This window comes from Alcanivorax sp., assembly GCF_040118815.1.
In the GTDB taxonomy this organism is placed as follows: Bacteria; Pseudomonadota; Gammaproteobacteria; order Pseudomonadales; family Alcanivoracaceae; genus Alcanivorax.
The window spans coordinates 230,687-276,524 of sequence record NZ_JBEDTC010000011.1 but is presented as its reverse complement, the minus strand read 5'-3'; the positions used below and the strand labels follow the sequence as shown (position 1 = coordinate 276,524).

At 55.9% G+C, this 45,838-nt stretch carries 42 protein-coding genes (1 of these 42 only partly in view); 28 read left to right on the top strand and 14 right to left on the bottom strand.

The features are described 5' to 3' along the window. Positions 1-649: 649 nt before the first annotated feature. The 4 genes from ABNH18_RS08645 to ABNH18_RS08630 all read right to left on the bottom strand — a co-directional run bounded on the left by ABNH18_RS08645 (position 650) and on the right by ABNH18_RS08630 (position 5,579). Positions 650-1,078 carry a DUF6262 family protein gene (locus ABNH18_RS08645; protein ID WP_050731506.1) on the bottom strand — a complete coding sequence of 143 codons (429 nt, stop codon included), beginning with the start codon at positions 1,076-1,078 and terminating at the stop codon, positions 650-652. After that, on the bottom strand, positions 1,075-3,189 hold the full coding sequence (locus ABNH18_RS08640; protein ID WP_349382433.1) for a tyrosine-type recombinase/integrase: 2,115 nt from the start codon (positions 3,187-3,189) through the stop codon (positions 1,075-1,077). The genes ABNH18_RS08645 and ABNH18_RS08640 overlap by 4 nt, the downstream gene beginning before the upstream one ends. Then, positions 3,180-4,382: a tyrosine-type recombinase/integrase gene (locus ABNH18_RS08635; protein ID WP_349382432.1), complete on the bottom strand. Its 1,203-nt coding sequence runs from the start codon at positions 4,380-4,382 to the stop codon at positions 3,180-3,182. The genes ABNH18_RS08640 and ABNH18_RS08635 overlap by 10 nt, the downstream gene beginning before the upstream one ends. Positions 4,383-4,538: 156 nt before the next feature. Further along, entirely contained in the window at positions 4,539-5,579 is a 1,041-nt protein-coding gene (locus ABNH18_RS08630; RefSeq protein WP_349382431.1) for a LysR family transcriptional regulator, read from the bottom strand. Here ABNH18_RS08630 and ABNH18_RS08625 point away from each other — a divergent pair. The 3 genes from ABNH18_RS08625 to ABNH18_RS08615 all read left to right on the top strand — a co-directional run bounded on the left by ABNH18_RS08625 (position 5,560) and on the right by ABNH18_RS08615 (position 8,437). Beyond that, complete coding sequence (locus tag ABNH18_RS08625) at positions 5,560-6,549, top strand: zinc-dependent alcohol dehydrogenase family protein (protein WP_349382430.1); 990 nt, start codon at positions 5,560-5,562, stop codon at positions 6,547-6,549. The two genes, ABNH18_RS08630 and ABNH18_RS08625, sit on opposite strands and share 20 nt — an antisense overlap. Positions 6,550-6,621: 72 nt before the next feature. Beyond that, a complete protein-coding gene (locus ABNH18_RS08620) occupies positions 6,622-7,629 on the top strand; it encodes an LLM class oxidoreductase (protein ID WP_349382429.1) in 1,008 nt (335 codons plus the stop codon). Positions 7,630-7,633: 4 nt separating this feature from the next. Continuing rightward, positions 7,634-8,437: an SDR family NAD(P)-dependent oxidoreductase gene (locus ABNH18_RS08615; RefSeq protein WP_349382428.1), complete on the top strand. Its 804-nt coding sequence runs from the start codon at positions 7,634-7,636 to the stop codon at positions 8,435-8,437. A 16-nt stretch (positions 8,438-8,453) separates the two neighbouring features. Here the strand turns inward: ABNH18_RS08615 and ABNH18_RS08610 are convergent, their stop codons facing one another. Beyond that, the gene (locus ABNH18_RS08610) at positions 8,454-9,584 is read right to left on the bottom strand and encodes an alcohol dehydrogenase family protein (protein WP_349382427.1); all 1,131 of its coding nucleotides are present in this window, start codon (positions 9,582-9,584) and stop codon (positions 8,454-8,456) included. Positions 9,585-9,730: 146 nt separating this feature from the next. On the opposite strand from ABNH18_RS08610, the gene ABNH18_RS08605 reads away from it, so the two are divergent. Beyond that, positions 9,731-10,612 (top strand): LysR family transcriptional regulator, encoded by an 882-nt coding sequence (locus tag ABNH18_RS08605; protein ID WP_349382426.1) that lies wholly within the window; start codon positions 9,731-9,733, stop codon positions 10,610-10,612. Between the two features lie 55 nt (positions 10,613-10,667). Here ABNH18_RS08605 and ABNH18_RS08600 read toward each other — a convergent pair whose 3' ends face one another. After that, positions 10,668-11,498 (bottom strand): DUF4437 domain-containing protein, encoded by an 831-nt coding sequence (locus ABNH18_RS08600; RefSeq protein ID WP_349382436.1) that lies wholly within the window; start codon positions 11,496-11,498, stop codon positions 10,668-10,670. A 307-nt stretch (positions 11,499-11,805) separates the two neighbouring features. Here ABNH18_RS08600 and ABNH18_RS08595 point away from each other — a divergent pair, with 307 nt between their 5' ends. The 15 genes from ABNH18_RS08595 to ABNH18_RS08525 all read left to right on the top strand — a co-directional run bounded on the left by ABNH18_RS08595 (position 11,806) and on the right by ABNH18_RS08525 (position 28,352). Then, positions 11,806-12,882: an efflux RND transporter periplasmic adaptor subunit gene (locus tag ABNH18_RS08595; protein WP_349382425.1), complete on the top strand. Its 1,077-nt coding sequence runs from the start codon at positions 11,806-11,808 to the stop codon at positions 12,880-12,882. After that, a complete protein-coding gene (locus tag ABNH18_RS08590; RefSeq protein ID WP_349382424.1) occupies positions 12,882-15,986 on the top strand; it encodes an efflux RND transporter permease subunit in 3,105 nt (1,034 codons plus the stop codon). Before ABNH18_RS08595 ends, ABNH18_RS08590 begins: the two co-directional genes overlap by 1 nt. 315 nt (positions 15,987-16,301) lie before the next feature. Then, positions 16,302-17,732, top strand: coding sequence for a cytochrome-c oxidase, cbb3-type subunit I (gene ccoN, locus ABNH18_RS08585; protein ID WP_349382423.1), 1,431 nt, complete (start codon positions 16,302-16,304; stop codon positions 17,730-17,732). A 10-nt stretch (positions 17,733-17,742) separates the two neighbouring features. Next, positions 17,743-18,378, top strand: coding sequence for a cytochrome-c oxidase, cbb3-type subunit II (ccoO, locus tag ABNH18_RS08580; RefSeq protein WP_349382422.1), 636 nt, complete (start codon positions 17,743-17,745; stop codon positions 18,376-18,378). Next, positions 18,375-18,542, top strand: coding sequence for a cbb3-type cytochrome oxidase subunit 3 (locus ABNH18_RS08575; protein WP_349382421.1), 168 nt, complete (start codon positions 18,375-18,377; stop codon positions 18,540-18,542). Before ccoO ends, ABNH18_RS08575 begins: the two co-directional genes overlap by 4 nt. After that, a complete protein-coding gene (gene ccoP, locus ABNH18_RS08570) occupies positions 18,539-19,456 on the top strand; it encodes a cytochrome-c oxidase, cbb3-type subunit III (protein WP_349382420.1) in 918 nt (305 codons plus the stop codon). The genes ABNH18_RS08575 and ccoP overlap by 4 nt, the downstream gene beginning before the upstream one ends. Positions 19,457-19,558: 102 nt before the next feature. Beyond that, the gene (ccoG, locus tag ABNH18_RS08565; protein ID WP_349382419.1) at positions 19,559-20,974 is read left to right on the top strand and encodes a cytochrome c oxidase accessory protein CcoG; all 1,416 of its coding nucleotides are present in this window, start codon (positions 19,559-19,561) and stop codon (positions 20,972-20,974) included. After that, positions 20,943-21,461 carry a FixH family protein gene (locus tag ABNH18_RS08560; RefSeq protein WP_349382418.1) on the top strand — a complete coding sequence of 173 codons (519 nt, stop codon included), beginning with the start codon at positions 20,943-20,945 and terminating at the stop codon, positions 21,459-21,461. Before ccoG ends, ABNH18_RS08560 begins: the two co-directional genes overlap by 32 nt. Continuing rightward, the gene (locus ABNH18_RS08555) at positions 21,458-23,836 is read left to right on the top strand and encodes a heavy metal translocating P-type ATPase (RefSeq protein WP_349382417.1); all 2,379 of its coding nucleotides are present in this window, start codon (positions 21,458-21,460) and stop codon (positions 23,834-23,836) included. Before ABNH18_RS08560 ends, ABNH18_RS08555 begins: the two co-directional genes overlap by 4 nt. Next, the gene (ccoS, locus tag ABNH18_RS08550) at positions 23,815-24,066 is read left to right on the top strand and encodes a cbb3-type cytochrome oxidase assembly protein CcoS (protein ID WP_349382416.1); all 252 of its coding nucleotides are present in this window, start codon (positions 23,815-23,817) and stop codon (positions 24,064-24,066) included. Before ABNH18_RS08555 ends, ccoS begins: the two co-directional genes overlap by 22 nt. Beyond that, positions 24,056-24,856: a sulfite exporter TauE/SafE family protein gene (locus ABNH18_RS08545; RefSeq protein WP_349382415.1), complete on the top strand. Its 801-nt coding sequence runs from the start codon at positions 24,056-24,058 to the stop codon at positions 24,854-24,856. Before ccoS ends, ABNH18_RS08545 begins: the two co-directional genes overlap by 11 nt. A 74-nt stretch (positions 24,857-24,930) precedes the next feature. Further along, positions 24,931-26,304, top strand: coding sequence for an oxygen-independent coproporphyrinogen III oxidase (gene hemN, locus ABNH18_RS08540; RefSeq protein WP_349382414.1), 1,374 nt, complete (start codon positions 24,931-24,933; stop codon positions 26,302-26,304). A 35-nt stretch (positions 26,305-26,339) separates the two neighbouring features. Continuing rightward, the gene (gene fnr, locus ABNH18_RS08535; RefSeq protein WP_349382413.1) at positions 26,340-27,095 is read left to right on the top strand and encodes a fumarate/nitrate reduction transcriptional regulator Fnr; all 756 of its coding nucleotides are present in this window, start codon (positions 26,340-26,342) and stop codon (positions 27,093-27,095) included. Then, positions 27,092-28,024: a universal stress protein gene (locus ABNH18_RS08530; protein WP_349382412.1), complete on the top strand. Its 933-nt coding sequence runs from the start codon at positions 27,092-27,094 to the stop codon at positions 28,022-28,024. The genes fnr and ABNH18_RS08530 overlap by 4 nt, the downstream gene beginning before the upstream one ends. A gap of 25 nt (positions 28,025-28,049) precedes the next feature. Then, complete coding sequence (locus tag ABNH18_RS08525; RefSeq protein ID WP_349382411.1) at positions 28,050-28,352, top strand: sll1863 family stress response protein; 303 nt, start codon at positions 28,050-28,052, stop codon at positions 28,350-28,352. Between the two features lie 53 nt (positions 28,353-28,405). On the opposite strand, the gene yaaA is transcribed toward ABNH18_RS08525, so the two are convergent. Further along, positions 28,406-29,185, bottom strand: a complete 780-nt coding sequence (yaaA, locus tag ABNH18_RS08520) for a peroxide stress protein YaaA (RefSeq protein WP_349382410.1) — start codon at positions 29,183-29,185, stop codon at positions 28,406-28,408. Between the two features lie 74 nt (positions 29,186-29,259). Here yaaA and ABNH18_RS08515 point away from each other — a divergent pair, with 74 nt between their 5' ends. Together ABNH18_RS08515 and ABNH18_RS08510 are read left to right on the top strand one after the other, a co-directional pair. After that, on the top strand, positions 29,260-29,742 hold the full coding sequence (locus ABNH18_RS08515) for a hypothetical protein (RefSeq protein WP_349382409.1): 483 nt from the start codon (positions 29,260-29,262) through the stop codon (positions 29,740-29,742). A gap of 73 nt (positions 29,743-29,815) precedes the next feature. After that, complete coding sequence (locus ABNH18_RS08510; RefSeq protein WP_349382408.1) at positions 29,816-30,652, top strand: MBL fold metallo-hydrolase; 837 nt, start codon at positions 29,816-29,818, stop codon at positions 30,650-30,652. 21 nt (positions 30,653-30,673) lie between these two features. Here ABNH18_RS08510 and corA read toward each other — a convergent pair whose 3' ends face one another. Then, positions 30,674-31,624: a magnesium/cobalt transporter CorA gene (gene corA / locus ABNH18_RS08505; protein WP_349382407.1), complete on the bottom strand. Its 951-nt coding sequence runs from the start codon at positions 31,622-31,624 to the stop codon at positions 30,674-30,676. Between the two features lie 55 nt (positions 31,625-31,679). Between corA and ABNH18_RS08500 the strand changes: the two genes are divergently transcribed. Then, positions 31,680-32,327: an alpha-ketoglutarate-dependent dioxygenase AlkB family protein gene (locus tag ABNH18_RS08500; protein WP_349382406.1), complete on the top strand. Its 648-nt coding sequence runs from the start codon at positions 31,680-31,682 to the stop codon at positions 32,325-32,327. 26 nt (positions 32,328-32,353) lie between these two features. On the opposite strand, the gene ABNH18_RS08495 is transcribed toward ABNH18_RS08500, so the two are convergent. Then, the gene (locus tag ABNH18_RS08495) at positions 32,354-33,577 is read right to left on the bottom strand and encodes a spore maturation protein (RefSeq protein WP_349382405.1); all 1,224 of its coding nucleotides are present in this window, start codon (positions 33,575-33,577) and stop codon (positions 32,354-32,356) included. A 165-nt stretch (positions 33,578-33,742) separates the two neighbouring features. Here ABNH18_RS08495 and ABNH18_RS08490 point away from each other — a divergent pair, with 165 nt between their 5' ends. Next, positions 33,743-35,851: a carboxy terminal-processing peptidase gene (locus tag ABNH18_RS08490; protein ID WP_349382404.1), complete on the top strand. Its 2,109-nt coding sequence runs from the start codon at positions 33,743-33,745 to the stop codon at positions 35,849-35,851. Between the two features lie 96 nt (positions 35,852-35,947). Here ABNH18_RS08490 and ABNH18_RS08485 read toward each other — a convergent pair whose 3' ends face one another. Both ABNH18_RS08485 and ABNH18_RS08480 read right to left on the bottom strand, forming a co-directional pair. After that, positions 35,948-37,090 carry an oxygenase MpaB family protein gene (locus ABNH18_RS08485; RefSeq protein WP_349382403.1) on the bottom strand — a complete coding sequence of 381 codons (1,143 nt, stop codon included), beginning with the start codon at positions 37,088-37,090 and terminating at the stop codon, positions 35,948-35,950. Positions 37,091-37,172: 82 nt separating this feature from the next. Beyond that, the gene (locus tag ABNH18_RS08480) at positions 37,173-37,943 is read right to left on the bottom strand and encodes an alpha/beta fold hydrolase (protein ID WP_349382402.1); all 771 of its coding nucleotides are present in this window, start codon (positions 37,941-37,943) and stop codon (positions 37,173-37,175) included. 90 nt (positions 37,944-38,033) lie between these two features. Here ABNH18_RS08480 and ABNH18_RS08475 point away from each other — a divergent pair, with 90 nt between their 5' ends. From ABNH18_RS08475 to ABNH18_RS08460, 4 genes are all read left to right on the top strand, one after another. Beyond that, positions 38,034-39,461, top strand: a complete 1,428-nt coding sequence (locus tag ABNH18_RS08475; protein ID WP_349382401.1) for an ABC1 kinase family protein — start codon at positions 38,034-38,036, stop codon at positions 39,459-39,461. Positions 39,462-39,694: 233 nt separating this feature from the next. After that, the gene (locus ABNH18_RS08470; protein WP_349382400.1) at positions 39,695-40,918 is read left to right on the top strand and encodes a Re/Si-specific NAD(P)(+) transhydrogenase subunit alpha; all 1,224 of its coding nucleotides are present in this window, start codon (positions 39,695-39,697) and stop codon (positions 40,916-40,918) included. Beyond that, positions 40,918-41,193, top strand: coding sequence for an NAD(P) transhydrogenase subunit alpha part 2 (locus ABNH18_RS08465; RefSeq protein WP_349382399.1), 276 nt, complete (start codon positions 40,918-40,920; stop codon positions 41,191-41,193). The genes ABNH18_RS08470 and ABNH18_RS08465 overlap by 1 nt, the downstream gene beginning before the upstream one ends. 3 nt (positions 41,194-41,196) lie before the next feature. Beyond that, positions 41,197-42,582, top strand: a complete 1,386-nt coding sequence (locus ABNH18_RS08460) for an NAD(P)(+) transhydrogenase (Re/Si-specific) subunit beta (RefSeq protein WP_349382398.1) — start codon at positions 41,197-41,199, stop codon at positions 42,580-42,582. A 311-nt stretch (positions 42,583-42,893) separates the two neighbouring features. Here the strand turns inward: ABNH18_RS08460 and ABNH18_RS08455 are convergent, their stop codons facing one another. The 3 genes from ABNH18_RS08455 to ABNH18_RS08445 all read right to left on the bottom strand — a co-directional run bounded on the left by ABNH18_RS08455 (position 42,894) and on the right by ABNH18_RS08445 (position 44,745). Next, positions 42,894-43,679: a DUF481 domain-containing protein gene (locus ABNH18_RS08455; RefSeq protein WP_349382397.1), complete on the bottom strand. Its 786-nt coding sequence runs from the start codon at positions 43,677-43,679 to the stop codon at positions 42,894-42,896. Between the two features lie 10 nt (positions 43,680-43,689). Further along, positions 43,690-44,508: a mechanosensitive ion channel family protein gene (locus ABNH18_RS08450; RefSeq protein WP_349382396.1), complete on the bottom strand. Its 819-nt coding sequence runs from the start codon at positions 44,506-44,508 to the stop codon at positions 43,690-43,692. Positions 44,509-44,592: 84 nt separating this feature from the next. Continuing rightward, the gene (locus tag ABNH18_RS08445) at positions 44,593-44,745 is read right to left on the bottom strand and encodes a hypothetical protein (protein WP_349382395.1); all 153 of its coding nucleotides are present in this window, start codon (positions 44,743-44,745) and stop codon (positions 44,593-44,595) included. Positions 44,746-44,810: 65 nt separating this feature from the next. Between ABNH18_RS08445 and metH the strand changes: the two genes are divergently transcribed. After that, on the top strand, positions 44,811-45,838 hold the 5' end (the start) of the coding sequence (metH, locus tag ABNH18_RS08440; protein ID WP_349382394.1) for a methionine synthase. The gene runs 2,674 nt beyond the window's last position; the window shows 1,028 of its 3,702 coding nt (coding positions 1-1,028); its start codon is at positions 44,811-44,813; the stop codon falls past the right edge of the window.

Sequence of the window (45,838 nt, the reverse complement as noted above, 5' to 3'; positions counted from 1 at the left end):
TCTGGGGGGGAGGCACAGGTAGCGAGATCATGAGCCGCATTGCTGCGCCCATGGTAGGAGGGATGGTAACAGCACCTTTGTTATCACTTTTCGTGCTGCCCGCAGCCTATCTGCTGATGCAACGACGTGATAGGAATCCGGATTGACCAAGCTTAAAGCTTGGGTGGTAATCTCCTAGTCTTGGCGCCGGATCAGCTGCTGATCCGGCACTGATAATTGAGGGGGGGGGCTGCGATACCCCCCCGAAACGAATAGTCATGTCCAGATGCCCTATGGATGGCTGGTTGTGGTAGAGAGTCACAGGGGTAATAACTTATTTCTCTATAGAACAATAGGTTACGATGTTTTTGGGGGATTTTGCACGTTTGTCTGCCAACCCTCAAGATGGCACCATTTACCTCCGGGCTGAACGAAGTGGCGGCGGAGATGGACGAGTTTACACAATCACTTATCGTGCAACGGACGAAAACGGTAATGTAGGCTTCGGTTCTGCCGAGGTTCTCGTTCCGCATTCCAAGGGCAAGTAGGGCAAGCAAAGCCTTATTCGTGATTAACCTGCCGGCCAAGATAAACTGGCCGGCAGGCTTTCTACGCTCAAAACCAGCAAGGAACAAATTTTGGGCGGCTTCAAAAATTGGCACTTATCAATTTATTGCTTACCTCTTGAATTTATCCAATTTTTCCGAAAATGCTCAGACTTCCCTCGCTCTTTTTCAAGCGCTTGTTTAAGCCTGGAATTCTCATGCCGAACAGAGCCAAGTTCTTTTTTTAGTCGATCTATCTTGTTTCTCAGCAGGGCTTCAACATGCCGAGACTCCTCGGGTGTTCTAGCTGGAACGGTGACATTATCAATTTTTACGCTCGAAGCCCGGTCTCCCTCCCTCATACTAGAAATCTGGTCTTTAAAGTTGTTGTAAAGATACTGTCGGCTTACACCAGCCAGCTTGGCAACAGCTTTAAATGTGATCGTTTCATTGCTCTGCTTCAATTGATCAACCGCTTGCTCGACGGCTCTACGCTTTTGAAGGCTGCGCTCATCCCTGGCCTGACGCAAACCATCAAGGTTGTCTTCACTCATTTATCCTCCAGTGAGGTTTTGCGCGCTTGTTGCTCACGACCTTGATACTGGCCATCAGCTTCAATCGAAGAAACTATGTCATTAAGCCGCTTGTATATTTCCTTGTTTTTAGCAAGTCTGCGGCCTGTAATTTCAGACATACGACTTTGCTGATTCTCCTGCAAAGCCACAAGCTCTTCTTGCTGCTCTTCAATCAGATTAATTACTGCGCCTTTCTCATTCTTAAAGAAATCTACATCTTTGGCGTCAGCGCGGTAATGTTTGCATGTATAGCAAGCATTCGCATGCTCACACCAATCACCAATTTGAGCAGGCATAGTGCAAGCCCCGCCACACACCCGTGTAGCTCTTATCTGACCTTTTCTTACGAGGAGGTTGGCTACGCTTTCATCTACCTCCCCTTCAATTGTGTAAAAGCGGCCGCCGCCATTTTGCAGAAGAGCTTTTTTCTTGAGCTCAAGCCGGTTGTTTATATATACGGTGGCCATGTCAGGACTGGCATGGCCAAGCTCCATCATAATCGATAATATGTCATGGCCATCTTTGGCCATTGAGGTGCCTTTGGTATGCCTCAGAGGATGCCAGGAAAATGAAAGAGGGGACCCGTCATCAGACAATACACCAGCGCTTACGCATTGTTTTTTTATTTCGCCCATAGTGTAGGTGGGCGATGTAAAGCTTTCATGAGTGCCATTGAATACAGGGAAAAGGTATTTGGTCTTCTTTCCGTGTCGTTTAATAACTGCAGACCGTTGCTCTTCAATAGCGTTAATTATCTGAGCATGGTCTTTATTATTCTTGTGCAAAGGCTTTACATTCCACTTGCTAACTTTGCTCTGCCAGAATGTAAGCAGCATGAAATCTGCGTCGTTCGGGTCTTCATCTAGACAGTCAAACAAAATGGCATGGCCATCCTCAGATCTCATGCCAGCCCCCATTATCAAAGTAAAAACACATGGGGTAGGTGAGGGCGCATGCTTTACTGCGGAATAGAGCTCATCAACAATTCTCTGAGAGTAAGCACGGCCACCGCCTTCCTGCGCATAACCCAACCTTCCAAGACCTTCTTTATAATGCACATTCTTAATTTTCTTCGAAGATCGAGCTGAAACAGTTAAGCCAGGCCAAATGTCAGGCCACTTCCTGGCTGCTGTAGCCAGCATAGCCAGTGTGTCGGTATACCAGTTTCTGCCATACAAGCCTTTTGCGTTCCCCCAATCAACAAACATATCACCAATAAGAACATCCGTTATTGAACTGGGAGATGGTCGCTCGAATTTCTCATGCATGAAGTTGCTAAAATGCTTAAACCGCCCAACATAGCCCGGCAGCGTTTTGGGTCCGAGTTCATCGTGACTGATTTTGTCGAGAATATGCTCTCTGACAGCATCCCTTAACCACTCCGGAAACTGGAATAGATTGACGTAGCTGCTTTTTTGCTTTTGGAGGTCCTTATACCTCACGTGATACTCGGAATACAAATCATCGAGGAGCAACACATTCCGTTTTCTTAGGCTTTGAAATTGCTCACGCTGTATTATTATTTTCTTATGGAAGTCCCCGATAACAGTAATATTGGGGGAGGTGTATTCCTTTTCCTGCAGCTCACCTGACTTGGTGTAGTTTATTTTTACCTTTGACCTGTTTGGGTTCTGTTTTTTATCGAACAATATAAAACTCGTAATCAGGTCTTTGTTATGGCCTTTCTTGCTAGGGCCAATTGAGCCTTTTAGTGGAAATTCTGGATGTGGGATGTCGGCTATGCATGTCACCTCGAATTTTTGCAGCGCATTTTCGCAGCATTCCATCAGCCAGCTCATTGGGAGCCTTCTTCTTTGAACTATAGACTGTGAATTCATTCTTGGATCAGACAAAAGGTTGGCCCAGTAGAGCTTGAGCTCCAGTGAAGGAGTCTCAGGAATTCCAACAAATGATATAGGACTTCGGGCGGCTATATATTCATTCACAAAACAGGGAATTTCTTCTAGAAGGGTTTTGCTCCATATGTTTTCTTGGACCAGTGCTGGTGATATAGCATTCAAACGCGCTTCCATTTGCGTCAGATATAACTCAGCGCCTTCCTTATTATTTGAAATCAGATCTAAATCCATTTAATGCCTCGCTCAGTCGATTGCGCGCCAGATTCCATAAATTCATCAAGCCGCTCCTTCAGCTTGCTTGGGCCGGTCAGATGTAATTTTCGGACTTCACTACTAAAGAGGTGTTTGTAAAAATCGAGTGTTGTTTGAGGGCTGGCATGCCCAAGTCGATCAGCAACGGCTAGCAACCCGTGCCCATCAGCGATAGCCTCACTAGCATGTGTGTGGCGAAAGTGGTGCCAAGTAAATGTATAGCCCGTACGTTTGATTAAATACGTTTTTAGATTCTCGGCGTAGCTCCGAGATAGGGCTTTCCCAATCCTGCCTTTCTTAACATTACAGAACACATATTCCGTCCCTGATTCAAACGCTGCCAGGTATTCTGTGCTTGTAATGTAATCTTCGTACATTTCAAGCAGGTAAGGCATTACAGGGATTGCTCTAGCACGCTTGGATTTGGCCCTGGCCCCATTTTCATTGTCAGATCGAGGAATTACCCAAATAACACCGTCTGCAAGGTCAACATCAGCATGGCGAAGTCCCAAAGCTTCTCCAATCCGCATTCCGGTGTTGTAGAGGAGGGTGACAAGAAAGGCGTCGCGGACCAGGCTGCATGCCTTTATGAGCTCCAGAACCGCCTCAGGCGACATCCTTTTTTCAGTTACTCTCTTCCTTACGGACCCCAGATCCCCTTTAAGGTAAGGATCTTTCTTCCTGACACTTCTGCGTTGATTGATGTGTTCAAGGAAAGGCTTATAGCTGTCTACAGGCTGATGTCGATTGCTGACAGCGACTGATGCAAAAGCAGGCTCTCTGCCAGTCAAATAGCGATAAAAGGACTTAACGGCCAGGTGCACCTGGTTATTCACCGTTGGGCCCAGCCTAGCTGCAGGCTCCAATGAAGGAGAAAGAAAGGCAAGATTTGAGGAGTCATCGGCCATACCACTCAGATGGTAAGGCAGCCACTCAAGGAAACGATCATAGTCGGAAACAGTTATCCCGGTGATTTCCTTACTGTTTGAGTGGAGGTAAGTCCCAAGACGAGCAACATGACGCGCATATGCCTGGATTGTATTGGGAGAGAGATTGATCTGTTCAAGATGCACGATCCAATCACGAATCTCGTCTACTGGGTTTCCGTGATCATCTATAACGGTCCATGAATAGTTAGAATCATCAAATCGGATCTTTACGAGTTCCAGCACAAGCTGCTTCCATGCAGAGTGGACAAGGTGTGCATATACTGACTGGCCATTCTGAGAAGCTCAACCACACCCCCATAATGTACACAGTGGACATAGACATTCATGGTGTCTATATTAACATAATATACATTATGCGTAGCATATTATGGATTCACTCTAGTTAAGCCACGGCGGATGACTGCCAATACGCTCAATCAGGAAATCGATAAACACCCTGACCTTGGCCGTCAGGACGTTGGATTTGGGATAGACAAGCCATAAGGCAGGCTCTGCATCCATCCGGTATTCTGGCAGCACCTGAACCAGGCTACCTTCGGCTAGCTCCTTATGAACGCTCCACAATGAATGTATGGCAATGCCGGCACCGCAGCGTGTGGCAATCTTATAGCTTAGGCCGTCGTCTATGGTGAGCCGGTGCCCAGCCACGCGAGTATTAAATTCGCCACTCTTTCCGTTGGGGCCAGTCAGCTTGATGCTGGATGCAGATTTGAACGCGATCAGTTGGTGATTCAGCAGGTCATCCGGACTTTCGGGTGTGCCGTGGGTGGCGAGATAATCCGGTGAAGCGCAAAGTATCCGTTTATCCTCTGCAAGCTTGCGCGCATGGAGATTGCTTTCTGGCAAAACGGCATTGCGTAATGCTAGGTCAAAGCTCCCCTGTATCAGGTCCAACTCCATGTCAGACAGCCGCAAATCCAGGCTGATACCCGGGTGTAATGCCAGAAATTCGGGGATTAACGAAACAATGAATTGCTGTGCGAAGGTGCTGGATGCGGTGAATCGCAGGCTCCCGGTAACTGTTTCATTGCCGTAGCCCAGTGCCGCCAGTGCTGCGTTCTCTTGAGCAAGGATTTCGCGGGCATAAGGCAGGAACTCTGCACCTTCCACTGACAGCGCCACCTTGCGCGTGGTCCGTTTCAACAAATCTGCGCCAACGCCCTTTTCGAGCTTTGCCAGCTTCGCGCTGGCGACCGCCGGTGGCATGCCCAGCTCGCGGCCTGCAGCACTGATATTGAGCTTCTCAGCGGCAAGGACAAACAGCTTTACCCCTTCTGTGTCCATTTTTATATCCAAAATGCGAATACTGAAACCCAATACTGCCCATTTATTCGTGTAAAGCGAAGCAATATGGTTACTCCAACGAAATAATTTCCGTCCCACACAGCTGGAGCAAGTCATGAAAGCGATGGTTCTCAATCAATATGGTCCCGATGCCAAGTTTGAGCAGGCAGAAATCAACACCCCGCAAGCGCAAGCGGGACAGGTGATTGTCCGTGTGGCAGCAGTCAGCGTTAATACCGTGGATACAATGATTCGACAGATGGGCGCGGATCTCCTCCCCCTTTCCCCTGAGCTTCCTGCTGTTCTGGGCATGGACTTTGCCGGGACCATTGAATCGGTGGGAGATGGAGTAACCGATTTTGCCCCGGGAGATGACGTCTACGGTTGTGCCGGTGGTCTGGCGGATTTGCAAGGTGCTTTGGCCGAATACATACCGGCTGATGCCCGCTTGATTGCTCACAAGCCCAAAAGCCTGTCCATGCGTGAAGCCGCCGCCCTCCCCCTTGTCGGCATTACTGCCTACGAAGGTCTGCAACGTGCAGGCGCCAGTGCCGGGCAGAATGTCCTGGTTCACGGTGGCACCGGCGGTGTCGGGCATGTGGCGGTGCAACTGGCCAGGCATCTGGGTGCCAAGGTGTTCACAACGGTATCCGGCGACCAGCCATTTGAAATTGTCCGTGGCTACGGCGCGACCCCTATTGATTACAAGAAAGGCAGCGTGGCTGACTATGTCACCGCACACACTGACGGAGCCGGTTTTGATGTGGTTTTCGATTCCGTGGGTGGCGCCAATATGACGAACAGTTTTGAAGCGGCTGCATTAAATGGTCAGGTTGTCACCACCGTTGCCATGCTGGAGCTGGATCTGAATCCGGCCCATTTCAAGGGCCTCTCGATTCATGTGGTGTTCATGCTTATCCCGATGCTGCACAACCATCAACGTGAGGACCATGGCCGGATTCTGGCTAATCTGGCGAAGATCGTTGACGAAGGTGCGCTCTCCCCTCTTCTTGATGAGCAACGATTCAGCTTCGACGAGGTGGGGCTTGCCTACGAACGCCTGACCAGTGGCCAAGCCACCGGAAAGGTGGTGGTGGAGCGCTGAGCGGACCTCTGTCGTTTCGCCATTATTTAAAGGCGGGCTCAATCCCGCCACAGATAATAAGGAAGCAACCTCATGGATCAGGAGATGACGTTTCCATCAATAAACCATGGTTATAACCGTGTTTTCCAGCCTGGTCGCTTGAGTATCGGGCTGGTTGTACCTTTGGAGAGTTACCCTTCGGGACCGGTTCCCTCGATGGAGCGCCATCTGGAAAGAGCGTCGTTAGCCGAACAGGCGGGCTTCTCGGCATTGTGGTTACGGGATGTGCCGTTCAATGTGCCGTCGTTTGGTGATGCAGGGCAAGTGTTCGATCCCTTTGTTTATCTTGGTTTCCTGGCGGCGCACACCAACAGCATTGCTCTTGGTGTGGCCAGCCTGGTTTTGCCACTGCGACATCCCGCCCATGTTGCCAAGGCGGCGGCCAGTGTTGATCATTTGTCTAACGGAAGGCTGATTCTTGGCATCGCTTCCGGTGATCGTCCGGACGAGTATCCTGCGTTCAGACAGAACCATGCCAACCGCAGTCAGCGGTTTCGCGAAAGTGTCGATTACATTCGCAGCATGGCGGAATCATCGCCCTTTATTAACAGCATTTTCGGGCACACCAATGGTGATATGGACCTGTTGCCAAAACCGCTGTCAGGGAAGATTCCCCTGTTAATTACCGGCAGCAGCCAGCAGCACCCCCAGTGGGCGGCCAATAATGGCGATGGCTGGATCACCTACCCCCGGGACATTGATGCGCAACAGACAGCCGTAACACAGTGGCGTGCATCGATTGTTTCTGAGGACACGCTCTCCAGGCCAGTCATGCAATCTCTGTATGTTGATCTTGAAGATGACCCCAATGTTGGGCCGGTACCCATTCATTTGGGTTTTCGGTCTGGCATTAACGCGCTGAAAAAATACCTGAAGTCACTGGAAGATATTGGCGTCAATCATGTGGCACTCAATCTTCGCTTCAACCGGGCAGGTACGAAATCGACCATCAAACAATTGGCGGATGAGCTCCTTCCGTATTTCCCGTCTTCAGAGCTGCCGCCCTGCTCATTCTCAGCTCCATCCACAAGCACGAGGTAAGCCCATGACAAAGCGCATTCTCATTACCGGCGCCACAGACGGCATCGGCCTTGAAACGGCAAAGCGTCTAGTCGGTGAAGGTCATCAGGTGATAATCCATGGTCGCAATCCGGAAAAAATCGCCGCCGCCAAGCAACAGCTCCTTGCGACACAAAGCGATGGCTGGGTTGAAACCTGCCTGGCTGACTTGTCCCGGCTCAACGAAGTGGAAGCGCTAGCGGAACAGCTGCGTGCCAGGCATGCCCCCCTGGACGTTATCATTAACAACGCCGGCATCCTGCGCTCCCCCACTCCAGTTACTCCTGAAGGGCTGGATATTCGGTTTGTCGTTAACACGCTGGCCCCCTACTTGCTGGCCAGGCAACTGGCTGCTGGCCTGCCCGCAAAAGCACGCATCATCAATCTCTCCTCCGCCGCTCAGGCGCCGGTGGAATTCGCAGCCCTGAAAGGCGAAAAGCCGCTGGAAGACATGCAGGCTTATGCCCAAAGCAAGCTGGCCCTGACCATGTGGACTCGCGCCCTTTCCCAGCGAAAAGAAAACCGGGACATTGTAATTGTCGCGGTCAACCCCGGCTCATTGCTTGCGTCGAAAATGGTCAAGGAAGGCTTCGGCGTGGCAGGAAAAAGCCTGACCATAGGTGCTAACATCCTGGTGAAAGCGGCCCTCTCGAACGAGTTTAGTGAAGCATCAGGGCGCTATTTTGATAACGACGAGGGACGGTTTGGCTCACCGCACGCGGACGCTTTAGATGATGAAAAATGCGCCCAATTGGTAGCCATGCTGGAAGCATTGATAGCGCGACAGTGAACAAGCCACCGTGCACTTATTTCGTTTCCCGCGGAGTATCTGCAGCGTCACCAACGGCAATCGCCAGCTTGCCGGAAAACCGTTTGCCAATAAAGTCTCGCTGGGCCTGAGCCACCTCATTTAGCGAGTAGGTTTTAGCCACAATGGGGCGTATTTCATCGCGCTCGATATAACCGATCAGGTTTTCAAAGACGTGCCGGGGTTGCCAGGTTGCCCCAAAGAAAGTGAGATCTTTGAGGTACAGGGTACGAACATCGAGCGATACCATTGGCCCAGCAATGGCACCGGACACTACGTAACGGCCTCCGCGGATTAAAACATCGAGCAATGCCGGCCATTCGGTCCCGGCCACCAGGTCCGCAACAACATGGATGCTTTCCGTTTCTATTTGCTCGCGTAATGGCCGCTCTCTAGCGATTACCTCGTCAGCCCCCATATTCAAAATGTCAGCACGTTTGGCTTCAGCGCATACCGCAATCACGTGCGCGCCTCTACGTTTAGCCAGCTGGACAGCGGCGGAGCCAACCCCACCGGAAGCCCCGGTTATCAGTATTTTTTCATTGGCTTTCAGAGATGCCCGTTCGAGCATTCCTTCCGCTGTGGAATAGGCGCAGGGGAAAGAGGCTAGCTGTACATCACTGAGGCCGCTATTGATGGCAAACACCTCGGTGGATCTGGCCACCGTGTACTGTGCGTAGCCACCATCGCATTCTGAGCCAAAGGTGATCAGATGATGCGAATCAGTGTTATCCGGGGATTGCTGCATGGGCCTGACTAGGACCCGCTCGCCAATCCGCGACGGATGCACATCACGGCCAACCGCAACAATAGTGCCGCAGACATCTGCGCCCTGAATACGGGGGAGCCGCAATGGTTTTCCCGACCAGCTACTATCTTGCTGACTTGAGCTCTTACCAAACCCGGCTTCAGCCCCCTCCCCTCTGCCTGAGGTTATCGTTTTTGAGTACCAGCCTGTTCGGGTATTAATATCGGTATTGTTAATCGCGGTAGCCCCCACGCGGATTAACACCTCATTAGAGGCTGGGACGGGGACCGCCAGGTTATCCCGATATTCAAGGTTATCCAGACCACCATGCCCAGTGAGTAACACGCCGTGCATGGTTTTGGGGATATGGCTGTTGTTCATGCTGAAAATCTCCGCTTCAGTAGCTTGGGAACCCGGTCGGCAGCGTGTTTCGACTGCGGAGGAATCACGGTAGTGCTCTGGCTATTATTAGTAAAACGAATAAACTAAATTCTGTTGTTTAGATTATCTAATACGAGGCGCACCGCATGAAGCCACTACTGGACTTGGAGTTACTCAACGCGTTCGCGACCGTGGTGGATTGCGGGGGGTTTAAAGAGGCCGCAGGTCAGCTGCATCGCTCGCAGGGCGCGGTGAGCATGCAGATTAAGCGTCTCGAGGATCAGGTAGGGCAGCGTTTATTGGAACGTAGCAATAGGGGCATCAAGCTCACTAAACCTGGTCAAACCCTGCTCTCTTACATTGATCGTATATTACGCTTAAATCACGAAACCCTTAGCGCCCTGGTTGAAAACACCCTGCGCGGGCCGATTCATTTCGGGATCCCCACCGACTACGCCCAGACGTTTCTGGAGGGTTTTATCCCACGCATCCGCAGTACTTTCCCCGAAGCGCAGATAACTATCAGCTGTGGACGCAGCCGTAAATTACGAGAGATGGTGACTTCTGGCGAGATAGACATGGCGATTGTCACGGCAGAACCACAATTTGAAAATGAAGCAAATCTCTGGTCGGAACCGCTACGCTGGTGCGCACTGGATGGGTTTACGGCAGTCCCGGATCAGCCATTACCGGTAGCCCTCCTGAACAGTGATTGTGCACTGCGGGATTTAGCTATTGTCGACCTGAAGGAATCAGGGCTGGATCACCACGTGGCGTTGGCCAGCAATGATCTGGCCAATATCGCCTCAGCCGTGGCTGCCGGACTCGCTGTGGCATTGCTGCCAACGTCATCCGTGGCGTCGTCAAAGGTCCTGCCGGTCACTTTCGATGGGCTGCCTGGTCCGCGGCTGCTGACCATGAATGTTATTGATGCCGGCACTCTCGGAAATACCATTCTCGAGAGCCTAAAGGCATGCATGATCGATGCAGCAAACGATCTTCAACCGAGAACGTCTATCCCGACTTAACCGTTGGCTATGCACACCGCGCCTTGAATATGCCGTCGACTAAGGAGGTCTCGATTTACTTCACGCTGTACGGAGCATCCGTGCGCACATACAGGGTCACCGGATCTGCGCTTTGGTTAACAATGCCATGCTGAATGGGGCCACTGGATTCAATGTAACTCCCGGGCTTCAACGTCGAGACGGTTTTCATTGAAGCGGCTGAGCGGTACCCCATCTCACCAGCTATCAGCACGGCGCGAAACTCGTTAGCCCCGGTCTCTATCGATCCGGAAAACCCGGCCGGAAAGCGGATCATGGCACCATTCACGCCGGTGTCGCTCTGCCAAAGCTGTGTCGCTTCCAGGTTGTCAGTTTGTAGCGACTGCAACTCAGTACGGTCTTGCCACACCAAATTGTCCGCGTGCAGATTCAATGGGAACTCGCCATTATCATAGGCCTTGCTTGAAGGCTGAACCCGATAAGGGCCCGCATCAATTTCCAGGTAGATCAGGTTTTCATCTGCACCGGCTGCGGTAATGTGGTCTGCGCCGGCAGGTTGAGTCCAGAATGAAGTTGCCGGCATCCACATGGGTTGAGCGTCGGGGTCATCGTTATGCATCTGCCCTTTAATTACTATGCCGCGGTAGGTGATGTTGTGGATATGGGGTGGAGACTGGAAGCCCTTATCGAAACGCACCAGCATCCCCGTTGCTGTATCGACCGCTCGGTCCCCCCAAAGATTCGCGGCGCCCGGGCTTAACTCGCCCCTCGCAGGGTTAAGGTAGCCCCAGTCCACATCCTCGGCAGGTACTACCGTGAGACGAGCTTGGGCTTGCGGGCTTTCAGCGTATATCGCGCTTGCAGCAGCGAACAGCACCAGTGCCGTTGCTTTGTTGAAGGGGATCATCACTTGTGCTCTTTCAGGTTTCAGGGTCTATAACGCTAACCCGCTTCGTTAGTCATAAAAACGGGCCTTTCGGGAATTCAGTTATCGTCAAACAGGTGCAATCAGCTCAAACTAGGTCTAGGGCCTGGCGTCACATCCTTCCAATATCTTCCGATGCCGTGATGACGGATACCCCACAGGGGAAATAAGGCCATATAGGCGTAAACGATTCGGATTTGCATCTCAGCCGCCAGAAACGTTAAATCCCTCTGTTCGGGTCGTTCATTCTGTCTGGGTTGTTATTGTACTTTTGGGGTCACACCGTCCTATGTCTGCTTTACGCTTTTGCCTGCTCTCCATTCTTACCCTCCCCTTGCTGGCTCAAGCAGCGACACCTGTCACCGTTGCCACTGTTGAGATGAAGCAGCCCGTTCGTGAGCTGCTGATTAACGGGACGCTTGCTGCCGATCAGGCTGCACGCTTATCGGCGTCCGTATCAGGCCTGGTTAATCGTGTCGGCGTGGATATTGGTGCTGCGGTTGAGGCTGGTGATGTGCTAGTGGAACTCGATGCAGAGCTCAATCAGTTAGCGCTCAAGCAGGCACAGGCCAGTTATCGACAGCAGGCCGCCACCCTTAACGACGCAAAGCGACGGCTCACGGAAGCCAACTCGTTAAGCCGCAGTATCGCGGCCAGTGAAATACGTAGTCTGGAAGCAGAAGTGGAAACCAGTAAAGCCTCCCTTGCAGCCAGCCAAGCTGAGGTTTTACGACAAAAGGCGCTTCTCAAACGCCACACCCTGTCTGCGCCTTTTGCCGGCGTCATCAGTGCCAAGCTCACCGAAGTCGGTGAATGGGTTACACCGGGAACGCCGGTGCTTGAATTGGTTGGCAGCAATACGCTGCATGCGGATTTTGCCGTTCCCCAGCGTTACTTTTCGCAAATCAGCCGGGAGACACCGCTGAGCATTCGCCTGGAGAGCGCGTCAGCCGTCCGGACGGACCGCGCTCTCCAGGCTGAAATTCCGGCCGAAATTGCCGCCATCGTACCCGTAAACGACCCCTCGGCGCGCACCTTCGTGCTGCGTGCAAGCCTACCTTCCCACGGGCTGACACCCGGTATGGCCGTGTTCGGCAACCTGTCCATTCAATCTTCCCGCGCTGAACCCGTCGTGCCCCGAGATGCGCTGCTCCGTGATGTCCAAGGCAATGTGTCGGTCTGGCTGGCTGTAGCTAATGCGGATGGAGATGCGGATGAATTAGTAGCCCGTCGACGCGCCATCAAGGTACGCCCCGGGCAATCGGATCCAGTGATTGTTCTGGAGGGGCTAAGCAAGGGCGACAAGGTGGTGGTCCGTGGCAACGAGGGCTTGCGTGACGGCGACCAAATTCAGGTGACTCGCTGATGTTTGAACGGATTGTTCGTAACGGCACCTTGATGACGGTGGTCGTGCTGATCATCACCCTCCTCGGCGTGCTTGCGGCTTTACGCATTCCAGTACAGATGATTCCAGACCTGGAGGTGCGCACTATTAGCGTGCTGACGCGCTGGTCCGGCGCCACGCCCCAGGATGTGGAAAAGGAAATTCTGATCGAGCAGGAAGAATACCTGCGCAACCTGCCCAATCTTCGCCGCCTCACAGCGACCGCCTACAGCGGCGAAGCAGAAATCGAGCTGGAATTTCCTTTTGGCGTGGATATTACCGACGCCCTGATCCGGGTGAATAACGCGCTCAGTCAGGTGCCCGCCTACCCGGATACAGTGGACCAACCACAGATCCTCTCCTCATCGTTCTCCAGCAATTCCTTCATGTACTTCAGTGTTTATCCGCAGGCCGGCAACCCCCGCGGGCTAGACATGGACATGATGCGTGACTTTATCGACGACGAGGTCCGGCCACGCATGGAGAGCGTCCAAGGCGTCTCCATGGTGGAGATGCGTGGCGGCGCTGAACGGCAAATTCAGGTGCTGCTCGATGCCCAGGCCTTGGCTCAGTTCGGGCTGACGGTGGTGGGCGTGCGCGATGCGCTGCGCGAACGCAATCAGGATGTGTCCGGCGGTGAAGTGGATAGTGGCAAACGGCGCTACCTGCTTCGCACCGTGGGCCGTTTCGAGAATCTGGATGATCTTAACGATTTGATTTTGCAGCGCCAGGGCGACTCGCTGGTGCGTTTGCGAGACGTGGCCACCGTGGTCATGGATCACTTCCCGGTGCGACAGATATCCCGCTTCAACGGCAATCCGGTGATTATGCTGGCGGTCCGTCGGGAAACCGGCTCCAACGTGATCGACATTAAGCAAGACATGTTGGGACAGGTCGATCTGATTCAGAAAGAGGTGCTAAAACCGGCAGGCATGGACATGGCGCTGATGTCTGATGACGTACGTTACGTGGAAGCCTCGGTGGCGAACGTGTGGATCAACCTGGGCATTGGTGCGGTGTTTGCCACCCTGGTAATGTTCCTGTTTCTACGCTCAGTACGTATTACCGCCGTGGGCGTTATTGGCATCCCGATCTGTACCATTGCCGCCTTCCTGGGGCTGTTGCTGGCCGGACGCACCATCAATGTGATTTCCATGGCAGGCATCGCTTTTGCCATCGGCATGACTCTGGATAACTCCATTGTGGTGCTGGAAAGCATCGAGATGGAACGACGCAAAGGACTTGATCGAATTCGCTCTGCGGTGAGCGGGATACAAAAAGTCTGGCCGGCAGTGTTTGCCTCCACCATGACCACGGTGCTGGTGTTTCTGCCGGTGGTGTTTATTCAGGAAGAAGCCGGGCAACTGTACTCCGATATTGCCATCGCCGTTTCCGCTTCGATTCTGGTCTCCATGCTGGTGGCCATGACGGTGATTCCTACCCTCTCCGCCCGGCTGGATTTCTCAGCAGTGATGGACCATGGCGGCGAACACAGCCGCTGGATGAAAGCGATCAATCGCTGGGCCACACAGCTATCTGCAACGCGTCCGCGCCAGCTTGCCACTCTCGGCATTACGCTGTTGATCGCCACCGCCATTGTGGTGTTCCTTACCCCGCCAGCGGAATACCTACCCGAGGGTGAAGAGCCAAAGACTTTCGCCAGCATGAACGCCCCGCCGGGCTACAACCTGCAAACCATGTCGGCCATTGCTGATGAAGTGGAAGCGCAGTTGCTGCCCCTGGTCGGCCAGGACCCGCAGGCCTATGACCGTGGCGAGCTGGCTATGCCGCCGCTCAAGTACATGAACATGGGAGTCAGCGCCGAGAACCTGCGCATTATCGCCGAGCCCATGGATCCGGCCCACATGGAACCCATGATGGATGGGATAACCCAGGTGTATCGGCAGTATCCCGGGATGCGCGCTTTTGCCGCGCGCGGCTCGATTATTTCCAGCAATGATGGCGGCACCCGCAGTGTCACCCTGGATGTTGCCGGCGCGGAACTGGCCGAAATCTATGAGGTGGCACGCACCCTGTACCGGGAAGCGGAAGCCGTCTTTGATAACCCTCGAATCCAGTCCCAGCCCGCCAGCCTCTCGCTGGCCCAGCCGCTCATCGAAGTTCGCCCAATCTGGAGCCGGGCAGCCGAGGTTCGCTTCTCCACCCGAGATCTGGGTTATACGGTGGCAGCGTTGACTGACGGCGCTTTTCTGGACGAGTTTTTTCTCGGTGACGACAAGATCGACATCTATGCCTACAGCGACCGCACCGGCAGCACGCCATCACTGACCACCCTGCCCGGCCTGCCGGTGCACACCCCCATCGGCGCCACGGTGCCACTGTCTTCGCTTGCCGACCTGCAGGAAACCGTGGATACAAGCGTAGTCCGCCGGGTGAATGGCCGCCGTACGGTAACGCTGAATATCATCCCGCCCCGCTCCGTACCCCTGGAAAGTGGTGTGACCCAGGTGCGCGCCATGGTGCAACAGTTGCGCGACGACGGAGTGGTTCCGGACTCCATCAGTATCAGTCTGTCCGGGGCCAGCGATCAGCTTCAGGCGACGCAGCAATCTCTCAGTGGTAACTATGTGGTCGCCCTGTTGCTGGTTTACCTACTGTTGGTGGCCATTTTCAAACACTGGGGCTACCCGTTGCTGATCATGACTACCATTCCGTTGGGGATTGCCAGTGGCCTGCTTGGGCTGGCGCTGATGAATGCTGCCGGCATCAGCCAGCCCTTTGACATGATTACCATGCTGGGTTTTCTGATCCTGATGGGCACAGTGGTAAATAACCCGATTCTGATTGTTCATGAAGCCACACTGAACATTCGCGCGGGAAGTGCTGCCGCCCAGGCAGTCAGCGATGCGGTGGGCTCACGGCTGCGCCCCATAGCAATGACCACCATCACCACGGTGTGCGGACTGGCGCCGCTGGTGCTGATCCCCGGTGAAGGCACGGAGCTGTATCGTGGCGTAGGCGCCATCGTGCTGTTTGGCCTGCTCGGCACCGCCATCGTTACTGTCACCTTTCTGTCTTGCCTGACGGCGCTGATTTTTGGGCTGTCCCGTCATTCTTCTGCGTAGCTTCAAAAATATCCCCGCTTTGCATTGACCTCACCCCCTAAATTGCCCACAAAGAGAGTGTGCATTTAGACACAAAAGGGGTGGGGCAAAATGTCCTGCCTGGAAGTGTTATGTCGCTATCGCCATTTCGCTTAGTCCGAAATAGTATAGAGATATTCCCGTACAATATTTGCGGAGATTGCCCGCAGAGGGTGCGGGCGCCCAGGCTTGCTGGTTAAGTCGTGAGCAACAGTCAGCGCGAGTTGATCTGCATCAAAAAGGACCGCGTTTGTGCCTGTTACAGTCAGCTCGCACAAAAATCGGAAGGAAACGCACATGGAAAATGCTGTCGCTTCGCCGGACTATAACTACAAAGTTATTCGGCAATTCACAGTGATGTCTGTGGTTTGGGGGATTGTTGGCATGGCGGTGGGTGTCTTCATTGCTGCCCAGCTAGCCTGGCCCGCCCTGAACTTCAATATCCCCTGGTTGAGCTTTGGCCGTTTGCGGCCACTGCATACCAATGCCGTCATTTTTGCTTTCGGTGGCTCTGCCCTCATGGGCACTTCCTACTATGTGGTTCAGCGCACCTGTAGTGCGGTCCTGGCGTTTCCCAAACTGGCGGCATTCAGTTTCTGGGGTTGGCAGGTGGTAATTGTGGCCGCCGCCATTACGCTCCCCATGGGCTTCACCTCGACGAAAGAGTATGCCGAACTCGAGTGGCCCATCGATATCCTCATTACCTTGGTTTGGCTGGCTTACGCCGTAGTATTTTTTACTACTATCGCTAAACGGCGTACCTCCCATATCTATGTGGCCAACTGGTTCTACGGTGCCTTTATCATCGCCATCGCATTGCTGCATGTGGTGAACAACCTGGCGGTACCGGTTTCCCTGATGAAGTCCTACTCCGCCTATAGCGGCGCCATCGATGCCATGGTGCAGTGGTGGTACGGCCATAACGCGGTGGGCTTTTTCCTGACGGCCGGCTTCCTCGGCATGATGTACTACTACATCCCGGTTCAGGCCCAGCGGCCGGTGTATTCCTACCGCCTTTCCATTGTGCATTTCTGGGCACTGATCGCGGTGTATATGTGGGCCGGGCCACACCACCTGCACTACACTTCGCTGCCTGACTGGGCTCAGTCACTGGGTATGGTGTTCTCCATCGTGCTGCTGGCCCCCAGCTGGGGTGGCATGATCAACGGCATGATGACCCTTTCCGGGGCCTGGCATAAGCTGCGCACGGACCCGATCATCCGCTTTATGATTGTGGCGCTATCCTTCTACGGCATGAGCACCTTTGAAGGCCCGATGATGGCCATCAAGACGGTGAATGCGCTCAGCCACAACACCGACTGGACCATCGGCCACGTACACGCTGGTGCCCTGGGCTGGGTGGCCATGATCACTATCGGGGCCACCTATGTGATGGTACCGCGCCTGTTCGAGCGCAAGCAGATGTATTCCATCTCCTGGATTAACACCCACTTCTGGCTCAGCACCATCGGTACGGTTCTCTACATCGCTTCCATGTGGGTGTCCGGCATCATGCAAGGGCTCATGTGGCGTGCGGTAAACACCGACGGCACCCTCACCTACAACTTCGTGCAGGAGCTGGTCGAGCGGCACCCGTTCTACATCATTCGTCTGCTGGGCGGGATCATTTTCCTGAGCGGCATGATCCTGATGGCCGTCAATGTCTATAAAACAATCCGTGCCGAGCGTGACTGCCACGGTGAAGACAACGTGCAGCAGGCTGACTGAGGAGAACGACATGTCTAACGCTCATGAAGTAGTAGAAAAGAATGTCGGCCTCATGATTGTGCTGACACTGATCGCCGTCAGTTTCGGTGGGCTCGCGGAAATCGTGCCGCTGTTCTGGCAGAAAGCGACCACCGAGCCGCTGGAGACACTGGAGCCTTACACTGCTTTGGAAATGGAAGGCAGGGATATTTATATCCGCGAGGGTTGCCATGTGTGCCACACCCAGATGGTGCGGCCGTTGCGCGCCGAAACGGAACGCTTCGGTGCGTATTCCGTTGCCGGAGAGGATGTTTGGGAGCGCCCCTTCCTGTGGGGGTCCAAGCGTACCGGTCCTGACTTGGCCCGCGTCGGGCTACGCCCGATCACCGAACAATGGCACCGCGAGCACCTGCGCGACCCGCGTCAGGTCGTCCCGGAATCCAATATGCCGGGCTATCCCTGGCTGAAAGAAACCCCGGTGGACTGGAGCTTGATTGAGCGCAAATTGCTGCTGTTTAAGAACACCTTTGGCGTGCCATATACGGATGCCGACATCACCGAACAGATGAGCAAGGTCAATGGCGAATGGGCCAACGCCACAGAAGAAGACGCACTGGTGGCCTACCTGTTTTCACTGGGTCAGGAACGCAAGGAGGCTGTGCAATGAGCTATCACGCCCTGTTTACCCTGGTGTTCTTCCTGGCCTTTGTTGCCATGACGGCATGGGTGTATCGCCCCAGCCGCAAAAAGGATTACGAAAAGCTTGGCTATATCGCGCTGGATGCGGATGAGCGGACAGCCGGGAACCTTGATAAGGGGGACGAGCAATGAGTGACTTCTGGAGTTGGTTCATTATCGTCATTGTCGTTATTAACCTGCTGGGTTGCGGCGGCCTGCTGTTGTGGAATAACCAGATTTCTGCGGAGGAAGCCGCCAAGGAAACCACTGGCCACAGCTTCGACGGAATCCAGGAACGCAACGCGCCCCTGCCCCGCTGGTGGCTGTTCCTGTTCATCGGCACGCTGATCTTCTCCGCCGTGTATCTGGTGCTGTACCCCGGGTTCGGTAAATTCGACGGAGTGCTGGGCTGGACCAGTGACAACCAGTACCAGAAAGAAGTGGCCGTGATGGAAAAAAGCACAGGCCCACTGTTCGAGCAGTATGGGCAGGTAGCCATCGAGGAACTAGTGCAATACCCGGAAGCCCTGGCGGTAGGTGGTCGTCTGTTCGCGAACAACTGCGCGATTTGTCATGGCTCGGATGCCCGTGGCGCCAAAGGCTACCCCAACCTGACCGATGACGACTGGCTGTACGGCGGAAAGCCGGACCAGATCGTCACCTCCATCACCAAGGGGCGCAAGGCGGCCATGCCACCCATGGCGGCGGCCATCGGCAACACCGATGAAGCTGTGCGAGACATGGCACTGTATGTGCAAAGCCTGAGCCGACCGGACTTGGTCAAGGACAGCCAGAAAGCCGCCGCTATTGAACGGGCCAAACCCAAGTTCGCCATGTGCGCAGCCTGTCATGGGCAGGACGCCAAGGGGAACATCATGATGGGGGCGCCCAATCTCACCGATACCACCTGGTTGTACGGTCCACGAGTGGAAGACATCGAATACACCATTCGCCATGGTCGCGCGGGCGACATGCCAGCCCATGAAAACCTGCTCAGCAAAGAGCGCATTCATGTGATCGCAGCCTACGTGTACAGCTTGTCTCAGGGCGCCGACACCGCGAAGTAATTTGCGGGTCGGCCATGGGCTTGCAGGCAAGACGTCACCGCCCTTCATGCAGAGCAAATGGAGGGGCTACCGGTGGCGAAATGGTGTTAGCGGAGAGTAGTCATGTCGGACCCCAAGCGCATCAAGGTCACGGACGCCACCGAGGGCGGCAGCGTGAGCCTGTACAGCAAGCGCGATCGCATTCAGGTTAAGTCCGTTTCCGGACGCTTTCAATTTATTCGCGACGTCACAATCCTCGCAACCATGGGCCTGTACATGATTCTGCCCTGGGTGCGATGGGGCGGTCAGCAAGCGGTATTGTTTGATTTGCCGGGCCGTCAGTTTCGTATTTTTGGCGCTAGCTTCTGGCCCCAGGATTTCCTGTTGCTGTCGTGGATTCTGATTCTGGCGGCATTTGCCTTGTTTTTTGTCACCGTACTTGCCGGTCGTGTCTACTGTGGCTACGTCTGCCCACAGACTACCTGGACCCGCTTCTTTCAATGGATCGAGTTCTGGTGTGAAGGTGATCGCCACAGTCGCATCAAAATGGACAACGCGCCCTGGTCGGCCACCAAAATTATGCGCCGTGGCAGCAAGCATGTGCTCTGGCTGGTTCTTGCGCTACTCACCGGCATCACCTTTGTGGGTTACTTCTCGCCCATTACCGATTTGACCACCCGCTTGCTTAGCTTCGGCTGGGGTGGCTGGGAGCTGTTCTGGGTCGGCTTTTTCACGGTGGCGACCTATGGCAACGCCGGGTTTATGCGCGAACAGGTTTGCCTGTACATGTGCCCCTACGCCCGTTTCCAGAGCGTCATGTTCGACCGTGACACCTTGATCGTGTCCTACGATGAAAAGCGCGGCGAGCCCCGTGGCCGCGGCGCCAAGAAGCGCCAACAGGGTCAGGATGCAGAGGTGGAAAAAGGCGACTGCATTGACTGTGGCATGTGCGTTCAGGTCTGCCCAACCGGTATCGATATTCGTGAAGGGCTGCAGTATGAGTGCATTACCTGTGCCGCCTGCGTGGATGCCTGTGACGATGTCATGGACCATATCGGCAAACCACCGGGGCTGATTCGCTACACCACCGAAAACGCCCTGGATGGTTTGAAGTCTCGCATCCTGCGCCCCCGATTAATCGGCTATGGGGTCATCCTCATCATTATGGGCGGCCTGTTCATGGGCACCCTGTACAGCCGGGTGCCACTACAGGTCGATGTGATTCGCGACCGAAACCAGCTGTACCGCACCGCCAGCAGTGGTGAAGTGGAAAACATCTATCGACTGGAAATTCAGAACAAGGGCCAGAGCAGCCACCGCTACACGCTTACGCTAAAGGGCCCAGATGGCTTGCGCATGGATAACCGCACTGAATTTACCCTGGAGGGCGGCAAGAAACTGTCCTTGCCGGTAACCGTGAGCTACGACCCCTATGAAGTAGAAATGGAGTCCGCTCCGATCTGGTTTACGGTAACCGCACTAGACGACCCTGACTTGGAGAAACGCCATGAATCCCGATTCATTGCCCCAGGGCGATGAGCTTCCCTGGTATCGCTACCCCTTTTTGTGGCTCGCCATCCTGCTGCCTGCCACGTCGGTAGTCGGTGGCCTGACCCTACTGTATATCGCCATCGTTAATGCGGACACGCCAGTCGTGGACGAGTGGTACAAGGAAGGTCGCGCCATCAATCGCTCAGTGGAGCAGGAACGCCTTGCTGCTCGTCTGGGTATTCGTCTTGAGCTGGCCCAGGTAGGTGCTGGCATTCAAGCGCGCCTTGGCAGCGATACGGGCATCCCCATGCCTGACACCCTGAACGTGGCGCTGCGCCACCCTACTCTCCCGGAGCGTGACATCACCCTCACCCTGGAGCACATGGAAGGCGCCCTGTATCGCAGTGACGGCACTCTGCCCGACGACGGCCGACGCGCCGCCACGGTGACAGCCACAGGTGATCACTGGCGCCTGTATCAGACCGTCATGACCCAAGGCGACAACCTGACACTAGGGAAAGCGGCCACACCATGACCGTTGCCTGCTGGCATTGCAGTAACCCGGCACCCGCGGGCGCCTTTCCCGCGCAAACGCCAGACGGCCCCCGTGACGCCTGTTGCCCGGGGTGCGCCGCCGCCATAGAAACCATTTATGGACTGGGCCTGGATGACTACTACCTGATGCGCCAGGATGTCGCGCCACAGCCGGACGATCAGCGCCAGGCCCTGGATTGTGCCCTTTTTGCGGTGCCAGAACTGATCGCCCCTCACCTCAGTAACCTCCCCGATGGTCAGCGACTGAAGCTGCAGCTTGGCGGACTTACCTGTGCCGCTTGCAGCTGGTTAATCGAAAAAACCATTAGCCAGCAACCCGGGGTGCTACGCAGCAGCGTCAACCTGGCCAGCATGACACTGAGCGTCGACTATAGCGGGCAAGCCGACGCCAGCCAGACAGCGCAACGCATTCAGGCATTGGGTTACACAGTAACCTTGCCCGGCGACCCGCGAGCCCAAGCTGATGAGCAACGCGTACACAAGCGATTGCTCGGCCGACTGGCACTGGCCGGTCTGGGTGCCATGCAGGCGATGATGTATTCCACCGCCCTGTATATCGGCGTATTCGACGGCAAGGATGCACCCTACGAGTGGGTGTTCCGGCTCGCCAGTTTCGCCGTCGCCACACCGGTGGTGTTCTATTCCGGCTGGCCGTTTTTCCAGGGTGCCTGGCGCGGCCTCAAGCAGGCTCGCCTGACCATGGATGCGCCCATCGCGCTGGCGCTGCTACTGGCCTGGGCCGGCAGCCTGGTGATGATGGCCACTGGGGGCAAGCATGTGTATTTCGATTCCGCTGCCATGTTCGTGTTCTTCTTGCTGGCCAGCCGCTGGCTGGAGCAGCGCCAGCGCATGACGATCCAGCACGCCTATCGACGGCTCAGTGATACCCTGCCCCAGGCCGTGCGTCGCCTTGATGAGCATCAGCTACCGCAATGGATTAGTGCCCGACAAGTCGCCAAGGGGGATCGCTTGCAACTGATACAGGGCGACATTATCCCGGTGGACGGCACGCTCATCGAAGGCCGTGGCGCGTTTGATGAGTCTGCGCTTAACGGCGAACCCTTGCCGATAAACCGTGGCATTAATGATCCCGTACATGCCGGCAGCCGCCTGGTGGAAGGCAATATCGTGCTGGAAGCTTCCGGATCCGCATCCTCCAGCCTGGTGGCGAAAATCGCAGAACAAGTAGAGCATGCCCAGCACGAACGTGTTGAAGTTGTTAGAGACTGGCAGCGTATCGCACCGCTATTTACCGGTGGCATTCTCTTGCTGGCGGGTATGACGTTTGCCTGGCACTGGTCCGCGGGTGCAGCACTAGCCTTTGAGCACACCCTGGCGGTGCTGGTGGTAACTTGCCCTTGCGCGCTTGCGCTCGCAGTGCCTCTCACCCTGTCATCAACGCTGGGCACCGCATTGCGCGAAGGTATTCTGGTGGCCTCGCCACGCCAACTTCTACGCATTACCGCTGTGAAAGGGGTGCTCTTTGATAAAACCGGCACCCTCACCGCCGGTCAGTTCCGTATTGTCGACACCCGGACCGTCGCTAACCACACAACTCTCCCCGCTGCGGAGGAAGATCTGCTGGCGATTGCAGCCGCACTTGAGTGGAACAACCCTCACCCGCTGGCCAGGCCCTTCCAGCAATATTCGCGCCATCCAGGCATGACAGCACTTCAGGCGGACCATACGGGTGTCACCGGAAAATTGCTGAATAGTACCTGGCGCATAACCGGTGCACCGGACTTGGCACGCCCCGGCACAACCTGTCTGCAGCTGCTTTGTGATAATGAAGTACGGCTTTACGTATGGCTGCAGGACCCGATTCGAACAGAAGCCAACGCTGTGGTGAGGTCCTTGGCCGATCTTGGCATCACCTCTCGGGTTGCCAGTGGCGACAACGCCCAGGCCGTGGACGCCGTCGCTGATCAGCTGGGAATCCTTGAGCGCCGCGCCCAGCAGCGGCCTGCCGAAAAAGCCGCCTGGCTGGCACAACTGGAAAGCACCTCACCGCAAATGATGGTTGGCGACGGCATCAACGATGCTCAAGCCATGGTGGCAGCATCGGTCTCCGTCGCCACAGGGAATGCCACCAGCCTGGCCCAGCGAGCCGCCGGACTTTTTCTGTTGCACGACACACTTCACGCTGTTCCCGCTCTGCCGCAGCTTTCCCGGCTTTGCCAACGCACCATCCGCCAGAATCTGGCGTGGGCATTGCTTTACAATATTGTTGCCGTACCGTTTGCGGTCAGTGGCTTGCTGCCGCCCTGGGGCGCAGCGCTGGGCATGTCTGCCAGCTCGCTTCTGGTCACATTCAACGCCACTAGGGTGACTCGATGGAAATTGTCTTCCTGCTGATACCGCTAGCCTTGCTGTTCCTGGCTGGCGCCATTGCTGCCCTGTTCTGGGCACTGCGCAAGGATCAATTCGATGATCTGGATAACGCGGCATGGCATGTGGTGTTTGAAGATCGTGAGCAGCGCAAACATGGCCGCACAAAAACCAGCAAGGAACAGGATAAAGCCCGCCGGGAACACCACACAGCGAATCACCAGGCCCGGCAAGAGAGCCCCCGCGATGACCAGTGAAGCGCTTTTTCCCTTGCTTGCCAGCGCCGCCCTGATCGCCAGTGCAGGCTCTGTTCACTGCATTGGCATGTGCGGCGGTATCAGCAGCGCATTGACCTTCTCGATACCGGAAGCACGCCGCCAAGGAATGGCGCTGTGGGGATGGCAATTGCTGTTCGGACTAGGCCGAGTTGGCACCTATTGCGCACTAGGCGCCCTGGCCGGCGCGCTCGGCGGATTATTTCTGGCGCAGCTCCCCGGCCCTTCCATGGCGGCTGGGCTGACACTGTCTGGCATTCTGATGCTGTTACTCAGCGCGTATTTGCTGGGCCGTGGCGGACTGTTACAGCGAGTGGAAAAAATTGGCCAACGGTTGTGGCGAGGACTGCAACCGGTGACTCGCAAGCTGATGCCGATTGATCATCCGGCAAAAGCCCTTGCGCTTGGAGCGCTATGGGGATTCTTGCCCTGCGGGTTGATCTATACGAGCCTGGCGTTGGCGGCCACCGCTGGCTCCGCATTGGCAGGCACATTGGTTATGCTCTGTTTTGGCATTATCACCGTTGCACCTGTCGCGACCACCGGGGTGCTGGCCTCCCAGCTGCAACGGTTTCGCCGTGGCGCCTGGCCTGCCTTGGCTAGCGTGCTCACCCTGTGTCTGGCACTACTGTTCTTCTGGCAAGCCTGGGTCATGACGCAGCAAGGTCATGGTGCACACGCCATGCATTCCTCGGCGCCGCCGGTATCCACATCCCCGCCCGGACATGACGCACAAACGCCCAATGCGCATCGGCATCACGCCCACCCTTGATCTGGATCAAATAGCGCAGCACCACCAGGAGGATAATCAGCATCACATTGCGCATGCGGCCATAGGAGGCCTCCATGGTTAGCTGGAACACATCACTCATTCGTCAGTACGGCGGCCCCGGCCCGCGTTACACCTCCTACCCGCCTGCCACCAGTTTCCATGCTGGCGTCAGTGAAGATGACTTTTGGCTGGCGCTGGATGAAGGCAATGTGATGCGCCGCCCGTTGTCGCTGTACATGCATATCCCTTTCTGCGACAGCGTCTGTTACTACTGCGCCTGCAATCGCATTGTCACTGCCAACAAGGCACGGGGTGCGGAGTATCTACAGCTGCTGAAACAGGAAATAAAGCGCAAGGCGACGCGAGTCGACAAGCGTCGGCCGGTGACGCAAATGCACTGGGGCGGCGGCACCCCCACGTTCCTGGATGACGGGCAGCTCACCGAGCTGGTCTACGACCTGGCCCGCCACTTCAATCTCCGTGATGACGATCGCAGTGACTATGCCATCGAGATTGATCCACGCACGGTGGACCAGTCCCGGCTGGGATTGCTGAGAGGGCTCGGATTTAACCGGGTCAGCCTGGGCGTGCAGGACCTGGATCCGCGCGTGCAGAAAGCGGTGAATCGCATCCAGCCCTATGAGCTAATTCGAGACACCATGGCCTGGAGCCGCGATTTTGGCTTCCGTTCTATCAATACGGACCTGATTTACGGGCTGCCATGGCAATCGGAATCAAGCCTGGCTCGAACCCTGGAGCAGCTGTTAGCGCTCCGGCCCGATCGCATCTCCCTGTATAACTATGCCCACCTGCCATCACGGTTCAAGATTCAGCGTCAAATCCAGGAGCGCGCTCTGCCTGGCCCGGAAGAAAAACTGCGCATGCTGACACGGGCAGGGAAAATGCTTCAGGAGCATGGCTATCGGTATATCGGTATGGACCATTTTGCGTTGGAAAATGACAGCCTGTCCGTAGCACAAAATAACGGCCTGTTGCATCGCAACTTCCAGGGTTACACCCTCCATGGCGACGCGGACCTTTTAGGGCTGGGGGTGAGTGCCATTAGTCAGCTTGGTAGCCTGTACGCCCAAAACCACAAAGCATTGAGCGACTGGGCAGGCGACCTGGTACAGCGACGACTGCCGATTGAAAAAGGCTTCATGCTTAATCGCGATGATCAAATCCGACGAGCGCTGATCATTCAGCTGCTCTGTGATCTGTCCGTGGACATGTCCGTATTCAGCGACACCTGGGGCATTAATTTTTCGGAGTATTTTGTCGACGCCCTGTCTGAATGGGTGGCATTTGAAGCGCAAGGGCTGGTAGCCGTGAATAACAATCGGCTACAGATCACCGAAAGCGGACGTCTGGTCAGCCGCGCCCTGGTGATGCCCTTTGATCGCTATACCTCGCGGCAACAACAAGCCCGGTTTAGCCGGATTATTTGACCTTTATTCTACTATTTTCACTCTATACTCTAAGAGTGCCGCTTTACGCAGCGATCAACCGGAGTCAGACCGTGTCCCATCATGTTTCCTGCAATGACTGCAGTCTCAGCCCCATTTGTCTGCCCCTGGCAGTGGCACCCGCACAACTGGATCAGCTGGACCGTATCATCCATCGTGGCCGGCCCCTGAAGCGCGGCGATCACCTGTTTCGTGCTGCGGACGGGTTCGATTCCGTCTACGCAGTCCGCTCCGGCGCCCTGAAAACCTATGTAGTTAGCGATGATGGCGAAGAGCAAGTCACCGGTTTCTACCTGCCCGGTGAAGTGCTCGGTATGGACGGCATCAGCACAGCCCGTCATGTTTCCAATGCTAGAGCACTGGAAACGGCCACGGTGTGCGAAATTCCTTTCTCACAACTGGAAACGCTTTCCCAGCAGATCCCCTCTCTGCAACATCACTTTTTCCGGTTGATGAGCAATGAGATCCGGGCGGACCGGGAGCTGCACATGCTGCTTGGCAAGAAAAGTGCAGAGGATCGTGTGGCGTCCCTGCTGCTCTCTCTCTCTGCGCGACATCAGCGCCGTGGCCTGAGCGACAATATTTTTCGCTTGCCCATGTCCCGCTATGATATTGCTAATTACCTGGGCATGGCCGTGGAAACCGTCAGCCGTATTTTTACGCGCTTCCAGCAACAGCAATGGCTGCGTGTTACCGGCCGTGAAATTGAAATTCTGGATCGTGCCCGCCTTTGCGGACAGAACCACGATCCCGCTTTGGAGATCACACTGTGACAGCCCCTGTCGTCGCCATTCTTGACCGTAGCCTGAAAGCCAACCAGCCCGCCCTGAACAAGGCGCAACGCATCGCGGCCGCGTCCAGTGCGCCACTGCATATCATCGTCAACGCCTACTCTTCCGCCATGGTGCGTGCAGTGGGTCTGGATACGGAACGCCAGCAGGGCGCCAGGCAGCAAATCAGCAGCGCCTGGCACAAGCGCATTACTGAACTGCTGGGTGAGGACACGGGAGAAGTACGTGTCCTTTGGGAAAAAGACAGCATGGATGGATTGCGCAAAACTATATTGGCGCTGAGTCCATCTCTGGTCGTGGTGCATACCAGTGACGACAGCGCCCTGCGTCGTCATCTCTTCACGCCACGGGACTGGCAATTAATTCGCAAGGCTCCTTGCCCGGTGCTCTGTGTCCATAGTCGCGAATGGAATGCCGCGCCGCGCATTCTCGCGGCGCTGGACCCGGGCACCGGTGAAGCGTGTGATGACAGGCTCTCTGTGCGCATATTGGAAGGCGCACGCCAGCAGGCTGCCCTGCTTGGCGCCAACCTCACCGCTTGCCACGTACTCGATGAAATGGATGAAGGCCTGATTATGGTGGCCGGCGAAGCCATTCCGGATTACACCGGCAGCATGGAAAAAGTGCGTGCCTTCCACCGGGATAATTTCTTTCAATTTGGTGCCGCCCAAGGCCTCGACAAGGGGCAGCTAGTGACACTGAATGGCCCCATTGCCCATAGCCTGTCCGATTATTGCGACAAGGAAGACGTGGACCTGCTGGTGCTGGGGACCGTCCATCGCAATCTTCCCGAGCGGTTATTGCTCGGCTCCACAGCGGAATCGGTGATTACCCGAGCCAACGCGGACGTGCTGGTGATCAAACCTGAAGGCTTCCAGTCCCCCTGGAACACCGATGATGATGAGCAATGACGTTAACTTGTGATGAGGATGAATCATGTCAGACAAGAAGGACTTTACCGCCCGCGCCCGCCAGCAGCTTGAAGACTGGGACTACCAGCTGGATCGCCTGTCAGCCCGGCTGAACGATTTGCGTGATGAGTGGCGCGGTGAGGCGCGGGAAAAGCTGAACGACATTAAAGGCCGCCGTAGCGAATTTGAGGAAAAACTGGAGCGCCTGGAATCCCATAGTGATGACGCCTGGGATGACATCAAGGCCGGCCTTGAAATTGCCTGGGATGGCCTGAAAACCGGCTTCCTCGCCGCCAAGAGTGAATTCGAGGACAACAAGAAACACTAAAGGAACGAAAGCGATGACGCGGCCACGTTGCCACGTCATCGCTTAACGTCGGGTCAGGCGCCCTGCTCTGCCCTGCGGAACACCGGTTTCAGCGCGGTAGATTCCGCTTCACAATAACGATAGCCCGCCACATCAAACTGCTTTAGTTTACCCGGGTCTTTCAGGCCTTTCTTGATAATCCAGGCCGCCATCAGGCCGCGCGCCTTCTTGGCGTAAAAACTGATAACCTTGTATTTGCCGTTTTTTTCGTCCTGAAAGACAGGCTCGATAATGGTGCCGGCAACGTCTTTCTTCTTGACGGATTTGAAGTACTCGTTGGACGCCAGGTTCACCAGAGTATCGGTTTTGGCCGCTTTCATGTCTTTGTTCAACAGGTCGGTAATAGTATCACCCCAAAAGGTGTACAAGTCCTTGCCACGGACATTGTCGAGCCGCGTTCCCATTTCCAGCCGGTAAGGCTGCATAAGGTCCAGCGGCCGCAACACCCCATAAAGACCTGACAGCATGCGAAAACGTGACTGAGCCTCGCTGAGCTGGTTGTCAGTGAACGACTCAATGGCTAGCCCGGTGTACACATCGCCCTTAAAGGCGAACGCCGCTGGGCGTGCATTTTTCTTGTTAAAGGGACGAGCCCAGAGGGAAAAACGCTCAGCATTCAAGTGGGCAATTTTGTCGCTGACGCTCATCAGGCTGCTGATATCCGCCGGCGAAAGCTGGCGTGCACGCTCAATTAGCACCTCGCTATCATCAAGCAAGCGGGGTTGCGTGGCTTTCAATGACGGTAATTCACTCTCGTAATCCAGCGTTTTTGCCGGCGAGACAACAATCAACATGCCCTTCTCCTTTACATATGCCTGTCGGGATTATATGAATCAGGAAAGGTCAGGTCTGCATCTGTGGAGGATAAATGCGCCTATTGCTTGTATTAACTGTGGTTATCGCGGTCTCAGCCCTGCTATGGGGGAGCTGGCAATGGGGCCGGCGCCCGTTTTTGCTGATCGCCAGCCTGGTGCTGGCCGGCCTGATCGTATTGGCCGTAGGCGTCTGGCAAAGCGGCAAGAATGACCAGGTGTATTTGCCACCGGAAGGCGTGGAACTGTCCCTCTCGGAAATTCGCGGCTCGGAATCCGGCGTGCGTCTCAGCGGGACCGTGCGTAACGAGGGCAAACAGGATGTGGCGGCGCTATCCCTGCAGGCGCAAGCGCTGCATTGTCCGTCAGCCAATGAATGCCAGGTGATTTATCAGCAGCCCATTACCCTGCAGATGTATCTGCCCAGCGGCAGTGAATATCAATTTGCCGTCGTCAGTCGTCACCCGGAGGAAAAGACTCCGGTAGATCGTTGGCAACTGCGAGTGGTGAAAAAGCTGGCCTACCCGGAACAGGAATAAGCACCACAAAACCGGGCTGGCATGATTTGGCATGAGTCGTCACAATGCGGCTTCCAAACTCCCAGGAGTCATTATGGCATCACTGATTCCCGGCCAGCTCACCCCCATCGGCGACTACGCCTGGCGGGTACTGGCGCGCAACCCGGGCATGATGACCGGGCCAGGCACCAACAGTTATTTGTTTGGCAGGGACAGCCTTACCGTTATTGACCCCGGTCCGGAGGACCAGGAGCACCTGCAGGCGTTATTGCAGGCCGCACGTGCTCTGGACAAGCCGATTACTCAGGTCGTCGTGACCCACACTCACCGCGACCACTCCCCGGGCGCCCTGGCACTGGTGGCTGCTACCGGTGCCCGCTGCCTGGGCCCTTCCGTGCCCGATGATGGCCTTCAGGATGAAAGCTGGAATGCGGACCGCCTGTTAGCCGAAGGCGACACGGTGGACTGTGGCGGCGTCACCCTGACAGCCATTGAGACCCCCGGGCATGTGGGCAACCACCTTTGCTACCTGAGCGAGCAAGGTCTGCTATTCACTGGCGACCACCTGATTCAGGGCTCCACGGTAGTGATCGCACCGCCTTCCGGTTCCATGCAGGCGTATTTTGCTTCGCTGAGAAAACTCATCGGTCGCGGCATCAGCTTGATGGCGCCAGGCCATGGCGACGTCATTGCCAGCCCGGATGAGTCGCTGGAACAGACCTTGGCGCATCGCCAGAAACGCGAAGACAAGGTCATCGACAAGCTCGCAGCCGCCGCCTCTCCTCTATCTGAGCTGGTCAAAGAGGTGTACGACGACGTCCCGGTATTTTTGCATGGCGTCGCGCAGTTTTCCCTCCACGCCCACCTGATCAAACTGGCTGAAGACGGCAAGGCAACAGAATCAGCCGAAGGCTGGTCGCTGCTGCCATAGGCGCCTCGCCTGACGGCGCGCCTACAGCCACCCCTTGCGCTTGAAGTACCAGTACGGCGCCATGCCGGACAGCACCATCAGGCCAATGGCCATGGGGTAGCCAAAACGAAAATCCAGCTCCGGCATGATTTCGAAGTTCATCCCGTAAATGCTGGCAATCATGGTGGGTGGCAGGAACACCACTGCCGCGATGGAAAAGATCTTTATGATCTGGTTTTGCTGGATATTGATGAAGCCCTGGGCCGCATCCATCAGGAAGTTGATCTTGTCGAACAGGAAGGTGGTGTGTGACAACAGGGTATCCAGGTCGTGCTGGATTTCCGCACAGGTACGCCGGCGCACCTTGTCCGATCGCACATAGCGCTGAATAAACGAGATGGATCGCTGGGTATCCATTAGGCACAGGCGGATTTTCCCGTTGGTGTCTTCCAGCTGTGCCAGGCGTTCAATGTCCTCTTCCAGTTCCCCGTTTTCCTCTTCCAGCACGCTATAGCCAACTTTTTCCAGGTCCCGGTGCACGTCTTCCAAAGCATCCGCCAGGTTTTCCACTTTCTGGTCGAGAATACTCAGCAGGATATCCAGGGGTTGCGATACCTTGACCCAGCCGCGCCGCACTCGCAGGCGCAGCAAGCGGAAATCCGGCAAGCGCGAATCACGGAACGAGAGCAGCCGCCCTTCCTGTACCACAAAGGCCACCGTGGAAGTTCGGGCCCGACCTTCTGACTGGAACAGGAACAGGGAGTGAACATGCAGCCCCTGCTCATCACTGAAGAAACGGGCAGAGGCTTCGATTTCTTCCATGTCGTCGGAATCGGGCAGCTCCGCCTGAAGAAACTGCTGGACCAGATTCCTCTCCTCTTCCTCGGCATCAACCAGATCAATCCAGCTGCCGTCTTCAGCCAGCGATGGCATGATGGTGTCGACATCCTTTTCACGAAGAACACCATTTTCGATTCGAAAGATATGCAGCATGATGTTTCCCTGATCATCCTCGCCGGCAGCTGCCGGCAATCTTTGTAGAGCCGTTATGTGTTTACCGACAACCGGGCCCCAGGCTCGGCAAACTGCGTCCCTTATCGGTCTGAGCAGCGATGCGCAGCTGCACCGCTGGGCGGGTTTGATGGGGCGATCCCAAGCAGACCGCCTGCTGGCTACGTTAAGCCAGACTCTCGATTGGCAACAACCCAAGATTACCGTGTATGGGCGGCAGCACCCAGTCCCGCGGTTAACCGCCTGGCACGGTGATGCCGGGCTGCGCTATCGCTATTCCGGACATATACACATTGCGACGGGCTGGCCTGCTGCGCTGTTGCCGGTCAAAGCCGAGATTGAACAAGTCACAGAAAAAACGTTCAACAGCGTACTGGCGAACCTGTACCGTAATGGCGACGATCGCATGGGCTACCACAGCGATAACGAACCGGAGTTGGGGGATGCCCCCTGGGTCGCCTCGTACAATCTCGGCGCCTGCCGGGAGCTGACTTTTCGGGCGAAAGGCCCGGGCAGCCAGCGCCAGTGCCTGAGTGTAGCGCTTCATCATGACGATCTGTTGTTGATGTCACCGGGGGTGCAGGCCGGCTTTGAGCATGCCCTGCCCCGCCGTCGCAACCGCCCGGATCCGCGTATCAATCTGACCTTTCGGTACATTGTTCCTGGCCAGAGCTCGAGCATTTAAACCCGCGCCCTGCTACACCACGGCATTCAGGCAAAAAACAGATAACTCAGGAAAATGGCGCTGACCAGCCCGGCGGCATCTGCCGCCAGCCCGCACCACAACGCATAGCGGAAATCGCGGATACCAACACTGCCGAAATACACCGTCAGCACATAGAACGTGGTTTCCGTCGAGCCCTGCATGACCGCAGCCATGCGCCCCGCCAGCGAATCCACGCCATGGGTCTGCATCACGTCTACCATGGCGGCCCGCGCCCCGGAACCACTCAAGGGCTTAAGCAATGCCACGGGCAGCGCATCCACAAAGCGGGTATCCAGACCAAGCGCACCAACCCCGCTGCGAATGCCAGCCAGAAACAAGCCCAGCACGCCCCCGGCCCGCAGCATGGCAATGGCTGCCAGCATGGCCACCAGGTAAGGAATGATTTTCACCGCAAGCGTGAAGCCCTCCTTTGCCCCCTCGACAAAGGCATCGTAGCTATCCACCCCGGATCGCCAGGCGGCGATAAAGAACACACTCAAGACAAGCAGAAGAATGCCGTTACCCAGCAGGCTGGCAAAGGTGTTGGCGGCCTCGGTCGGGGCCAGCAGCACAACGGCGCCAAGTAGCCCCAACACGGCTAGCCAGACGCCCATCACCGTAAGCAGCAGCGGGCTGGCCAGAGGCAGCTTTTGCACCCTGGCGGTAACAATTACACCGACCAGGGTGGAAATGGTGGTTGCCATCAGTAAGGGCAGATATACCAGTGCCGGGTCTTGCGCCCCCTGCTGGGCCCGAAATAGCAACACCGTGACCGGCACCAGAGTTACCGATGAGGTATTGAGAACCAGAAACATGATCTGGCTGTTGGTGGCTGTGCGCGGAGTTGGGTTGTCTTTCTGTAAGGACTCCATGGCCTTAAGCCCCAGCGGCGTCGCGGCATTATCCAGCCCCAGCATATTGGCCGCCAGATTCATGGAGACCGGGGCCGCAGCTTCCGGGGTACGGGCAATGCCAGGCATCACACGAGACAGCACCGGGGTCACCCAGCCGGACACTCGGTCGGCCAGACGGCTTGCTTCCGCCAACCGAAACAGGCCACTCCAAAGTGCCAGCACCCCGATCAATCCCAGGCTCACCTCCACTGCCAGGTCGGAGGATTCCCACAGGGCATTGATAAGACGCCCCGGCGCCTCCATGTCCCCGGCCATGAGCTGGATCACAGCCCCGGCGATACCCGCCAGGAAAAACAGGCTGAACAGTCTGTGCAAAGTATCTCCCGTGCGCTAGGGTCATAGAATTGCGCTGATAGACGGCGCTTGCGGCACTGCAACTTCGTGCCATCACGATAGTCTACACCGATAGCCGGCGATTCAACCCTGAATGACCGCTCCCGGGCTGTCGGCTATACTGAAAAAAACTGTTTGAGAGCCAGTATGTCATTACTCCGTAAGCTGTTCCCTCTTGCACTTGCCCTGTTATTGCTGGGTGGTGCGATCAAAGGCGGCGGCGCCTTGCACGCCTCATCGCCGGATATTCAGGGCGACCTGAAACCGACGGAAGAGCAACTGGAAGCGGCTGAAGAAATTGCTGACAAACTCAAGTACCACTATCGCCAGCTCGACTTCGATGATCAGCTCTCCGAACATGTGCTGCAGCGCTATTTGAAAGACCTGGATCCCAATCGCCTGTATTTCCTGGCGTCCGATATCAAGGACTTCCAGCGTTATAGCGAGATACTGGATGACCAGCTGCGCAAGGGCCAGCTGGAAGGCGGCTATACCATTTTCAATCGCTTCCAGCAGCGCCTGGAAGAGCGCCTGGCCTGGTCACTGGACACCATTGCCAATGATCTGGAGTCCCTGACCTTCGATAGCGAAGAGTCGGTAAGAGTGGATCGTGAAGATGCCCCTTGGGCCAAGGACAAGGCTGCTCTGGATCAAATCTGGGAACGGCAGCTGAAAAATGCCGTGCTCTCCATGCGCCTCAACGATTCCAGTGCGGAAGATATCGAAACACGGCTCACCCGCCGTTACGAAAGCCAGCTCAAGCGGATCAAGCAGAACACCCCTGAGGACGTGTTTCAGGTGTACATGAACGCGCTGACACAGACGTTTGATCCTCACACGACTTACTTCACGCCGCACAACTCGAAAAACTTCGACATCAGCATGAGCCGTTCACTGGAAGGGATTGGTGCGGTGCTGCAGTACGAAGACGGCTACACCAAGGTGGTGCGTCTCGTTCCTGGTGGTCCGGCGTCCAAAGGTGGCCAGTTGAAGCCTGCGGATCGTATTGTTGGCGTATCCCAAGATGAAGAAGACCCGGTTCCTGTTATCGGCTTGCGCCTGGATGAAGTGGTCGACCAAATTCGTGGCCCCAAGGGCACCAAGGTCAACCTGGAAATCATCCCCGCGGGCAGTGCCAGCGAGCATGACACTCGCACCATCACCATTGTGCGTAACAAGGTGGTGCTGGAAGAACAGGCCGCCAAGAAGGACATCATTCACGTTGACCGAAATGGCCAGGAGCTGAAACTGGGAATTATCGAAATCCCCGCCTTCTATCTGGATTTCGACGCCTACCACCGCGGCGATCCGAAATACACCAGCACCACCAGCGATGTGGCCAAGCTGCTGGTCGAATTACGCAAAGAAAATATCGACGGCCTGGTCATCGATCTGCGCAACAACGGCGGCGGTTCACTGCTGGAAGTGAACAAGCTGGTCAGCCTGTTTATCAATCGGGGCCCCACGGTGCAGGTGCGCGAATCCAATGGCCGTGTCAGCGTCGAAGGTGACAAGTTCCCCGGTGTGCTTTTTGCCGGCCCCATGGCCGTTATGGTGAACCGTTACAGCGCCTCGGCATCGGAAATTTTTGCCGGCGCCATGCAAGACTATGGTCGCGCATTGATTGTCGGGGACCAGACATACGGCAAAGGCACGGTGCAAACCCTGCTCGATCTTAATCATGGCAAGCTGAAGATGACTAACGCCAAGTTCTATCGGGTGTCGGGTTCCAGCAACCAGAACTTGGGGATCGTACCGGATGTGGATTTACCCTCCCTGGTAGACAAGGACGACGTGGGCGAAAGCTCTCTGCCCAACGCCCTGCCCTGGGATGAAATCAAATCTGCCAATTTTCAGCGTGTCACCGATCTGGTGCCTTTCCTGCCCCAGCTACGCGAGCGCCATGTAGAGCGCACGGATAGCGACCCGGAATTTATCTACGTGCATTCCCTGCGTAAGCTTCTCGACGTGAACCGTAACCGAACAGAGCTCTCGCTGAACGAAAAAGCGCGTACTGAGATGCAGACGGAATATGACAAGGAGCGGCTAGCCATCGAGAACAGCCGCCGCCAGGCTCGTGACGAAGAGCCCCTTGAGAGCATCAAGGCGCTGCGTACTTTGGAAGAGCAACGCGCTCTGGATCCGGAAAGCCATGACGAAGCCATGGATGAAGACCCCTACGTTCGTGAAACCGGGGAAATTTTGGTGGATTACATGGATTTACTGAGAGACAACCAGGTCGCCCGCAAAGGCTGACTTTCTCCAGGAGAAACGCAAAACACAAAAAACCGGCTCTCAAGCCGGTTTTTTGTGTCTCTCTGCCACTGGATCACGCCGCACACATCGCGCCAGTCAGGCCAGCGCCTTGAAACCCCATCGGGCAGGGTTATTGCCTAGACCCGCTTTCAGAGTGCGCCGGCCTAACTGATGATTAAACCCTTCCAGCGCACGCTTGGCCGGGTCTGGGAGCAGGCGCAAGCCGAAACTGGCTGTGGTGATCGCTGTTTTCACCACCCTCACGGCGGCGGTGGCCGAAACGGTGCTGTGAATGTTCAGGTCATCGGCCACCCGGCCGCCAATCAGGTAACGACTAAACCCCAGCAGCACATCGTAGGAAAGATTAAACGGTGGCTTGCCAGACATGTCCTTGAGCAAGGCCTTGGCCAGGGATTCACTGTCCGGCGTGGGGTCATAGAGATGCGAGGTCAGCTGCAGGGCCATAACACTCTGTTCTTCCAGCGTGCTGGTCAGCAAAGCCTCGTTCACACCCAGCAAATACCCGGCATAACGCCAAAAGTAATGCATGGATTCATGCTCGCGCCGGGAAATCGGTAATCCAAGACGTTTGAGCCCCCGTACCACCATAAAATCAAATTCCAGCACGGTGCCGGCCATATCTTCCTGATTAATTGGCAGATCATGCTTCTCATTGTCCCAGCGCGGATTATTGGCAAGGAATTGCCGCACCGCAGCATGCAGGAGCCGGACCTCCATCAACGTGCGATGCCCCAGCCCACCCGGGCGGATGCCGTCGTCGCCTACGATGTTGTGCAGCATCTGCCCCGTTTCGTAGATACGCCGAGACACATCCTTTTGCAACCGACCTGTAGCAACCAGAACCTGGGAAGGTTTGTTGTGGGCGTAGCCTTCGACCAGGCTGGAACACATCAGCACCAGCCCCTGTAGCGCGCCATTACGGCGATACATGCGCCGCCCCAGCTCCATTTCCTCGAAATCCACCCAGCTCGGCACGGTATAGCAATGGTCCAGGAAGGCCTGAAAATCCCCGCCTTCCGATTCCGCCCGCCGCTCCACCTCATCAAGAAGCCCTGACGGCCGGGTAAATTTGATCTGGGCGGCACAACGATCCGCTAACGGGTCCTGCACCTGGCGCCAGGCATTCAACTTGTCGTGGGAATAACGGTCCCACCAAATGCGCTCCTGGGGGGACTGAGGGCCTTTTGCAAAACGGATTAATTCCTGTGGCGTTGCCATGCATACCTCATCTTTATTGTTTTATCCAGAACCCACGGGTTCTGGATAAAACTTAGGTCAGCAGGCGGTAGGGGTCAATACACTAAACAGCGGAATCTGTTACCCCCTCCAGCAACGTGTTGATAAGCCATCGAGGTGCATCCAGCGGAAGATCATGCCCCGCTTTCGCATGCATCTTAAGTGGCAGCTGCCAAGCGGCGGCCAATCGCCGGGAGCAGCTGGGGCTCACCAGACGGTCGCCCTCCCCGTTGATGATGATGACCGGGACAGAATCCGGCAGGGCTACCGGCGCCCTGAAACGTATGGCCGCCAGCAATTGACGCAGGCTGTTATTGAGCGAAACCGGCTGCGAGGCGGCATAGTCGGCCCATTGCCCGGCGAGCGTATGCAGGAAATCACGTTCACGCATGTTAGACGTGATTTCCAGGATAGCCGTCTCCTTACGGACCGTATTACGGCTGAAAACCGCCTCACGCAGCAGACGACGATAATTCATGGGCCGCAAGCGCTGCCAAAAAGGGCTGAAACGGCTGGCGCTGGTATTGATCAGGCCTGCAAACGCCACTTCATGGGGCGCCTGGCAAAGCCACTGCACCGCCATCATCGCCCCCAGCGACAACGCCACCACATGATAAGGGCCATGATGCCCTTGTTCGTGCAACTGCTCACGGGCATGGGCCACCATGGCCGCAATCCGTGTCGGGCTGCGTTCCTGCCAGAATTCACCATTGCCAGGCAGGTCCAGCGTAATAACCGTATCCTGCGGCACCGCCGCCTGAAATTGCGCCGGGAACCCCTCCCAATGCCGCTTTTCACGAACCAGGCCTCGCAATAACACCCAGGTTCTCGCCATTTGTTATCTCCTTGGGACAATGACCCGCTTTGCAATACGGGCTAGAATGCCACCGGCTTTCAGGATGGCAAATGGAGTTTCCTCGCGACTATGGCACGTAAAACGGTAAAACGGGTTAAAACAGGTTCTGTGGAGCGGCGCTTCTCAATGGCCAAAGCCGGCTTTCTGGCTGGTGCCAAGTATGCCACCGCCAGTGCCGGCACGCTGTTCACCGCAAAAGACAAGCGTGAAGACAGACGCAAGGAAATTTTGTCTGCCCGTGCTCAGGAACTGGTGGACGAGCTGGGCAGCCTAAAAGGCTCAGTGGTGAAAATTGGCCAGATGATGGCCCTGTTCGGTGAGCATTTCCTGCCAGAGGAAGTCACCACCGCCCTGCACACACTGGAAAACCAGACAACGGCTTTGGAGTGGCCAGCCATTGAGCGCCACCTCAAACGCCAGCTGGGCGAGGTCAAACTGGCGGAGCTGGATATCGAGCAGCACCCTCTGGGGGCTGCCTCGCTAGCTCAGGTTCACAAGGCCGTGCGCAAATCGGATGGCAAGGAATTGTGCCTGAAGATCCAGTACCCCGGAGTCGCTGACGCGATTGATTCCGACATGCGTGCGCTGGTGCGACTGCTCAAACTAAGCCGACTGGTGCCAATCACCGAACAATTCAACATGTGGCTCGATGAAGTGCGCGAGATGCTAAAGCGCGAGGTCGATTACGATCTTGAGGCTCATACCACCCGCCATTTCCGCGCCGCACTGGCCGATGATGCGCGTTTTGTGGTGCCGGAAATCGTCCCGGAATTCTCCACCCACAACATCATGTGCATGACCTTCGAGCGAGGCATTGGCGTCAATGACCCCGCCGTACTGGAACTCTCCCAGACCCGCCGTAATTTTATCGGCCGCGCCATCATGGAGCTGTGCTGCCGGGAAGTGTTCGAATGGAACAAGATGCAGACAGACCCGAATTTCGGCAATTACCTGCTGCGCATCGGGAAAACCCCGGAGCAGGATCAGATTGTGCTGCTGGATTTCGGTGCCATCCGTGATTTCGACAACGAGGTACTGGGTCCCGGCCGCGAGATGATTCGCGCCTCGTTTTACCATGATACGGATCGCCTGATCCGCGCGCTCAACGCCCTCGACTTCCTCGCGCGCAATGCCCCGCGCAAACTCCTTGAAGAATTCTCGGAGCTCTGCTTCGAAGCAGTGGAGGTTCTGCAGGACCCGGACCGCTACCCGCCACCCGCCTCCGTGCTGAATGAAAATGGCGAGTATTGCTGGGGCAAAAGTAACCTGCCGAACCGGATCATGAACCGTGCTGGTCGCAATGCCCTGTCAGTGCATTTTGACGTGCCGCCCAAGGAGTTCATTTTCCTGGCCCGTAAGCTGCTTGGTGCATACACTTTTTTGCATGTTATTGAGTCTGAAGTGCGTGGCAACACGATTCTTGAGCCCTTCATTCACATGCAAGAAGAGGACGACATCGCCCTTGTTGATCAAAAAACAATCAGCCCTGGCGGCTAATCCACAAGGTTCCCGGTCCTGAGTGGCCAAAACGCTCATTTATCGCCCGCTTATCGGTACGATAACCATTTGTCATTTGCCAAGCTGGTACGTGCACAATAAGGTTAGCATCCTGCTCATCGGCCGGTTCAGCTGAACCGGCCGGTTTTCGAGGCTTTCAGAGGTTTTGGGTTGCCAATATCCACCCTCCTGAACAGCCAATTATTTGCGAACCACAGACGGGGGTAACGCAGGTGATTATCGGTGTTCCCAAAGAAATCTGCCCTGGCGAGCAGCGCGTTGCTTTAACGCCTGCCAATGTCAGCGCACTGCTCAAAAAACAAGGTGTCGAGATCATCATCGAGCGCGGCGCCGGCGATATTGCCGGCTACCCGGACAGCACTTATGAAGCTGCCGGAGCCAAGCTGGTTGATCGCGATGAGGTGTTCTCTTCCGCTCAAGTTGTTCTGCAGGTGCAAACGCCCGGCAGCAACATCAAGAACGGTGACGAGGATCTGACTAAACTGAAGGAAGGCCAAATTCTGATCGGTATGACCGATCCGCTGGCCAACCCGCAATTTGCCCAGTCTCTGGCCGAGAAGAAAATCTCCGGCCTGGCGCTTGAGCTGGTACCGCGTATTACCCGCGCCCAGGCCATGGATGTCCTTTCCTCCATGGCAATGATTGCCGGTTATAAGTGCGTCCTGCTGGCCGCCACGGAGTCTGAGCGCATGTTCCCCATGAACATGACCGCTGCCGGCACCATGAAGCCGTCACGCGTACTCATCATGGGTGCAGGCGTTGCCGGGCTTCAGGCCTGTGCTACCGCCAAGCGCCTGGGTGCTGTCGTTGAAGCTTACGACGTACGCCCGGCTGCCCGTGAACAGATTCTGTCGGTTGGCGCCAAGCCGGTCGAACTGGATCTGGATACCGGTGAAGCTGAAGGTACTGGCGGTTATGCCAAGGCCCAAGGTGAAGATTTCCTTAAGCGTCAGCGTGAGCTAATGACCGAAGTGGTCAAGGAAATGGACGTCATCATCACCACCGCCGCCATCCCTGGCGCCAAGAGCCCCATTCTGGTTACCGAAGACATGGTGAAAGCCATGAAGCCCGGTTCCATTATCGTGGACTTGGCCGCAGAACGTGGTGGCAACTGTGATCTGACCGAATCCGGCAAAACTGTAGTGAAGCACGGCGTGACCATCATCGGTCCGGAAAACGTGCCCTCCACTGTCGCCTTCCATGCCAGCCAGATGTTCGGCAAGAACATGGAAAACTTGCTTAACTTGCTCATCGACGATGAAGGCAAGCTGCAGTTGGATTTCGAAGACGAAATCGTTGCCGAAACCGTGATCAGTCACGACGGCGATGTTCCCCAACCTCGTCTGCGCGATATTCTCGGCCTCCCTGCTCTGGCCAAACCTGAGCCGGAAGTTACCAAAGAAGCGCCCGACGCGGCTAGCAAGGAGGAAAAGTAATGGATCCTGTAGCCAATCTTACCTTGTTTGTGCTGGCGATCTTCCTCGGCGTGGAACTGATCACCAAAGTGCCGCCCACCCTGCACACCCCCTTGATGTCCGGTTCCAATGCGATTTCCGGCATCACGATTGTGGGTGCGCTGGTTGCCGCGGGCTCTCAAGGCAGCACGCTGGTTAGCGTGCTCGGTTTCATCGCGGTGGTACTGGCCACGATTAACGTGATTGGGGGCTTTATGGTCACCAATCGAATGCTGGCGATGTTCAAGAGGAAGTAAATCATGCACGTTTCTCAGAACTGGATTGATATCGCCTACTTGATTTCTGCCTGCCTGTTTGTGCTGGGCATCAAGGGGCTGACCAAGCCAAAGACTGCGGTACGCGGTAACCTGCTGGCGGCAGCCGGTATGGGTGTGGCTGCCGTGGTGACCTTGCTCAACGAGCGAATTGTTACCTATGAAGTGATCATTGCCGGCGTTGTTGTCGGTGGCCTGATTGGCGCTATTATGGCCAAGAAAGTCCAGATGACCTCCATGCCGCAAATGATCGCTCTGCTTAACGGCTTTGGTGGCGGCGCCTCCTTTGCTGTGGCTTCAGCTGAGTTTTTCAGCGCAACCAGCTCCCACGATACCGTGTCAATGATCGCCATTGGCGCAGCCGTATTGATCGGTGCCGTTACCCTGACCGGCTCTTTAGTCGCATTCGCGAAGCTGCAAGAGCTCATTGACGGCCAGCCCATGGGCTTCCCCGGCATGAAACTGGTGAATGCCATTTTGTTTGTCGGTTCCATCGTTGGCATCGGCTACCTGGTGGCTAACCCAGGCAATGAGATGGTGTTCTGGGGCTTGGTGGCTGCAGCCATGGTACTCGGCTTGTTCCTGGTGCTGCCCATTGGTGGCGCGGATATGCCGGTTGTGATCGCCCTGCTGAACTCTTACTCAGGTGTAGCCGCAGCGGCAGCCGGTTTCATCATGGGCAACAGCGCCCTGATCATCACCGGTTCCCTGGTAGGCGCATCGGGCCTGATCCTGACCAGCATCATGTGTAAAGCCATGAACCGCTCTCTCACCAATGTACTCTTTGGTGTAATGGCGGAAGCCGGCGAAGCCATGGACGCAGACGAAGTGTACGCAGGCAAGGTGAAGTCCACCTCCGCTGAAGAAGTGGCAATGATGCTGGAAACAGCACAACGCGTTGTCATCGTACCCGGGTTTGGTTTGGCGATGGCACAAGCGCAACATGCTGTCCGTGAAATGGCTGATACCCTCGAAGCTGCTGGCATCGAAGTGGAATACGCGATTCACCCGGTTGCTGGTCGTATGCCTGGGCACATGAACGTGCTGCTGGCTGAAGCCGAAGTGCCGTACGACAAGCTCAAGGATATGGATCAGATCAACCCAACCTTTGAGCAGACTGACGTGGCTATCGTTCTCGGTGCCAACGACGTAACCAACCCCATGGCCCGCGAAGACAAAGGTAGCCCGATTTACGGCATGCCGATCCTCAACGTGGACAAGGCCAAGACCGTGGTTGTGGTTAAACGCTCGCTGAGCGCCGGTTTCGCCGGCCTGCCCAACCCGCTGTTCGCGAAGGACAACACTCTGATGTTGTTTGGCGACGGCAAAGGTGCGGTGCTGGATATCACCACCGCCCTGAAAGAAGGCTGATCTACTGCCTTCGTGAAAAAGGAGCCTTCGGGCTCCTTTTTTTTTGGCTACCGTTTTACCGCATCACCGCCAACGCAACACACCTCACTACAAAAACGCCCTGCATTTTCACCTGATCACAAGACGCGTCTACGCCGATACAAGCATAAATTCGACATAGAGTATGAGGAAGCTGGAACGCGAAGGGCCGCCTGGCAACTGGGGCGCCATCAGCATCCGTTTCTATTCCCTCCCACTCATCCACTCTCTGTCGCGCATAAAAAAGCCCCGGCCTGTTCAGGCCGGGGCTTTTTATGACCCAGAAGACAGCTCTACTGAAGAGTGTAAACCACACCAACAGAGAACGTATGGTCCGTTTCTTTGGTGCCAGCAGGTGCTGACGAATCATTCTCAAGCAAATGGCGCAAACGCAACGCGAAACGAGAGTTGATCGCTGTGGTCAGAGAGGTCTCTGCCCGAGTGTCCGCTCCGTCGTCACCTACCTCAGTGGAGAAATCTTCTTTGAAGGTAGTGTTATCGCTTACCTTGAGTTCATATTTGATACCGATTCGCGCAATCGCATCTTCTTCGGCGTCATGGCAGCTCATGTACGTATCCTGGGGTTCCAAGCACTTTACGCGATAACCCGGACCGATCTCTGCATCCAGGGTTTGCAGATCCGAATCAATCCAGCGGCGGCCGACACCGATGGCATAACTGGCTTCGTAGTGATAACCCGAAAAATTATCTTTCTGGTAGGTCAGCACATTGAAGAGGTAGTTCTTGGCATCTTCGCCCAGCTTACGGTCTAACTTGTAGGACGCGAAGTAGTTCTCATCCGTACGGTTGTACTCTTCCGTATCCGGATCTTCTTCCTTCTCGTTATTGGCATCCGCCTTGAAGGTATGACGCCACAAAGCGCTATCTCGCGCCATGTTTACATTAGCGTTAGTCGAGTCGGAATTCGTGTTGCCGCGCTTGAACAGTAGCCCGACACCAATATCACCGGACCACTTTGAAACTTCACTACCTTCATCAGTCGCTGTTTCTTCTGCAGCTACTGAAACCGCCGGAAGACCGGCGGCTAGCAGCATGGCAGCGATTGTCTTACTGCGCATGAATCACTCCTTAATCGTTTTTGTCGAGATGCACATCCATCTGCGGGAAGGGAATACCAATCCCGGCTTCGTCAAAGCGGCGCTTCACCGTTTCCGTTGTCTCCCACAGTACCGGCCAGTAATCGGCGCTGTTCACCCAGGGGCGACACAGGAAGTTAACAGAGCTGTCGGCCAGCTCACCCACCACGATGGTTGGGGCTGGATCCTTCAGAACGCGCTCATCGGCCGCCAGCACGTCCTCCAGCACCTTCTTCACAACGGAAAGGTCCGCATCGTAAGCAACGCCGAAGACCATATCTACCCGGCGAGTCGGTTTCTCGGAATAGTTGACGATGCTGTCGGCCATGATCGCCCCATTAGGGACAGTAATAACCTTGTTATCCGGGCTGTTCATGATGGTGGCGAAAATCCGGATTTCCTTCACGGTGCCGGATGTTCCGCCCGCCTCCACGTAATGCCCCACGCGGAACGGTTTGAACATGATCAACATAACGCCAGCAGCGAAATTACCCAGAGAGTCTTTCAATGCCAGGCCAACCGCCAAACCGGCAGCACCCAGAATAGCTACAAGAGAGGTCGTCTCAATGCCGAGCTGGTCCAGAGACGCAATCACCACAAAGACAAACATCAATATATGAACAATGCGGCCCAAGAACGTAGCAACAGTTTCGTCCATGCGCTTATTCAGCAGCTTTTTCACCCAGCCACTCAGGCGGGCCACGATCCAGCTACCAACAATGAAAATAATCAGTGCGGCAGCAATGCTCCAGGCATAGGGCACCAGATTTTCATTGGCAAAGGTTTCTAGTTGGGTCAGATATTGATCCATTAAACGTACTCCTCATCCTGTGAGCGCGAATTATGCCCGTTCTCTCGGCAAGCCCAAGTTAAAGTGCTGCCGCCACGCGGGATTTTACAAAGATTTCATCAGCGGCCAGACCGGAAAGCCCCGCCTTCCAGGTGCCTGACCAGTTGCAATCATGAAACCTAATGAGGCAGATGGCCAGTCCGACACCACCAGCAAACCTGTTTTATAGCGCTTTTCCACGGAAATGGCAGCTGACATTGGGTATCTGCGCCCTGCCCCGCTATAATGCACGCCCCAATTTCCCGCCTTTGCCGGAGCTATCGATGTCACAGAACCCGCGCGCGCAACTTACTGCCCAACTCCAGGAACGCATTCTGATTCTTGATGGCGGCATGGGCACCATGATTCAGCGCTGCAAGTTCAGTGAAGAGGAGTTTCGCGGCACCCAGTTCGCCGATTGGCCCAGTGACCTGAAAGGCAACAACGACCTGCTCAGCATGACGCAACCCGAGCGGATCAAGGCGCTGCACAAGGGCTATCTGGACGCGGGCGCGGATATCATTGAGACCAATTCGTTCAATTCCACGTCCATCGCCATGGCCGACTACGACATGCAGGACCTGGCCCGGGATATCAATGTCGCCGCTGCCCGTGTCGCCCGGGAGGCCGCCGACGAAGCCTCCACGCCGGACAAGCCCCGCTACGTGGCCGGGGTACTCGGCCCCACCAACCGCACCGCCAGTATCAGCCCGGACGTGAATGATCCCGGTTACCGCAACACGAACTTCGATGCTCTGGTAAACGCCTATCTGGAGGCCCTGGACGGCTTGGTAGAAGGCGGCATCGACATGGTGCTGATCGAAACCATTTTCGACACATTGAACGCCAAGGCGGCGGTGTTTGCGGTGGACCAGTACTGCTACGAGAACAATCTCGACTTGCCGGTAATGGTGTCTGGCACCATCACCGATGCCTCCGGCCGCACGCTCACCGGCCAGACCACCGAAGCGTTCTACAACTCTCTGCGTCACGCCCGCCCGATCAGCTTTGGCCTGAACTGTGCGCTGGGCCCTATGGAGCTGCGTCCGTACATCGAAGAGCTGTCGCGCATTTCCGAGACCTATGTGTCCGCTCACCCCAACGCCGGGCTGCCCAACGAAATGGGCGAATATGACCTGGATCCGTCCACCATGGCGAAAGAGGTGCGCGCCTGGGCAGAGAAAGGCTTCCTGAACATTATCGGCGGTTGCTGCGGGACCACCCCAGAGCACATCGCGGCCATGGCTGAAGCCGTGGAAGGCCTGGCTCCACGCCAACTTCCTGAAATCGAAGTGGCCTGCCGCCTGTCTGG

Bases quoted from the DNA above. Each gene is read 5' to 3' on its own strand.
- ABNH18_RS08645 (WP_050731506.1), bottom strand. From the start codon at position 1,078: ATGAGTGAAGACAACCTTGATGGTTTGCGTCAGGCCAGGGATGAGCGC.
- ABNH18_RS08640 (WP_349382433.1), bottom strand. From the start codon at position 3,189: ATGGATTTAGATCTGATTTCAAATAATAAGGAAGGCGCTGAGTTATAT.
- ABNH18_RS08625 (WP_349382430.1), top strand. From the start codon at position 5,560: ATGAAAGCGATGGTTCTCAATCAATATGGTCCCGATGCCAAGTTTGAG.
- ABNH18_RS08620 (WP_349382429.1), top strand. From the start codon at position 6,622: ATGGATCAGGAGATGACGTTTCCATCAATAAACCATGGTTATAACCGT.
- ABNH18_RS08615 (WP_349382428.1), top strand. From the start codon at position 7,634: ATGACAAAGCGCATTCTCATTACCGGCGCCACAGACGGCATCGGCCTT.
- ABNH18_RS08610 (WP_349382427.1), bottom strand. From the start codon at position 9,584: ATGAACAACAGCCATATCCCCAAAACCATGCACGGCGTGTTACTCACT.
- ABNH18_RS08605 (WP_349382426.1), top strand. From the start codon at position 9,731: ATGAAGCCACTACTGGACTTGGAGTTACTCAACGCGTTCGCGACCGTG.
- ABNH18_RS08600 (WP_349382436.1), bottom strand. From the start codon at position 11,498: ATGATCCCCTTCAACAAAGCAACGGCACTGGTGCTGTTCGCTGCTGCA.
- ABNH18_RS08595 (WP_349382425.1), top strand. From the start codon at position 11,806: ATGTCTGCTTTACGCTTTTGCCTGCTCTCCATTCTTACCCTCCCCTTG.
- ABNH18_RS08590 (WP_349382424.1), top strand. From the start codon at position 12,882: ATGTTTGAACGGATTGTTCGTAACGGCACCTTGATGACGGTGGTCGTG.
- ccoN (WP_349382423.1), top strand. From the start codon at position 16,302: ATGGAAAATGCTGTCGCTTCGCCGGACTATAACTACAAAGTTATTCGG.
- ccoO (WP_349382422.1), top strand. From the start codon at position 17,743: ATGTCTAACGCTCATGAAGTAGTAGAAAAGAATGTCGGCCTCATGATT.
- ABNH18_RS08575 (WP_349382421.1), top strand. From the start codon at position 18,375: ATGAGCTATCACGCCCTGTTTACCCTGGTGTTCTTCCTGGCCTTTGTT.
- ccoP (WP_349382420.1), top strand. From the start codon at position 18,539: ATGAGTGACTTCTGGAGTTGGTTCATTATCGTCATTGTCGTTATTAAC.
- ccoG (WP_349382419.1), top strand. From the start codon at position 19,559: ATGTCGGACCCCAAGCGCATCAAGGTCACGGACGCCACCGAGGGCGGC.
- ABNH18_RS08560 (WP_349382418.1), top strand. From the start codon at position 20,943: ATGAATCCCGATTCATTGCCCCAGGGCGATGAGCTTCCCTGGTATCGC.
- ABNH18_RS08555 (WP_349382417.1), top strand. From the start codon at position 21,458: ATGACCGTTGCCTGCTGGCATTGCAGTAACCCGGCACCCGCGGGCGCC.
- ccoS (WP_349382416.1), top strand. From the start codon at position 23,815: ATGGAAATTGTCTTCCTGCTGATACCGCTAGCCTTGCTGTTCCTGGCT.
- ABNH18_RS08545 (WP_349382415.1), top strand. From the start codon at position 24,056: ATGACCAGTGAAGCGCTTTTTCCCTTGCTTGCCAGCGCCGCCCTGATC.
- hemN (WP_349382414.1), top strand. From the start codon at position 24,931: ATGGTTAGCTGGAACACATCACTCATTCGTCAGTACGGCGGCCCCGGC.
- ABNH18_RS08525 (WP_349382411.1), top strand. From the start codon at position 28,050: ATGTCAGACAAGAAGGACTTTACCGCCCGCGCCCGCCAGCAGCTTGAA.
- yaaA (WP_349382410.1), bottom strand. From the start codon at position 29,185: ATGTTGATTGTTGTCTCGCCGGCAAAAACGCTGGATTACGAGAGTGAA.
- ABNH18_RS08515 (WP_349382409.1), top strand. From the start codon at position 29,260: ATGCGCCTATTGCTTGTATTAACTGTGGTTATCGCGGTCTCAGCCCTG.
- ABNH18_RS08510 (WP_349382408.1), top strand. From the start codon at position 29,816: ATGGCATCACTGATTCCCGGCCAGCTCACCCCCATCGGCGACTACGCC.
- corA (WP_349382407.1), bottom strand. From the start codon at position 31,624: ATGCTGCATATCTTTCGAATCGAAAATGGTGTTCTTCGTGAAAAGGAT.
- ABNH18_RS08500 (WP_349382406.1), top strand. From the start codon at position 31,680: ATGTGTTTACCGACAACCGGGCCCCAGGCTCGGCAAACTGCGTCCCTT.
- ABNH18_RS08490 (WP_349382404.1), top strand. From the start codon at position 33,743: ATGTCATTACTCCGTAAGCTGTTCCCTCTTGCACTTGCCCTGTTATTG.
- ABNH18_RS08485 (WP_349382403.1), bottom strand. From the start codon at position 37,090: ATGGCAACGCCACAGGAATTAATCCGTTTTGCAAAAGGCCCTCAGTCC.
- ABNH18_RS08480 (WP_349382402.1), bottom strand. From the start codon at position 37,943: ATGGCGAGAACCTGGGTGTTATTGCGAGGCCTGGTTCGTGAAAAGCGG.
- ABNH18_RS08475 (WP_349382401.1), top strand. From the start codon at position 38,034: ATGGCACGTAAAACGGTAAAACGGGTTAAAACAGGTTCTGTGGAGCGG.
- ABNH18_RS08465 (WP_349382399.1), top strand. From the start codon at position 40,918: ATGGATCCTGTAGCCAATCTTACCTTGTTTGTGCTGGCGATCTTCCTC.
- ABNH18_RS08460 (WP_349382398.1), top strand. From the start codon at position 41,197: ATGCACGTTTCTCAGAACTGGATTGATATCGCCTACTTGATTTCTGCC.
- ABNH18_RS08455 (WP_349382397.1), bottom strand. From the start codon at position 43,679: ATGCGCAGTAAGACAATCGCTGCCATGCTGCTAGCCGCCGGTCTTCCG.
- ABNH18_RS08450 (WP_349382396.1), bottom strand. From the start codon at position 44,508: ATGGATCAATATCTGACCCAACTAGAAACCTTTGCCAATGAAAATCTG.
- ABNH18_RS08445 (WP_349382395.1), bottom strand. From the start codon at position 44,745: ATGTCAGCTGCCATTTCCGTGGAAAAGCGCTATAAAACAGGTTTGCTG.